Genomic DNA, 56,729 nt, shown 5'->3' on the forward strand with positions numbered 1-56,729 from the left:
GTTGATGTTGGCGTAATCCATCGCCGTCCAGCTCATGTCCTTGGCCAGCATGGGCTGCATGATGCCGAGGGCGGCGCGGTCGATGTAGTTCAGGGTGGTGGCGAAGAACACCAGGGCGAGCATGCCCCAACGCGTCTTGCCGACGGCAAAGGCGCCGCGAATCTTGCTGCCCATGGAAGCATGGGGAATCGGAGGCATGGCGGATGTACCTGTTTCTTGAAATTGTAATGAACGGCGGATGCATCTAGCTCGCGGTTTTGGCTCAAGGCAGGGAGCACTCGCAAGGCCGTGGCATGGTGAGCAGTGAAACCCGCACCGTCAATGCCGAGTATGGCTCTATTGTTCGATAACCGAACGAATGCCGTCCGTCATGTATTTCGCCATGGGCGTCGATCTCGCAGCAAAAAGCTATACAGGAAAATATACTTGTACAACATTAGGGTTCTGCGGTGTCCCTCTCATGGCGCGTCGACGCGGTGCGTTTCTCCTGGCTGTACTGTTGTTGGCGGGGTTTGCGGCCGCGGCAGACTGGCGACCCGCGGTGCCCGACGCGCGCCAGGTGGGCAGCGGCGAGTTCACCTGGTTTGGCTTCAGGGTCTACACCGCCCGCTTGTGGAGCGCCGGGACGCCTCAAGGCTGGCAAGCGCCGTTCGCCCTGGAGCTGATCTACCACCGGGCGTTGTCGCGCGACACGCTGGTGCAGGCAAGCCTGGAAGAGATGCGCCGCCTGAGTGGCGGGCAATTGCCCCAGCCCACGCAGGACCGATGGGCGCAAGCCATGCAGGCGGCGTTCGTCGATGTGCAGCCGGGCACGCGCATCACCGGGGTGTACCTGCCAGGGCAGGGCAGCCGTTTCTATGTCGACGGGCAACTGCGCCACGAGGTCGCCGACCCGGCGTTCGCCCGCGCCTTCTTCGCTATCTGGCTCGACCCGCGAGCCCGCGACCCAGCGTTACGCCAGCGCCTGCTCGGCCTGGCGGGCAACGATCGAGGAGAGTGAACATGGGTAGAGTGCTGCTGTTGATTGGCTGCCTGTTGCTGGGCAGTTGCGGCAACGTCGAGGTGGACCACTACGCTGGCGAGAAGCCGACGCTGGACCTGGTCGCGTTCTTCGCGGTGCCGGTGCAGGCGTGGGGCATGGTGCAGAAGCGCTCGGGGGAGGTGACCAAGCGGTTCCATGTGCGTATCGACAGCCGCCGCGAGGGCGAGAAGCTGATACTCGACGAGCATTTCCTGTACAGCGATGGTACCCGCCAGCAGCGCACCTGGACGATCACCCCGGACGGCCCCGGGCGCTGGCGCGGGCGTGCGGGTGACGTGATCGGCGAGGCGCGTGGCGAGGTGGCCGGCAATGCCTTGCGCTGGCGCTACACGCTCGACGTGCCGGTGGACGGGCGGCATTGGCAAATGGACATCGACGACTGGATGTACCTGATGGATGCCGACACCCTGATCAACCGCTCGAGCATGCGCAAGCTGGGGGTGGAGGTCGCGCAGATAACCCTGTTCTTCCGCCGGTTGCCGGCGGGCACGCCGTGAACACAGAGGGTCAATGCCGCTCCCACAGAACAAACGCTAACTTACTGATTTGGCGGGGGATCCTGTAGGAACGGCTTCAGCCGCGAACACCGGCGAAGCCGGTGCCATCCACCGCGGCGCCTGCTTCGCGGCTGAAGCCGCTCCCACAGTAGCCCGCGCTGATCAGAGGGTTGGGGCTGGCTTAGGCCTTAATGCAATGCGCAGGGCCAATGGAAATACCAGCGCCCAGATCATCCCCAATACAATCGCAGTCGGCATAACCCCCATCGGCAACGCTACCTGCGCCAAGCGGGCCCCCGCCAGATAAGCCAGCGGGCCACCCAACATACCCAGCAGCGCTCCGAGCCAAACCGGCCGCGCTGCCCACGCCAGGCTATGGCGCAGCCCGCTGGCCAGCACCAGCCACAACAATGCCAGCCAGAGAGGCAACGGCCATTGGGCGAAGTCGAACACCCCCATCGCCCCCAGCACGCTGTCCAGCACACAACCGGCAAGCGTTACCCAAAAAAGCGCACGCACTTCTGCACCGCGGTCCTGGCAATAGCGCAGGTGCAACGCCAGGCCAATCGGCACCATCACCAGCAGCCAAGGTCTGTGCGCCCCCAATACACAGATCCACCACCCTGCCTGCAACCACAAGGCATTGCCGATCAGCCATCGCCTGGGCACCGCTCAGGCGCCTGGCAGCGGTGCCCGACGCGCCTGCGGCGCCGCCCACAGCAACTGCGCCACACCAATTGCGCGCTCCTCGAACCCGCCCTGGCAGTAACACAGGTAGAACTCCCACAAGCGCTGGAAGGTGTCGTCGTAACCCAGCTCTTTCAGCGCGGCGCGCGCCTGGCGCAGGTTGTCGCGCCAATGGCGCAAGGTGCGTGCGTAGTCCTGGCCGAAGTCTTCGAGGTGGACCAGGTTCAGCTTGGTCTGGCGGCTGGCGGTATCCAGCAGCACGCTAAGCGAGGGCAACGCACCGCCGGGGAAGATGTAACGCTGGATGAAATCCACCGAACGGCGCGCCTGGGCGTAGCGTTGGTCGCGAATGGTGATCGCCTGCAGCAGCATCAGGCCGTCGTCCTTGAGCAGCCCGGCGCACTGGCGGAAGTACGTGGGCAGGTAGCGGTGGCCGACGGCTTCGATCATTTCCACTGACACCAGCTTGTCGAAGCGCCCGCGCAAGTCTCGGTAATCCTCGCGCAGCACCGTGATGCGCTCAGTCAGCCCCAGCGCCTGCACGCGTTGCAGGGTGTGGGTGTATTGCGCGTCAGACAGCGTCGTGGTGGTAACACGGCAGCCATGCCGGGTGGCCGCGTGGATGGCCAGGCTGCCCCAGCCGCTGCCGATTTCCAGCAGGTGCTCGTCGGGTTTCAGTTCAAGCTTCTGGCAGATCGTTTCAAGCTTGTTCAGTTGTGCCTGTTCCAGGCTTTGCTCGGCGCTGTCGAACTGCGCCGCCGAGTACATCATGGTCGGGTCGAGCAGGCGTTCGAACAAGGCATTGCCTAAATCGTAATGGGCGAGAATGTTGCGCCGTGCGCCGCGCCGGCTGTTGCGGTTGAGCTGGTGCAGCAGGCGCAGGGCGGGGCGTGCCAGGCGCGCCAGGCCGCCCTCCATGGCGTCGAGGACATCGAGGTTGGCGACGAACACGCGGGTTACCGCGGCCAGGTCGGGGCTGCGCCAGTAACCGTGGATGTAGCCTTCCCCAGCGCCAATCGAACCACTGCTGGCGACCAGGCTCCAGGCCGCCTCGTCGACGATTTCGACTTCGGCGTAGAGCGCGCTGCCGGTGTCGCCGAAGCTCCACTGCCGGTCATTGCAGATTACCCGCAAACTGCCGTGGGCCAGGCGCCGCAACTGGGCCAGCACGGCCGTTCTGGCCAGGCTGGCGAATAACGGCGTACGGCCGGCCGACTTGCTAACGCTCAACGTGGGATCGGTCATGATCGGGCTCCTTACAGGCGGCGTGGCCGAGGCCCAGGTTGCCCTGGCTGGCGCGGTGGTCGTGGATGGGTGTGCGCTTGAGCAACAACTGCAGGGCTTGCCAGTAGATGGCCGACACCGTGCGCAGGCTCATCCAGGGGAAGGTGAGGATGTGGCGGTGCAGGGCGGCGCGGTCCAGCGGCGCACGTTGCAAGGCCAGGTCGGCGTCGAACACCTTTTGCCCTTCGTGCCAGTTTTCCATGTGCATGTGCACGCGCTGTGCATCGAGCACGAAGCGCAGGCGGTACTCCATGTCCAGCGGCATGAAGGGCGAAACGTGAAATGCCTTGGCCACGGAAAACCCCGATTTCAGGCCGTTGTGCACGGGCAGCACATAGTGGAAGCGCTCGCGCCAGGGCGTGTTGCGCACCTCCAGCAGGATCGCCACCAGCTGGCCGGTCCGGTCGTGGCAGAAGTAGACGCTTACCGGGTTGAAAGACAACCCCCAGCAGCGTGGCTGAGTGAGCAGGTGCACAGCGCCTTCAGGTGTTTGCCCGGTGGCCTGGCCGACCAGTTGCCGCGCAGCCTGGGCCAAGGGCACGCCCTGCCGGGTCAGCGCCGGCAGGTAATCGCTTTCTCGCCAGCACAACGGCGCCAGCCGCGAACGCCCCAGCCAGTGGCTGAGGCCGAGCAGGCGGGGTTGTTCATCCAGGTCCAGGTAGAACATGCCGATGCGGTAACGGAACACGTGCTGTCGCGGGGTCAGGCGCCGATGGTTGACCCAGCCGTGACACAAACTGCTGTTCACAAGCCTTCTCCAAAAAAGTCCGCCACTTTCAGCGCGCTGACCACGCCGTCTTCGTGGAAGCCATTGCCCCAGTAAGCGCCGCAGTAGTAGCTGTGCTGGCGCCCCTGCAGTTCGTCCTGGCGGGCCTGTGCGGCCAGGGCTACCAGGCTGTATTGCGGGTGTGCATAGTCAAAGCGGGCGAGGATCTGCGTCGGGTCCACCAGCGCGGTCTGGTTCAGGCTCACGCAAAAGGTCACTGGCGCGTCGATGCCCTGTAGGATGTTCATTGCGTAGGTCAGCGCGGCGGGGGCCTGCTGAGGGCCACCGAGGCGGTAGTTCCAGCTGGCCCAGGCCTTGTGGCGCTTGGGCAGCAGGCGGGTGTCGGTGTGCAGCACCACGTCGTTGCTGGCGTAGGTGATGGCGCCCAGTACCGCGCGCTCGTCGGCGCTGGGCGCCTCGAGCAGGGCCAGAGCCTGGTCGCTGTGGCAGGCGAACACCACGCTGTCGAAGCGCTCGCTGCCCACTGCGCTGTGCACGGTCACGCCACCCTCGTCCCGGCTCACCCGACTGACCGGGCAATTGAGGCGGATGCGTTCGGCAAAAGGCTTGCACAACGGCGCCAGGTAGCTGCGCGAGCCACCCTCGATCACTCGCCATTGCGGGCGATTGCTCACCGACAGCAAGCCATGGTTGCGGCAGAAGCGCACGAAAAACTGCAGCGGAAAACCGAGCATGTCGGCGCGCGACATCGACCAGATCGCCGAGCCCATCGGCACGATGTAATGGTCGATGAAACGCTGCCCGTAGCCCTGCATCTGCAGGTAGCCACCCAGAGTGGTGGCGTCGTCGATGCGTTTGTGTTCCAGGTCGGCAATGGCCTTGCGGTTGAAGCGCACGATGTCGCGCAACATGCCCCAGAACCCGGCAGACAACAGGTTGCTGCGCTGGGCGAATAACGTTTTCAGGTCATGGCCGTTGTATTCGAAACCGCTGCGCGGGTCGTGCACCGAAAAGCTCATCTCGGTTGGCCTGGACGCGACGTTCAGCTGGTCGAGCAGGCGGATGAAGTGCGGGTAGGTCCAGTCGTTGAAGACGATGAAACCGGTGTCCACCGCGTACTGCTGGCCGCCCCATTGCACATCGACGGTGTGGGTATGGCCACCGATCCAGTCGGCGGCTTCGAACACCGTGACGTCGTGCCGGCGTGACAGCAGGTAGGCACAGGTGAGGCCAGCGATACCGCTGCCGATGATTGCGATGCGCATGTGGGTCTATTCCTGCTGCTTGCGTGCCAGGCGCTGGCCTAGCTTCAGTCGCCAGCGCACCGGCAGCGCGCCGAGCAGGCGCAGCACCTGGGTGAAAACACCGGGGAAGTTGATTTCCAGCGGGCGTCGCGGCAGCCGCGCAGCGATGTGCGCAGCGGCGCGTTCGGCGCTCCACAACTGGGGCATGGGGAAGTCGTTGCGACGGGTCAGCGGTGTGTCGACGAAGCCGGGGCTGACCAGGGTGACGTCGATGCCCTCGTTGATCAGGTCAATGCGCAGTGACTCGATCAGGTAGCGCACGGCCGCCTTGGACGCGCCGTATGCCCCGGCACGGGGCAGTGCCAGCCACGACACCGAACTGCCCACCACCACCAGGTGCGGCCGCTGGCCACGGCGCAGCAACGGCAAGGCGGCGTGCAGGCAGTGGCTGAGGCCGACCAGGTTGGTGTGGACCACACGCTCGACCAGTAGCGGGTCGAACTGGCCAGGCTCAAGGTATTCACAGGTGCCGGCGTTGAGGATCACCAGGTCCAGCGCGCCCCAGTTCTGCTCGACCTGTGCGGCCATTTGTGCGACCTGCAGCGGGTCATCGATATCGCCGATGGCCTGCAAGGTCTGCTGCCCAAACTGCGCGGCCAACGGCGCCAGGCTGTCAGCCCGCCGTGCGCCAAGCGCAACCTGGTGGCCTTGTTCCAACAGGCACTTCGCCAATGCTGCGCCAATGCCGCTGCTGGCACCGGTCAGCCAGCAGCGGCTCATGCCAGCCTGCCCTTGAGCCAACGGACCGCGCCGCCCAGCACCGGCACATGCTCATAAAGCAGTGCGCCTGCGTCGAAGTAGTCTTGATGAAAGTGCACACGTTCATGCCAGCGCAGGTGGCTGCAGCCTTGCAGGCTGACCCTTTGCCCGCCATTCAGGCGCGGGTGGCGAAACTGCAAGGTCCAGCGAATGTAGCCGTGGCCTGGCGCCACCTCATCGGTGCCTTCGAAGGTGTAGTGGACCTCCTGGATATTGCCGTAAAGCTCGGCAAAGTAGGCGTGCAGGGCAGGGAGGCCGCTGATGTGATGCAGTGGGTCGCGAAAGCTGATGTCGTCGCTGTACAAGTCACCCAGCTGGTCGAGGGTGTGCGCATCGAGCCGGGCAAAGCGTTCGGCGAAGGTTTGCAGGTAGCTGGGCATGCTCGAGCCTGTACAAAAAAGTTTTCTTGTACAGGTATAGATCAGCCCTTCGCATAAAGCTATACAGAGTTAGATTTTTGTACAATTTTGCATCGCGTGCGCACAAATGGCATCGACCAATGCCCGCACTTTGGGCTGTGATTGCCGGCTTTTGGGCCATGCGATGTTGATCGGCAAGCCGTCAGTGGTGAGTTCAGGCAGGATCTGCACCAACGTGCCTGCGTCGAGGTGCTCCTGCACCAGCCACGTGGGCAACTGAGCCACGCCCAGCCCGGCCAGCACCAACGCCAGTTGCCCTTCTGCGTTGCCAATGGCGATGCGCCCGGGGACGATGCGCTGCTCACTGTCACTGGCGTGGCCACCGGGAAAGTGCAGCGGGTATACGCCGCCGTCGGTCTTGCCATAGAGCACGCAGCCATGTGCATGCAGGTCCTGTTCAGTTTCAGGTACTCCACGCCGCTGCAGGTAGCCTGGCGATGCGCAAAAGATGTGCTGCTGAACACCCAGTAATCGACGCTCCATACCTTGGGGCCAGGTGTCGGGCCCGCCGATGCGCACCAGGATATCGATGCCATTTTCCAGGGGGTCGACAAAGCGGTCGGTGAGCGTGATGTGTGGCATCAGCAGCTCATGCTGGGCGATGAAGTCGATGAGCAGGGGGAGCACCCGCAATTTGCCGTAAGACGCCGGCAGGTCGATTCGCACCCGGCCGCATGGCTCTGTCTGGGGGCTGTGCATGGCCATCTCAGCCTCGTCCAGGCTGGCCACGACCTCTTTACAGGTGCGGTAGTAATCGAGCCCCGCATCGGTCAGGGCCAAGCGGCGGGTGCTGCGTTCGAACAGCTTGATGTTCAAACGCTCCTCAAGCCGCGCCACGCTCTTGCTGACCGCCGAGGTGGTCAAGCTCAGGCGGTCGGCGGCTGCGGTGAAGCTGCCGGCTTCTGCCACGCAGATGAAAACCGCAATACCTTTCAAGCGTTGTTCGCTCAGCACCGATCGCCCCCATTGTGGAATAGATTTTCACTATATCGTTGCCTAATTGCCAAAGCTGATCTTTTTTTTCCAGTATACCCTTCGCTCCACCTTTTCCTGTTGGAGTACCTGTAGATGCATGCCACCACGGCGCCCCTTTCCGCGGCAGCAGATGCCCGCGCGGGCAGCAGCATCCTGATTCTCACCCTCGCTGCCTTCGCTGTGCTGACCACAGAGTTCATCATCCTCGGCATCTTGCCTGGGCTCGCGCGTGACCTGGGCATTACCGTTGCGCACGCAGGCCAGTTGGTCACCGTGTTCGCGTTTACCGTGATGCTGGTGGGGCCGTTCCTCACCGCGGCAATTTCCCATTGGGACCGCAAGAAGGTGTTCCTGGGTGTGCTGCTCATCTTCGCCGCCTCCAATGCCCTGTCGGCCGTCGCTACGGACTTCTGGACCATGGCGATTTCGCGCATCCTGGCAGCAGCAACACTGCCGGTGTTCTGGGGTACCGCCAGCGAGTCGGCAGGGCAATTGGCGGGCAAAGGTAATGAGGGCAAAGCGGTTGCCCGGGTTTACCTGGGCATCACGGCGGCGTTCGTGTTTGGCATCCCTTCAGGCACGCTGGCGGCGGATGCGCTCGGCTGGCGGGGTACGTTCTGGCTTATTTCCGGCGTCTGCCTGGTGATAGCCCTGCTGATGTGGGTGCGCCTGCCGACACTCCCAGAAGCCCCCAAGCGCGCCGTCGGCGAGCGTCAGACCGTCATATTGAAAGACCCGAAATTTCTCCTGCACATCGCACTTTCCGTGGTGGTGTTCACGGCCATGTTCAGCGCTTACACCTACCTGGCCGATATCCTCGAGCGGCTGGCCCATGTGCCCAGCGCGCAGGTGGGCTGGTGGCTGATGGGGTTTGGCGCAGTGGGCATGATCGGTAATGCCATTGGCGGGCGGCTGGTTGACCGCAGCCCACTCGGTGCAACCATCCTGTTGCTGATCGTGCTGGGGGCCGGTATGGCTGCCGCGGCCCCTGCAGTCGATACCTTGTGGTTGCTGATCGTGGCGTTGGCCGCGTGGGGCATTGCCTACACCGCGTTGTTCCCGGTTTGCCAGGTGCGGGTGATGATCGCCGGCTCGAAAGCGCAAGCGTTGGCCGGCACGCTGAACGTATCGGCTGCCAACGGCGGTATCGGCTTGGGGGCTATGATTGGCGGTGCGACAATTCAACAGTTGGGGTTGGCTGCGCTGGGCTGGGTGGGCGCATTGATTGCCGCGCTGGCGGTGGGCTTGGCCCTGCTGCTTATGGCGCGCACAACGAAGGCTTGCGTGTAGGAGCTGGCTTGCCTGCGATCGGCTGCGCAGCAGTCGTAAAACCGGTATCCGCGTTGTACCAGGCAGGGCGCGGATACAGAATTTACGACTGCTGCGCAGCCGATCGCAGGCAAGCCAGCTCCTACACAAACGCGTGGGTTAATGCATCGAAAGTTCCTGGCGCACGATGGCCGCGCCGGCGCTCAAGGCACTCAGCTTGCCTCTGGCAACCTCGCGGGGCAGGGGGGCCATGCCACAGTTGGTGCAAGGGTAGAGTTTGTCGGCGTCTACGAATTGGAGTGCTTTGCGCAGGGTGTTGGCAACTTCCTCGGGTGTTTCAACGGTGTGACTCGCCACGTCGATGGCGCCTACCATCACTTTCTTGCCGCGGATAAGTTCAATCAGGTCCATAGGCACATGCGAGTTGTGGCATTCCAGCGAGATGATATCGATGCTGGACTTCTGCAGTTTGGGGAACGCTTGCTCGTATTGACGCCACTCGGCCCCCAGGGTCTTTTTCCAGTCGGTGTTGGCTTTGATGCCATAGCCGTAGCAGATATGCACGGCCGTTTCACACTTGAGGCCCTCGATGGCCCTTTCCAGGGTGGCCACTCCCCAATCATTCACCTCGTCAAAGAACACATTGAACGCTGGCTCATCGAACTGAATGATGTCGACACCGGCAGCCTCCAGCTCCCTGGCTTCCTGGTTGAGAATCCTGGCGAACTCCCAGGCCAGCTTCTCGCGGTTTTTGTAGTGGTTGTCATACAGCGTGTCGATCATGGTCATGGGGCCTGGCAGCGCCCATTTTATGGGTTGCCCGGTTTGCTGGCGCAAGAACCTGGCATCTTCCACAAATACCGGTTTTTGACGTTCAACAGCACCCACTACCGTTGGCACGCTGGCATCGTAGCGGTCACGGATCCTGACCGTTTCACGTTTCTCGAAATCCACGCCGCTCAGGTGCTCGATGAAGGTCGTCACAAAGTGTTGGCGCGTTTGCTCGCCATCGCTGACGATATCAATGCCTGCGTGTTGCTGTTCCTGCAGCGATAAACGCAGGGCATCCTGTTTGCCTTCGACCAATGCCTGGTCTTGCAATTTCCAGGGTGACCAGAGTGTTTCGGGTTGGGCGAGCCAAGAGGGTTTCGGCAGACTGCCGGCAGTCGATGTGGGCAACAGCTTTTTCATAACGCAAACCTTGTTTTCAAATGGGTCAGGAGTTGTAGTTGGCGGACCATTGTTCAAGCACCGCCTGGTACGGTTTGATGAAGTGCTCCTCGACAAAGCGCCCCTGCTCAATGGCCAGCCGGCTACGTTCCTCTCGGTCGTAAACAATACGTGTCAGCGAATAATCCTCATGCTGCAGGCTAGGGTGGTAGGTTTTGCCTGCCACAGAATTCGCGTTGTAAATTTCGGGCCGGTAGATTTTCTGGAAGGTATCCATTGTGCTGATGGTGCTGATCAGTTCAAGGTTGGTGTAGTCAGCGAGCAAGTCGCCGTGGTGATAGAACGCCAACGGTGCAACGCTGTTTGGCGGCATGAAGTAACGCACCTTCAGCCCCATTTTTGCGAAGTATTCATCGGTCAGCGAATAGTCATCCTGCTGATATTCATGGCCCAACACAGGGTGCTGATTTTCAGTGCGATGGTAGGTCTTGCTGCTCGAAACACTCAGGCAGATGACCGGTGCCTTGTCGAACTGGTCTTTATACGTACTTGAGTTCACGAAGCGCTTGAACAGCTTGCCATGCAGCTCGCCGAAGTGCTCAGGCGTGCTGAACCCAGGCTGGTTTTTATTATGCTCCAGCAGCAATACGCTGAAATCGTAATCCCGCACATAGGAAGAGAAGTTATTGCCGACCATACCTGCCATACGCTCGCCAGTCGTTCGATCGAAAATCTGTGTGTTGAGGATTTCAATCAAGGGCAGGCCGGCCTCGGGGCGGTCGTTATCCACCGACATCGCGACGGAAATGATTTCAAGTTTCACCGTGTAGCGATCACCCTTGGGGTTGTCCCAGTGCGCCAAGGCGTTGAAACGGTTGTCAATCATGGTCAAGGTGTTGCGCAAATTCTGCTGGCGCCTGGCGCCCCTTGCCAAGTTGGCGAAGTTGGTCGTGATGCGCGTGCTGTCGGCGGGTTTATAGTGCTCGTCGAAGCCAATGCGCTTGATGGAAAACGTGAAGTCTGTGTGTGCCATGATCAGGTGTTCCACTCAAGTTTTTGCTAAGCCTTAAATTAAGGCGCATCTTAGGTAGTGGGGCGAACGAGGGGAACTGAATTGATTTCACAGCGGCTTTAGTCATATTCATGATGCACGCAACATTAAAAGCAGAAGATGAGCGTACGCCTGCGCTCTGCGCGCCTGGGCATAACCTTATACCTTTTAATTCTTTGTCTCCTGCGAGCACCTGCTTTCAACTAGCGCCTTTTTGAGTGAGCGCTGTCCGTGGAGCACTGTGAAGTAGTCGTCATCGGTCTGGGTGCAATGGGCGCCGCTACCACTTATCAATTGGCCAAGGCGGGTGTCGATGTGGTGGGCATCGACCGCTTCCAGCCCCCGCATACCTTTGGCTCGAGCCACGGTGACACGCGGATTACCCGGCTGTCCGTGGGGGAGGGCGCGCAGTACGTACCCATCGTGAAAAGGGCCCAGCAAATCTGGCGCGAGCTGGAAGCGCTGACCGGCGAGTCGTTGTTCGATCAATCTGGCTTGCTCGCGCTGACATCCAGCCCCGACTTCGACCCCGACGACAAAACCGACTTCACTTTGCGCACCATAGGCCTCGCCCAGACCTACGGGATCGAACACGAAGTGCTCGACGCCGAGCAGATTCGCCAGCGCTTCCCGCAATTTGCCAACGTGCGCGACGACGCGATCGGCTACTTCGAGCCTGGGGGCGGTTTCGTACGCCCCGAGCGCTGCATCGAGGTGCAATTGCGCCTGGCTGCGCAGCACGGTGCGACCCTGCATACGGGAGAAACGGTTACCCGGATCAGCTCGGATGAACAGGGCGTCACGGTCACCACCGATCGGCGCACGGTGAAGGCCGGCAAGCTGGTGTTCAGCGCGGGTAATTGGGCGGGCGGGTTGTTGGGTGAGCCCTTTGACCGGCTGCTCAGTGTCTACCGGCAGAAACTCTTCTGGTTCGAACTCGAAGCCGGCGCTGGCCTGGAGGGCGCGTCGCCCACGTTCATCCTCACCCATGGGCGCGGGGACGACAAAATCAATTACGGGTTCCCCGCGCAACCCGGCGAGGGCAGCCTCAAGATTGCGACCGCGCAATATCACACGGCCTCGCAGCCCGACCTGCTGGACCGCAGCGTGTCTGCAGCTGAAGCGCGGGACATGTACCAGCAGCAAGTGCAGGGCCGTATTGCCGGGGTCACCGCCAAGGTCCTCAAGTCGGCCGTCTGTGCCTACACCGTCACCCCGGACCGCCACTTCATCATCGACCAGCACCCCACACTCAAGCACACCCTGGTGGTGTCCGCCTGCTCTGGCCACGGCTTCAAGCACTCGGCTGCCCTGGGCGAAGCCTTTGCGCAGTGGTGCACACGTGGTACCAGCGACCTCGACCTGTCCTCATTCACCCTTGAACGATTCGAAGGAAAACACCTGTGAAGCGCATTGCACTTTCCCTTGCCCTGCTGGCCGCCTCCCTTGGCGTGGCACAAGCCGAAACGCTCAAGATCGCCGTGGTGCCCGTGCCCCATGCGGAGATCCTGGAGTTCCTCAAACCTGAACTGGCCAAGCAAGGTGTGGAACTGGACGTGAAGGTGTTCACCGACTATATCCAGCCCGACCGCCAGGTTGACGAGGGGCGGCTGGATGCCAACTACTTCCAGAGCAAGCCTTACTACGAGGCCTACAAAAAAGACCGGCCAAGCAGCGACCAGGTGCCGGTCGTGGCCGTTCACATCGAGCCGTTCGGCGCCTACTCGAGCAAGGTCAAATCGGTGGCAGAGCTGAAGGACGGCGCCACCGTCGCCATTCCCAACGACCCCACCAACTCTGGCCGCGCATTGCTGCTGATCGCCAAGCAGGGGCTGATCACGCTCAAGGACCCCAGCAACATCATGGCGACCGCCGCCGACATCACCAGCAACCCGAAGCACCTCAAGTTCAAGGAGCTGGAAGCCGCCATGCTGCCGCGCGTGCTGGGCCAGGTGGACATGGCACTGATCAACGCCAACTACGCGCTGGAGGCCAAGCTGGTGCCGCACAAGGACGCGCTGTTCATCGAAAGTTCGGAGTCGCCTTACGCCAACTACCTGTACGTGCGCAGGGACAAAGCCAACGACCCGGCAGTGCAGAAGCTGGGTGCGTTGTTGAACTCGCCACAGGTCAAGCAGTTCATTCTTGAGCGCTACCACGGCGATGTGGTGCCGGCGTTCTGATCCACTGCACTGCCATCGCACAGCAAGCCTTCACGAGCCAGGCCCGTGAAGGCTTGCGCAGTTCTGATGGGGATCCCGCTCAGTTTCTGAAAACAGCGCAGGTCAGGGCGCGATGTGGGTGTGGTAGATCTTGCTGACCACAGTCCACCGACCCTCGACTTTCAATAAATTGAAAAAGTCAGTGAAGCAGAAACCGGAGATGTCGTTGGTATCGATACGCGCGCTTGCGGCAGTGCCGACGATATCGATATTGACGATGACGCCCTGGGCCTCGGGCGAGGGGTGAAAAGGCGGGTGGTCGATGGTATCGAACAGGACCTGAATCGGCCCGCCAACAAGCTTGGCGTCAGCATCGACGCCAAATAGGGTGGCCTGCTCACTGAACGCCGGTTTCATGATGCTGCTCTTGGCCTGCTTGCCGCCTTCGTTGTACTGGTTGAGTACTTCGACGATGGCGTTGTATTCCTGCACGTAGGTGGGTTTGTTCATGGTGTTGTTCCTTTGATGAAAAAGCGGTTACACGTGGAGAGGATGAGCGCCTCGGCGCTCGCGGATTCAGTAATTGCCATTCGGCCAGTCGGTGTACCCCTTGGCGCCACCACCGTAGTAGCTCTCTCGTGCAGCGACCGTCAGCGCCGCACCCTGGCGCAAGCGTTGAACCAGGTCGGGATTGGAGATGAACAGGCGGCCGAAGGCCACGGCGTCGATCTTTTTTTGAGCGCGCCGCTCGATGGCCATTTCCAGGTCGTAGTTGTTGTTACCGATATAGGGCCCTGCGAAAAGGCCGCTGAGGGCATCCATGTCAACGTCCGCCGGGACTTCGCGGCTGGTCGCCGTGGCGCCTTCGACGAAATGCATGTAAGCCAGATTGAGCGCGTCAAGTTCGGGCACCAGGTAACCGAACAGGCCCATGACGTTGCTGTCGGGTGGTGTGTTGCCAGCGTCCGGCGTTACCGGCGAAAGTCGGATTCCAACCCGGTCACTCCCCCAGATCTCAATTACCGCGCGGGTGACTTCAAGTGTCAGGCGCGCCCGGTTTTCGATCGACCCACCGTAGTGGTCGGTACGCTGATTGGTGGAATCACGCAGGAACTGGTCGAGCAGGTAGCTGTTGGCAGAATGGACCTCCACGCCGTCGAACCCTGCGAGCTTGGCGTTGCGCGCGGCAGTACGGTATTGCTCGACGATCCCGGGGATCTCGTCGGTAGCCAGGGCGCGCGGTGTGGACACCGGCACGAAACCATCGGCCGTATAGGTATTGCCCTCGGCCTTGATCGCCGAAGGGGCTACCGGTGCCTGACCGTCAGGTTGCAGTTCGACGCTGGAGAAGCGGCCGACATGCCACAGCTGCAATACGATCTTGCCGCCTTCGGCATGCACAGCGTCGGTGACTTTCTTCCAGCCAGCGGTCTGTTCTGCGCTCCAGATGCCTGGCGTGGCAGCATAGCCACGGCCCTGGGCGCTGATATTAGTCGCTTCGGCGATGATCAGGCCGGCTGAGGCGCGCTGAGCGTAGTAGGTAGCGTGCAGTTCATTGGGGATACCATCCTCGGCATAACGGCTGCGAGTGACAGGTGCCATGACGATACGGTTGGCGAGTTCGATAGCGCCCATGCGGGTGGGTTCGAACAGGTCGGTACGGGTGCTGTTGTCAGTCATGAGAGATTCCATTGAGTAGACCAGTCGTCTAGTTTTCGGATAAAAAAAAGCCGCTCAACCGAGCAGGCTTTTAGTCATGGTCAAAGCCGATTGGAAGGGTTGGGCAGAGCGGTTCACTTTTGCCATCAATGACGCGCCCAACCAGAGTTGATAAAGCGATTCGGCCAGCGCTTCGCGGTCATTGGTAACGATGCTGCCATCGTTGATACCGCGTTCGATGCTATCGCTGATCAACCTGATGATGCGGGAAGTGCCTTGATCCAGCACCTGACGCATCACTTCAGAAAGATCACAGACTTCAGCGCCGAGCTTGACTACCAGGCATTTGTTATCGACGGCGTCGTCATGCTGGGTTTCACTCCAGTATTGAAAATACTTCAGTAGGCTTTGCGCGCCGGTAGGCTGCTGCCGGAGAATCGGCTCGATACGGGACAGATACTCTGCGAAGTACACGTCGAGCAATGCTTGGCCGAATTCTTCCTTGGACTTGAAATAATGGTAGAACGAGCCCTTGGGTACACCGGCAGTGCTCAACACCTCGTTGAGGCCGACAGCTGTGTAGCCTTTGTGGGTCATAAGTGCCCTGGCAACATCAAGGATGTGCTCACGCATTTCAATCGCTGGTTTCTTCATAGTGGGTACAGCCTAACCCAGATTAGACCAGTCGTCTAGTATGCCTTCTGGCGTTCCGACTAAGCCTCTAGCCAATGCCCATAGAGTTTGGGAAATTCGTCGCGCACCCAGCTAACGAAGGCCTCCACCTGGGGAGCCAGGTGCGAGCGGCTAGGGTACAGCACTGATACGGGCCTGGGCCGTGGACGAAAGGCTCGCAACACCTCAACCAGTGACCCGTCGGCCAGGAACCGGTCCAGCGTTATGCCTGGGGCCTGTAATATGCCGAAGCCTGCGATGCCACACTGGACATACGCATTGGACTCGTTGACGGTGATGCCCTGGCGACTGACATAAGATTGCTCGCGACCGCCGTCCATGAATTGCCAGGCCAGTGGGCGTTGGCTCTGCCCGGAGAGAAAGGTCACGCCACGGTGCGCGCTCAATGCCTCCAAGGTTTCCGGCTCACCATGTTCGCTCAGATATCGCGGAGCCGCGCAGGTGACCATGGTCGCCATACCGATGCGAGAGGCCACCAGGCTTGAACTGGGTAATTGCCCGATTCGCAGCGCGCAGTCTACGCCTTCTGCAACCAGGTCGACGGTCCTGTCGGTGACCCCAAGCGCCAACTCGATTCCAGGGTAGAGGGTTGAGAACCCTCGCAGGCTCTCTATGAGCCCCGGCTGGGAAAAAGCGGTGGGGATGTCCACCCGCAATCGACCCCGCAAGCTCGAACCTGCCGACGAGAACATCGCCGTGGCATCCGCCAGCTCTCCAAGGAGCTTTTTCGCGCGCTGGTAAAATTGTTCTCCTTCCGAGGTGAGCCTGACGGTGCGGGTGGTGCGCTGAAACAGCCTCACCCCAAGCGAAAGTTCCAACTCCTGGATCGCCCGCGTGACTTGCGGGCGGCCAATCTGCAGCGCGTCAGCCGCTCGGGTAAAACTGCCAAGTTCCGCCACTCGGGTGAACACTTGCATGGACTGGAGCAATTCCATAGCGCCCTCTGACGTTGAGTATTTGTTGCCGGTTCAGTGCAGGTGCACAGTTTGATTGTTGCATTTGAAAATAACAATCCTGTGCCTGGCTGGGCATTTATCGAGAGCCGTTGCTTGGGGAAAATGTCGCCATTGGGTTACACATACACTGGAGACAGGCAATGAAAGCATGGCTTTTGCACGATTTCGGACTCGATAATCTGGCACTCGGCGAAACACCTACCCCCTCTCCCAAGGCAGGTGAATTGCTGGTCAAGATCGGCGCCGTTTCGCTCAATTATCGCGATAAGGCCATCGTCGATGGCTTTTACGAACCTCATTTGGTACCGAAACCACTGATACCGGTCAGCGATGCCGCGGGCACTGTGGTTGCCGTGGGTGAAGGCGTCAGCCGATTCAAGGTGGGCGACCGCGTCAATTCGCACCTTTACTCACGCTGGATTGACGGCGAGCCGGGGCCGGACGAACCTGCCTACTGCTTCGGCATGCCACTGCCAGGCGGCTTGGCCGAATTCATGATCATTCATGAACAGAGCGCTGTACGTGCGCCACACGACATGTCCGACGAAGAAGCCTCGACGCTCCCGATTGCAGCGCTGACGGCATGGTATTCGCTGGTGGACTACGGCCAGATCCAACCCGGCCAGACGGTGCTGGTGCAAGGCACCGGAGGGGTATCGATATTTGCTGTGCAGTTGGCGACCGCACTTGGCGCCCAGGTGATCGTAACCTCCAGCAGCGATGCCAATCTGCAGGCGGTGAAAAAGCTCGGTGCAGTGGCGGGCGTCAACTATCGGACCTTCCCGAACTGGCAAGATGAAGTTCTGAAGCTCACCGACGGCAAAGGTGTCGACTTGCTTCTTGATGTGGCTGGAGGGGAGGGTTTGAACCAGTCCATCCTGGCAACCAAAGCCGCTGGCAAGATCGCTCAGATCGGCTTTCTCACCGGCCAGACCACCTCGCTCAGCCTCATGCCGCTTATCTTCCGCCAAACCACGCTTCGTGGCATAGCCGTGGCGCCTCGTTCTTCGTTTGATCGCATGAACGAATTCCTCAATGAGCACCGCATTCGCCCGGTTATAGAGCAGACCTACGCGTTCAGCGACGCGCACAAGGCCTTCGAACACCTGGCCCGAGGCGCTTTTGGCAAAGTAGTCATCAAAGTCGCCTGAGGCGTTTGACCAGGCCTCGGATCGCAAGTACCACTCAGAATGGACTTGCGGTCGGGCGCACGATCAGTTCGCTGACATCCACATCCGCAGGTTGCTCAACCGCATAGGCAATCGCCCGGGCAATGGCCGAAGCAGGGATCGAGATCTTGCGGAACTCGCGCATCTCTGCACGCCCGCCCTCATCGGAAATACTTTCGGCCAGCTCGGACTCGGTAACGCCTGGTGCAATGACGGTGACCCGGATATCGCCACCCACCTCTTGGCGCAAACCCTCTGAAATGGCCCGTACGGCATATTTGGTGGCGCAGTACACCGCAGCGGTCGGGCTCACAGCGTAGGCCCCGATCGAGGCGATATTGATAATCTGGCCGGCGCGCTGTTGTTGCATCAGCGGCAGCGTTGCGGCAATGCCGTGCAGCACGCCGCGAATGTTGACATCGATCATCCGGTTCCACTCATCGACCTTGAGCGCTTCGAGCTTGGAAAGGGGCATGACGCCGGCGTTGTTGATCAGAACGTCGACCCGGCCATGCAGTTCGACAGCGAAGTCGATGAAGGACTGCATGTTCTCCAGGCGGGTGACATCCAGCGCCAGTACATCAGCGATACCGCCGGCTGCCCGGATCTCCGTGGCGAGAGCTTGCAGGCGATCGGTGCGGCGGGCACCCAGAACAACGCGAGCGCCTTGGCTGGCAAGCAGGCGGGCTGTTGCTTCGCCGATACCACTACTGGCGCCCGTGATCACGATGACTTTTTGTTCGATACCGTGCATTTTCCCACTCCTGTTTCTGGCTGTAAGAGGCCCCGCCGATAAGCAGGTGAAACAAGAGTAAGGCGCCTGGGCTGGGCTGCGTTATGCGATTCCTGCTGCGGGTATGCACGATCCTGCAGGAGCGGCATGCGCCGAACGCTGCCGCGCTCCTGGATTTGAAATGTGGCCATCCCCGAACCTGTCAACAACCGGACTCAGTCAAAGTTGGCGTTCAATTTGTTTGATCGAGAAAGCCACTTGGCAGTTGCCCGGGTGCAGCATTGATCACCTGATCATTGTCAGCGCCGCGTTGTTCCATGAATGTTATTTTGGCGAATTCGCTGATGATGACATACGGGTACGCGGGGCCCTCGTCTCGGAATCGGTTCATGTCTTCTATAAAGTCATTCTGGTAGCAGATCGTTTTTTCCGGGTGTTGCCCCTCTCCGGCAATCCACTGGGGGAAGAAAATCGTGCCGTGGAGTCGGCGTTGTGCGATGTCGAACAAGAGGCTCACACAGGTGCCGGTCGGCTCATGCCAGTCAACCTTGAACAGACCCGGGCCGATTTGTACCAGGCTCATCGTTTGATGCGTTACCCAACGGCCGCCCACCAGCCCCTGATGGATGCGGTAGTCACAGGTATGCGCATTACGTGCGTACCATTCATACTTCCAGCCGTTGGCGTACGTGTAGATGAAGTGAGTCCCAATGAAAGATGACAGATCCTGAGCCGGCTCGATATCAGTGATATTCTGCATGGAGGTTCCTCTTTCCATAGACTGCGCAGCGTTGTCTGAGCGGATGTTAGAGGGAACTATGAACTGGGTAAGTTCATGATTAAGCCCATCTTCTTGAGCACGAAGGTTCAGGCTAGCAGCGCGATCTTGCCTTCGCCAGTCGCCCCCGAGGCGCGAAGGGCTGGCGGATCCGTAAGGCAAGCACTTCAAACTGAGGGATGGGATTGACTGCAACGCAGCGGAGCTACCTGTCGTGATGGGCCGCTATCGACCCATGGCGGGCACCTTCCCAAAGTGCTCTGTAGTCATTACCGGCCTCATCGCCGGCAAGCCGGCTCCCACAGAGATATCACCAGTCTTCGGACCAGCGCAGAGATATAACCAGTCTCCAGGCCTGCGCAGTACCCGTGGGAGCCGGGCTTGCCGGCGATGGGCCGCGAAGCGGCCCCGGCCTTTGGAAGTCAGCCATGACCGATGGCTGTCGTTCACAATGGGTTGTTACCGACCCAAAACAGCCTGTCGCTCGTTCAGGTTCAGAGCACCTTGAACCCATGGGTGCCATCGCGCTCGAGTTGCGCAACCAGGCCAAACTCCCAGTCCAGATACCCCTGCATCGCCTCGCGGGGGTTGTCCGTACCTTCGTACGGGCGCCGGTAGCGATCGCTGCGTGGTACGGCAAGCTGCGTTTCGCCGGTTTCCAGCGGTAGCCCGGCAGCGATCCAGCGCGCGGTGCCGCCTTCGAGCAGGTAAACGGGTGTGCGGGTGAGGGCTTGCAGGTCGCGTGCGGCGAAGCGCGCCAGCAGGCTGCTGCCGCACGTCAGTACATAGCGGCTGGCTTGTGGCAAACGCTCCAGGGTTTCGGCCAGCTGGGCGCGGATCGCCCAGTGGGCACCCGGGATATGGCGCTTGACGTAGTTGGCGCTGGTGGTGAAGTCCAGCAGCACCGTGCCGTCTTGCTGCAGCCAGCTGGCCAGTTGCTCGACACCGATCTCGTTGGCGGCGGGCAGTGCGGGCAGGGGCGGCTGCCATTCGCCGGTGGCGGTGAAATCTGCCTCGGACAAACCGTCGAGCACGGCTACCTGCCAGCCCATCTGCGCCAACCATGAAGCACTCATGTTGGCGCGTACGCCGTCGTCATCCACGAGCACGATGCGCGCCCCGCGAACGCTGGCCACGTGGTCGGTTTCCTGCACCAGCTGGCCGCCCGGCACCGAGCGGCTGCCAGGCAGGTGGCCGGCGTTGTACTCCTCGGGCGTGCGCACGTCGAACAGGTAGGTGGTGCGGGTGGGGTCGGCCTGCCAGTCGCGCAGCCCGGCACGTTCCAGGCGCAGCACACCGCTGCGGTCAGCGACTGCTCGCGCCTGGCGCGCAGCGTTGGCGCGGGTAGCGGCGCTGACTTCGGCGAAGCGGCGGTCCTGGCCATGGGCCAGCTGTTGGCCGGCAAGGGTCCAACCAATGGTGCCATTGCGCAGGGCGGCGACCGGGTTGGGAATGCCGGCGTTGACCAGTGACTGAGTGCCGATGATGCTGCGGGTGCGCCCTGCGCAGTTGACGATCACCTGGGTGGCCGGGTCCGGTGCCAACTCGGCTACGCGCAACACCAGCTCGGCACCGGGCACGCTGACACCACCGGGGATGCTCATGGTCTGGTATTCGTCGAGGCGGCGGGCATCGAGTACCACCACATCGGCCTTTTCATCCAACAGCGCCTGGACCTGCTCGGCAGCAAGCGATGGCGTATGGCGCACGCTTTCCACCAGTTCACCAAAGGCCTTGCTCGGCACATTGACGTCACGGAACAATTCGCCACCCGCGGCGCGCCAGCCGGCCAGGCCGCCGTCAAGCACAGCCACGTCGCGGTAGCCCAGCGCCAGCAAGCGCTGCGCCGCCACTTCGGCGAGGCCTTCGCCGTTGTCGTAGACAGTGATGGCGGTGTCACGCCGTGGCACCCGAGCGAAAACCTCCAGCTCAAGTTTGGACAGCGCAATGTTGGCGGCGAACAAGGGATGGTCCTGGGCGAACGGGTCTTCTTCGCGCACGTCGATCAGGGCCAGTTCCTCCCGGGCCAGCAGGGCGCGGCGGATGTCGTGGTATCGGCGGGTGGTGACGGAGCTCATGGGGCAAGGTTCTCTTTGGACAGGTCCCAGATGTTGGGCAGGCGGGTATTGGAGTAGCCGGAAACAAACGGTTTTTCGCTGCCGTCCTCGGCATAGACTGCGCGCTGGACTGCGCCGATGTTGCCGCCATAGACGTGGATGCTGATCGACACCTGGTCGTCGAAGGCATTGCTGACCTGATGGATGTCGCCGATGCGCGGCGACACCGCTTCCACCTGGCCCGGCTCCAGGCGCACTGCCGCGCCAAGCGGCAGCAGCTTGCCCTGGGCGTCGCGCTCCAGGCCTTGGGCCAGTTCCGCGCCGCGCAGCATGCCGATCAGGCCCCACACCCGGTGGTCATGTACCGGCGTCTGCTGCCCAGGGCCCCAGACGAAGCTCACCACCGAGAAGCGCTGGCGTGAGTCGCAATGCAGCAAGTACTGCTGATAGCGCTGCGGGTCGGGCTGGGCGAGGTCGTCCGGCAGCCAGTCGTCATGCGAGACCAGCTCGGCCAGCAGTTGCTGGCCGCGGTCGAGCAGGGCGGCTTCGTCGGGCTGCTGGTCAAGCAGCGCGGCGAGGCGGTCGATGAAATGGCGCAAGCGCTCCGGGCGCAGGTTCTGGGTCATGGTTCAGGCTCGGCTTTCGGGTTCCGGTCAACCCTAGCAAATCCTCTTTCTATTCTCAAAATGCAAAATAATCATAAGCTAATATGCAAATAATGCATTTACACCTGCGCTATTATGTTTTCAAATTGCCGTCGCCAAAGGCATGAGGTTATGCCTAATGCGCATTTCACAGGCTCGCAAATACACTTTAGTTTATAACCAACACTCTATTAATGCCTTTTGGCTATAGATAAACCTTGGACGAGACCGCACGCGCGGATCGGCTCATCTGCCCCTGACGGGGCATCTGGAGACGAACGTGCGGTATATGAAACACCTGGCTGCCACGCTGCTGGCCACTACCTTCAGCCTTGCCGCCGCAGCCCAGACGCTGGTGGTCGGTGACCAGAGCTACAACGCCCGCGCCGTCATGGAAGCGGCTGGGGTGCTCGACAACTTGCCTTACACCCTGGAATGGAAGCAGTTCACCGCGGGCTCGCCGGTGGCCGAGGCGCTCAACGTCGGCAGCCTCGACATCGGCCTGCTGGGCGACGCGCCGCCGCTGTTTCTCGGCGCCCTGGGCGCGCCGATCAAGGTGATCGCGGTCAGCCGTCAGAACCTCGAAGGCGTGGCCATCCTGGCGCGCAAGGATTCACCCATCCACAGCCTGCAGGACCTGCGTGGCAAACGCGCAGCGATATGGAAGGGTTCGTGGAGCCAGCAGTTGCTGTTCAGCGCCCTGGACAAGGCAGGCGTGCCCCGCGATGCCCTGGAGCTGCGCTACCTCAGCGCGCTGGATGCCTCCCACGCCCTGGACGGCGGCTCGGTGGATGTCATCGCCACCTGGGAACCTTACGTCACCCAGCAGGAGCGCCAGGGCGCCCGCGTGCTGGCCACCGCCGAGGGGGTCATCCCAGCGCAGAGCTTCGTAGTGGCAAACAGCAAGGCGGTGGAGCAAAAGCGGGCGCAGATCGCCGACTTTCTGCAGCGCCTGAAAAAGGCCCGTGACTGGACCCTGAACGACCCGGCCAATACCGAGGCCTATGCCGATGCCTGGGCCCAGCGAACCCGTGCCGACCGCGATATCGCCCGCACCTGGTTCGCCCGTGCGCGCACCGACCTGGCACCGCTGAGCCCGCAGGTCATCGCCGATGCGCAGAAGACCGTGGACTTTTTCGCCGGGCTTGGCCTTATCAAGCCCTACCCGGCGGCGGACCTGTTCGACACCTCGTTCGGCGCGGCCTTCCAGGCCCCCGCCATCAGCAGCCAGTGAAGGGATCCCCATGAGCAAACGACAGATCAAACTCGGTGCCCTGACCATGGGCTGCGGCGGCCCTGGCCGGCATAACCTGTGGCTCGACCCCGAGCTGCCTGCCGACGCCAGCGTCAACATCGACTGGTACATCGACATCGCCCGCACGGCCGAAGCGGCGTTGTTCGACCTGATGTTCATCGTGGACAGCCAGTTCATTACCCCAGGCTCGCCCTCGCACTACCTCAACCGTCTGGAGCCTTTGACCCTGCTCTCGGCCTTGGCGGTCAGCACCCGCCACCTCGGCCTGGTCGGCACCCTCACCACTTCCTACAACGCGCCGTTCAACGTCGCCCGCCGGCTCGCCTCGCTGGACCTGATCAGCAAGGGCCGCGCCGGTTGGAACGTGGTCACCAGTGGTGATGCCGGCACCGCCGGCAACTACGGGCTGGACGAGCACTACGACTACGACACCCGCTATGCCCGGGCGCAGGAGCATGTGCAAGTGGTACAAGGGCTGTGGCATTCGTACGAAGACGACGCCTTTCCCCGGGATCGTGCCAGCGGTCGCTTTCTCGACCCGTCGAAGTTGCATGCACTGAATCACCAGGGCGAGCACTTTGCAGTGGTTGGCCCGCTGAACATCCAGCGCTCGCCGCAGGGCCAGCCGGTGATCTTCCAGGCGGGCGATTCCGAGCAGGGCCGCGACCTGGGCGCCGCCACTGCCGACGTGGTGTTCACCCATGCCGCCAGCATCGAGCAGGGGCAGGCGTTCTACCGGGACATCAAGGGCCGTGCCGTACGCCTGGGGCGTGACCCGGAGCAGTTGCTGGTGTTGCCGGGGGCGGAGATTTACGTTGGCGACACGGACGACCATGCCCGAGAGATCGAGCGTCACTACCACCAGGCTGACCACAGCTTTGAACTGGCGTTGAAAGAGTTCGGGCGCAATTTCGGCTGGCATGACTTCAGCCGCTATGACCTGGATGCGCCGTTCCCGCAGGAAAGCCTGGAATACGCCCGCAGCAGCTTCTTCACCAACGCCAAGCGCATTGCCGACCAGGCAAGGGACAAGGGCTTCAGCCTGCGCCAGGCCGTGGAGTTCGGCCGCCAGTTGCGGCCGGGGGCGTTCGTGGGTTCGGCACACACCGTGGCGGCGAAGATGGCCGAATGGTTCGAGGCGCGGGCGCTGGACGGCTTCAACATCTACATTGGCCACCCGGGGCAGTTTCGCCGGTTCACCGAGGAGGTAGTGCCATTGCTGCAGGAGCGTGGGGTATACCGCACCGCTTATGAGGGCACTACCCTGCGCGAGAGCCTCGGCTTGCCGATACCGCGCTTCACCCGCTAGATCGCCGGATCGTTGGTGGAACAGATACCGCGTCAGCGTCCAAAGGGAGCGGCCGCTTTCGACCCATGGCAGACATCCGAAGGCCGGGGCCGCTTCGCGGCCCATCGCCGGCAAGCCCGGCTCCCACAGGTACTGCGCAGGCCTGGAGGCTGGTGATATCTCTGTGGGAGCCGGCTTGCCGGCGATGAGGCCGGTACTGACTACAGGGCGTTGGCACGGTGTCCGCCATGGGGCGTTTGCGGTCATTTACGACCGGCAGCTGTCGACCCGAAGCGGTCCCTACATGCCCTGGGGTTAGTGCGGTGTTCGGATGTGTTCGCCTTGAAATCTTCAGCGCCTATGAGATCGAGCGCCGCCCGCGCGGCGCATCGCGGATACATCCGCTCCTACGTTTGCTTCAGGCCAGTAACGTCAGTGACAGACGCGCGCGAACCCTTGTTTGTACGACTCGATATTGCGTCATGCACCAAGGCGGTCGCGCGCACCCCTCAGACATAATTGGCCAAAAACAAACGTAGGAGCGGATTTATCCGCGATGCGCCGCGCGGGCGGCGCTCGGTCTCATAGGCGCAGACGATGTCATGGCGGACATCCGAAGGCCGGGGCCGCTTCGCGGCCCATCGCCGGCAAGCCCGGCTCCCACAGGTTGGACTGCGCAGGGCTGGAGGCTGGTGATATCTCAGTGGGAGCCGGCTTGCCGGCGATGAGGCCGGTACTGACTACAGGGCGTTGGCACGGTGTCCGCCATGGGGCGTTTGCGGTCATTTACGACCGGCAGCTGTCGACCCGAAGCGGTCCCCACATGCCCTGGGGTTAGTGCGGTGTTCGGATGTGTTCGCCTTGAAATCTTCAGCGCCTATGAGATCGAGCGCCGCCCGCGCGGCGCATCGCGGATAAATCCGCTCCTACGTTTGCTTCAGGCCAGTAACGTCAGTGACAGACGCGCGCGAACGCCGTGTCAGAAGGTGTAGGTCAGTCGCCCGAAATAATACCCGCCGGTGAAGCCATACGGCGAGTACACCCCGTACCCCTTGACCATGGTCTTGCTGGCAGGCGCCTGGCGCTCGGGGTACACGTCGAACAGGTTGCGCGCACCGATCGCCAGCTCCAGGTCCTTGGTCAGCTGGTAGCCCACATCCAGGTCGGTGATCCAGCGCGCCTTGTAGTCGCGGTCCAGCGAACGGTCGTTGGCGGCATTCACTTCGCGCCAGGAACCGTAACGGGTCAGCCCCAGGTTGACCCGGTAGCGGTCCAGGCGCCAGTTGCCCCCCAGGATCAGCTTGGTGTGCGGTTGTACCTCGGTGAGCAGGTTGCGCGCCTGGCGGTTCATCAGCTCGTACGGCGTGCCGAGAATGTTCACGCTCTGCTTGTAATCGAGAATCTCGGTGTCGTTCCAGTTGAAAGCCGCCGTCCACTTCACAGTCCCGGCGCCACCCAGGTCCTGGTCAAAACTGCCCACCAGGTCCAGGCCCTTGGTGCGGGTGTTGGCGCCATTGGTGAAATACTGGCCGCCCGAAGTCGAGTCGATGCCATTGGCCAGCAGGGCCTGGGTGACCTCAGGGCCGAGCAAGGTACCGGTGAGGGTGATACGGTCGCGTACGTTGATCAGGTAGGCGTCGGCGGTGAAGGCCAGGCGCTCGCTGGGCTGCCAGGCTAGCCCCAGGCTGTAGTTGGCAGATTTTTCAGGTTTGAGCGGCTCGGCACCGAGTGCCTTGGCGGCGGCCGAATCCACCGGCAACACGCCGTAGTTGATCGACTGGTACACCCCGTCGACCACGCCGTAGGTGGTGGAGCGGGCGCTGAACAGGCTGTTGGCCAATGAGGGCGCCCGGAAGCCGTTGCTCACCGTGGCCCGCACGGCCAGTTCGGGGGTCAGCTCGTAGCGGGTGGTGAGCTTGCCGCTGCGGGTCGCACCGATGCCGCGATCATAGTGTTCATAGCGCAGGGCCGCGCCCCAGTACCACTGCGGGAGCGGGTTGAAACCCACGTCCAGGTAGCCGGCGTAGCTGTTGCGGCTGGTGCTGCTGGCCTCGGCCGGGGAGATGCCGTTGGTGACCTGCGCGCCTGAAGCCGCGCAATTGCCAGGTGCCGCGCAGTAGCCGCCGTCTGCCCAGCTGGCCCAGTCGCCGGCCTGCACCTGGTAAGTATCGCGGCGCTGCTCGAGCCCCCAGGAAACGTCCAGCGGCTTGGCCAGGCCTACCTCGAAGCTGCGGCGCAGGTCGAGGTTGCTGGTCAGCTGCGAGCTGACCCAGGTGCCGGACTCGAAATGGTCGGGCGTGGCTTCGCCCAGCGACGGGTTCTGGTTGTTCCAGGTGCCCTGTTCGGCCTCGTTGCGCCCGTAGGTGCTGGACAGATCCCAGTCCCACTCGCCAGCCAGGCCCCTGGCGCCGAATGCCGCCTGGTAGTCGTACTCCTCAATGTACCAGGTCGGTGTGTAGCCGGCCGGTCGCCCGTTGGGCCCGGAGGTGATGGTGTTGACGATGGTCGGCAGGCGGAAGTTCTGGCCCTGCTCGGCCTTGCGGTACGACCAGGTGCTGAACGAGTACAGGGTCAGGTCGTCCTGCAGCGGCAGTTCGGCGTTGTAGCCCAGGGTCAGCAGGTTGATCTTCGGCGTGCCGTAGCCGCCGTAGGTGACCTTGCCGGCGCGTTCCAGCGCTTCGGCCTGGCTGTAGCCGTTGGCGCTGGCCTTGTTGTCGTCGTTCTGGCTGCGGGCGTCGAGCGCCAGCTGGAGGATGCCCTCGCGGCCGATCTCGAAGCCTTTGTTCAGGCTTTGCTGCACGGTCTGTTTCTTGCCGTCGTAGCCCTGGCCCGCAGTGGTCACGGCAGTGCCGCTGGTATCGGCCTTGAGGATCACGTTGATCACCCCGGCGATGGCGTCCGAGCCGTACTGGGCCGCTGCGCCGTCACGCAGCACTTCGACATGGTCGATGGCACTGATGGGGATCAGGTCCAGGTCGCTTGGGGCGGCGCCGGCGTTGATGCCGCTGATGTTCAGGGTGGCGCTGGTGTGGCGGCGCTTGCCGTTGACCAGCACCAGCACCTGGGCGGCGTTGAGCCCGCGCAGGTTTGGCGCGCGGGCCATGCCGCTGGCGTCCCAGCCGGTCTTTTCCGGCAGGGTCAGCGACGGCACGCTGGCGCTCAGGGCTTCCATCAGGCCCGGCTTGCCGGTTTCCTGCAGCTGCTTGGCGCTGATCACGTCGATGGGCACTGGGCTGCTGGTGACAGTACGTTTTTCACTGCCACGGTTGCCGGTGACGATCACCGTACCCAGTGCCTGGGCAGCAGGTTCGTCGGCCAGTGCCGGCGCGGTATGCAGGCCGGCGGCGAAGGCCATGGTGAATAGCGGGGCAGAGGTAAAGGCTTGCTTCATGCACGCAGTTCCTTGTGTGGCTCGGCGGGCGCGCTCAGGGCGCCTTGGCCGCGATCGCGTCGATTTCCACCAGCGCGCCCGGCAGCGGCAGCGCCACCACCTGGATGGCCGTGCGGGTCGGTGTGCGGGGCTGCTCGGCGGTGGCGAAAAATTCGCTGTAGGCCGCTTGCAGCCCGGTGAAGTCAAGGGCGCCGCCGTTGGCCGGGTCGCCCACCAGGAACACCCGCAACTGGACGATGTCGCCTAGATCCAGGCCCTGGCTTTGCAGCGCCGTGCGCAGCTTGTTCAGCACCGAACGGGTTTGGCTTTCGGTGTTGCCGAACGCCGCGATAGTGCCTTTGGGCGCCTTGGCGTCGGCCACATCCGGCAAGGTGCCGCTGACGAACGTCAGTTGGCTGCCGGCCGGCACGGTGACCAGTTGCGAGATGGGGAAGTTGGAGCCAGGCGGGGCGACCCGCTTGATGCTATCGGCATGGGCATTGAGGGTCAGCGACATGAGCACTCCGGCAAGCAGAAGAAGACGAGGCATGCTGTGGTTTCCTTGACGATCAGGCGGCTGCGCCGCGGGTGGCCTGGTTGGCATGGCGGGCGATCAGGCCGACAACCCGGCGGGCGGATTCGGCCGCGCTGTTCTGCCAGATGCCCACGCCGCCATGGGCGAGGGCATCGCTGGCCAGCCAGGTTCGGCCCTGGGGCTGGTTGAGCAGGTCGTAGCCAGGCTGGGCGACTTCGTCGTGGACGATCCACGGGGCTTCGCTGAAGGGGATCTTCGACCAGTTCACCACCACCGGCCGGCCCAGCTTGTGGCTGTGGCCCGGGTGCAGCGATTCCACCGCCTGGCGCGACGAGGCAACCTGGGCCTGCAGCGACTTGGTGGCAAACTGCTCGGCCACCAAGCCGGTGTTGTAGGTGGCGACCAACACACCTTGGGCGCTGTTGAGGTGGTCGCTGGGGTACCACAGGGTGCGTGCTTCGTGGTTGATGTAGCTGAGGCCGCCGTAGATCTGGTAATCCGTTTCCCAGAAGCGCGGTGATTGCCAGGCGACCTTGTTGGCCTTGTCGCCTTCGGCGGTGCCGATGGCCTGCTTGAATGCCGTGCTGAAATTGTTCGGCAGCCTCGCCAGCAAGGGCAGGGGCAGGGTGACGATGGCGTAGTCGGCCTGCTCGATGTGCTGCTGCCCGCTCTTGCGGTCACGCCAGACCACCTTGGCGCCGTTGTCAGTGGTTTCCACCCCCAGCACTTCGGCGCTCAGGCGCACGCTGTCCTTGACCTGGCGGTAGAACGCCTTGGGGATCTGGTCCATACCACCGACCGGCTGGAACATGGTCGAGGAGAACTCGGGGATCTCGTCGAACACCAGCGGCAGCAGCAGGTTGCTGTCGAGCAACTGGTCCAGGGGGACCGGCTGGCGCTGGACTGGTGTCTGGTCCCCGGCGCCGGCGAAGCGGCTATAACCGGCGCGCACCGAGCCGCGGTATTGCTGCTGGCTGTCGAGGTCGCCGTACACCTTGAGGAAGTCCAGCAGCGCCTTGCGCTGGCCGCTGCTGAGCTCGGCATCGAGGCTGTTGCGCTTGACACTGCGCGCCAGCAGCTCGCTGAAGTGCCCGCGGGTGTCGTTGACCGCCTGGCGCAGCAGCAGCGGTGGGCGTGCCAGGTCAGGCTGGGCCAGGGCGTTGCGGCTGCTGTTGACCAGCACCTGCAGCTCCACCCCCAGTTCGCGGCAGTAACCGAGGATGGTCAGGTGATGGCTTGGCAGGCGTGCGGCGCCAGCGTTGAAGAAGTGGCCTGGGTCGAACTCGACCGTTTGCGAACTGCCGTCGTTATGCTCGATGCGGTCGCCTTGGCGCAGGGTCCAGACTCGGCCACCGACGCGCTCACGGGCTTCCAGCACGGTGACCGAGAAGCCGGCCTTGCGCAGCTCGTAGGCGGCTACCAGGCCGGAAATACCGGCGCCGACAATCACTACGCGTTTGCCGTTGCCACCGTTGGCGGCCAGTTGCAAGGGCTCGAAAGTGGCGGCCAGGGCGTTCTGCCCCAGCGCGCCAAGGGCCGCTGAATAGCCGCCAATGGCGGCGAGGCGGGTGATCAGATCTCTACGGGACAATCCCATGTCGCATGCTCCGAAAAGGTTGAGTTCGGATGTGCGCAACGGGCAGGCGGATCGAAAGACGGACCGACAGCGGCTGGCACAAATCCATTTGCCTCCGCCATGTCGGGGTCGGTTGAAAGAACCTAATGGACTTTCGCACGGCTGTGAAAGGTTTTTTTGTTCTAAGTTAATTATGTTTATTGCTGATAATAGCCTGCTTTATAAATGCGATAACGTGATTTTGATGTAGTGTTGCCTGGGCAATGAAGGGCGCATGAAAGTTCACGACGAACACCCACGCGCCGTTGCACCAGGCCCGATGTGGGCTGGTGGTCTGAATATGGGTCAGGGAGGTCCGCAGGCCCCTTCGCGGCGCTAACCGTGAAAGGGCCGGTCCAGGTCAGGCGCTGCGGGTGGTGCGGCCATCTTGTTGCTGCGCAACCAGTGCGCGGATCCGTGGAATCAGTGTTTGCCCGTAGTCCACGGCATCGCGCAACTGGTCAAAACCCCGAAACAGGAAGGTGCTCACACCCAGTTGGTAATACGCCAGCGCCGCTTCGGCCACCTGCTCGGGGGTGCCCACCAGCGAGGTGGAGTTGCCGGCGCCACCGCCCAGCGCGGCGATCTCGGTCCACAGCCGGGTGTCGTGCACCTTGCGCTGGCTTGCCAGTTGCACCAGGCGTTCGGAACCGACGTTGCTCTTGCCGAAGTTCTTCTCGCGACGGCTGCCCTGGCGGATGCCGATGCGTTGCCTGGCGTCGGCCAGGATGCGCTCGGCCCGGGCCCAGGCCTCGTCTTCGGTAGCCCCCAGGATCGGCCGAAGCGACAGGCTGAAGCGGATGTGGTTCTCCCGGCCGTAGCGAGCCGCGGCCTTGCGTACCTGGGCAATGCGTTCGCGCACCTGCTCCAGGGGCTCGCCCCACATCATGTAGACATCGGCGTGCCTGGCTGCCACCTCCACCGCCGCATCCGAAGCACCGGAGAAGTAGACCGGCAGCTTGTCCACCGGCTTGACCAGGGTCAGGTTGTCCTCTACCCGGTAGTGCTCGCCGTGGTGGTCGAACGGCGTGGTCTGCGTCCAGGTCTTGTGCAGCACTTGCAGGTATTCGTCCGTGCGTGCGTAGCGGGCATCCTTGTCGAGGAAATCGCCGTCACGCTGCAGGTCGCCGCTGTCGCCGCCGGTGATCACGTTGATCGAGGCGCGGCCGCGGCTGAGCTGATCGAGGGTGGCGAACTGGCGGGCGGCGAAGGTCGGCGCCTGGAAACCGGGCCGATGCGCCACCAGCAGGCCGATGCGTTCGGTCACTGCGGCGACGTAACTGGCCAGGATCATCGCGTCCGGCGCGCTGGTATTGACCGCCAGCAGGGCCTTGTCGAACCCGGCGTATTCCTGGGCGTGGGCGAAGGCCTTGATGAAGTCCAGGTCAACCAACGGGCCACGTGGGGCTTGTGATTCGCTGCTTTCCTGAGGGCCGATGAGGCCAATGAATTCGAGGCTCATGCAGTGGAACTCCTTTTCGTCCAGGGCGGTTCAAGCGACCGCGGTCGGCTCGCGGCGCCGCGTGTTGCGGTTGGTCGGTACGCTCAGGCCGAAGCTGTCGCGCAAGGTGCGGCCGGTGTACTCGCTGCGCACCAGGCCGCGCGCTTGCAGCAGGGGCACTACCAGCTCGGTGAAGTACTGCAAACCATCGGGCAGCAGCGAATTGATGATGAAACCGTCGGCGGCGCGGTCCTCGAACCAGTCCTGCAGGGCATTGGCCACCTGTTCCGGGGTGCCGGTGAAGTCACGCCTCGGGCGCGAAAAGCGCAGTGCCAGTTGGCGCAGGGTCAGGCCCTCTTCGCGGGCCAGTTGCTTGAGCTGGTCGGCGGTACCCTTGTGGCTGTTGTCGCCGAGGGTGCCCAGGTCCGGGAATGGCGCATCCAGGTCGTGCTGGCTGAAGTCGTAGTCGTTGAACGGGCGGCCAAGGGCGACCAGGGCGTCCTCGATGCTCACCAGCTCGACGGCCTCCTGGTACCGGCGCTCTACCTCGGCCTCGTCGCGGCCGACGATGGGGCGGATGCCCGGCAGGATGAACAGCTGCTCCGGGTCGCGGCCATGGCGCGCAGCGCGCTGTTTCAGGTCCTGGTAATAGGCTCGGGCATCGCTGAACGACTCGGGGTTGACGAAAATCGCATCGGCGTTTTGCGCGGCGAAGTTGCGCCCATCCTCCGACACGCCGGCCTGGAAAATCAGCGGTTGGCCCTGGGGCGAACGCTGGATGTTCAGCGGGCCCTTGACCTTGAAAAACTCGCCCTGGTGGCCCAGCGTGTGCAGCTTGGTGGGGTCGAAGAACTCGCCGGTGCGCTTGTCGCGGGTGAAGGCGTCGTCTTCCCACGAGTCCCACAGGCCTTGGACGACATCGACATGCTCGCGGGCGATGCGGTAGCGCACGGCGTGGGGTGGGTGTTCTGCCTTGCCGAAATTGTCGGCGGTGCCCGATAGCCACGAGGTCACCACGTTCCAGCCGGCCCGCCCGCCGCTGATCAGGTCCAGCGAGGCGAACTGGCGAGCGACCTGGAACGGTTCGGTGTAGCTGACCGTGACCGTGGCTACCAGGCCGATGTGGGAGGTGACCGCCGCCAGCGCAGACAAAATGGTCAGCGGCTCGAAGCGGTTGAGGTAATGGGGGCTGGAGCGGGCATGGATGTGCAGGCTGTCGGCGATGAAGGCGAAGTCGAACTTCGCGGCCTCGGCCAGTTGCGCCTGCTGCTTGTAGAAACCGAAGTTGACGCTGGCGTCGGCCAGCGCCTCGGGGTGGCGCCATTCGCCCCAGCCGTGACCGACACCGTGGATCATTGCGCCGAGATGGATCTGTCGTTTGCTCACGTTCAATACCTCTTGCCAGATAATGTTCAATGTCTGTTGCGCACGGCACCACGTACCGCGCGGCACAACCGTCAAACCGCCACAGGCAGCACGCTGCGTGAATGCCCGGGTATCGCCTCGATCAGCGCCCGCGTGTAGGCGCTGGCCGGGCTGCCGAACACCTGCACCGCCGGCCCTTGCTCGACCACCTGCCCGCGCCGCAGCACCAGCACGTGGTCGGCCATGCTCGCGACCACCGCCAGGTCATGGGAGACCAGCACGTAGGCGATGCCCAGTTCGCGCTGCAGGTCGGCCAGCAGGGCGAGGATCTGTGCCTGCACCGATACGTCCAGCGCACTGACCGGCTCGTCGAGCAACAGCACCTCGGGCTCCAGGGCCAATGCCCGGGCGATCGCCACCCGCTGGCGCTGGCCGCCCGACAGCTCGCGCGGCAGGCGGTCGAGGAAGTGCACCGGCAGCTGCACCCGGGCGATCAGCTCGCGGGCCTTGCGCTCCAGCGCAGCGCCCTTGAGCAGGCCGAACGACACCAGCGGTTCGACGATGCTGTCGAACACCGTGAAGCGTGGGTCGAGTGCGGCGAACGGGTTCTGCTGCACCAGCTGAATACGCCGGCGCAGGGGCCGGAACTGCCGCCAACTGCAGGCGCTGACGTCGACACCGGCGAACTCCACACGCCCCTCGCTGGGCTTTTCCAGCCCAAGGGCGATGCGCAGCGCGGTGCTCTTGCCCGAGCCCGATTCGCCGACGATGGCCAGGGTCTGCCCGGCATGCAGCTCGAGGTTGAGGCCATGCAGCGCGGTAAAGTGCGCGTGCTGCCCGGGCAGCGCGAAGCGCTTGCCGACATTGCTCAGGCGTAACAGCGGTGTTTGCGCTGGCACGCCAGGCGGCCGTTTACGCGGCACGAAGGCGGGCGCTGCGTTGAGCAGGGCACGCGTATAGGGCTGCTGTGCGCCCCAGAGGATCTGCCTGGGCGAGGCATGTTCGACGAGCTCGCCCTGTTTCATCACCAGCAGGCGGTCGGCGCGGTCGCAGGCCATGCCCAGGTCATGGGTGATGATCAACAGCGAGATGCCGCGCTCGGCCACCAGCTGCTGCAGGTGGTCGAGAATGCGCCGCTGCACGGTCACGTCCAATGCGCTGGTGGGCTCGTCGGCGATGATCAGCCGGGGGTCGCCGGCCAGGGCGATGGCGATCAGCACCCGTTGGCGCATGCCGCCGGACAGCTCGTGGGGGTACTGGCGGGCGCGCAGCGGCGGCTCGTCGATGCCGACCTGCTCGAGCAGCGCCAGCACTTGTGCGTCCAGCCCCGGGTAACGCCGCCCGTCATGGGCGAGCAACAGCGCCTCGGCAATCTGCCGGCCGATACGCAGGGTTGGGTTGAGGCTGACCATCGGGTCTTGCGGCACCAAGGCGATGGTGCGGCCGCGCAGCTTACGCCTGACGCGCTCGCTGGCCTGCGCCACATCGATGCCATCGACCCTTAGCTCGCCCTGCTCGATGTTTGCGTTGGCCGGCAGCAGGCCGAGCAGGGCATTGGCCAGCGTCGATTTGCCCGAACCGGACTCGCCGACGATCGCCAGGGTTTCGCCCTGGGCCAGGCTGAACGACAACCGGCGCACGGCCTGGGTGCGTTGCCCGGCGAAGGTGTAACTGACACTCAGGTCACGCACCTGGATCAACTGTGGCTGGCTCATCGGGCATGCTCCTCGGCGCTGCGCGCCAGGTGGTTGAGGCTGAACACCACAGCCACCACGAACAGCCCCGGCAGCAGCGATACCCAAGGGGCGGTAATCAGGAAGTGCCGGCCGTTGGCGATCAGCGTGCCCCATTCCGCTGCTGGCGGTGCCGCGCCGAAACCGAGAAAGCTGAGGCCGGCGGTGGCCAGAATGGCCGCGCCAAAGTCCAGGGTGGCGAGCACCGCCACCGGGCCCCAGGCGTTGGGCAGCACATGGCGCAGCAGTGTGCGTACCCAGCTGGCGCCGCCCAGGCGGGCGGCCTCGACATAGGGCAGGGTCTTGATCCGCAGCACTTCGGCGCGGGTGGTGCGGGCAAAGCCCGGGATGATGCCGACACCCACAGCGACAGCCACCGGCACGGTGCCAAAGCCGATGGCAGTGACGATGGCCAAGGCCAGCAGCAGGCCGGGCAACGCCAGCAACACGTCGATCAGGCGCATCAACGCCGCGTCGACCCGCCCGCCGGCAAAACCGGCCAGAACGCCCAGGCCAAGGCCGCCAACCAGGGCGATGGTCACCGCCAACAGTGCCGCCAGCACCGACAGGCGCGCGCCATACACCACCCGGGTATACAGGTCGCGGCCCAACTCGTCGGTGCCAAACCAGTGCACCACGCTGGGGGCGCTGAGTTTGTCGGCGGGCGAGGTGGCGTAAGGGTCGAAGCTGGTGAGCAACTGCGGGGCCAGTGCCGCGAACAGGGCAAACAGTACGATCAACAGGGCCACGCTGAAGCCAGGCCGGCGTAGCAGTGGGGCCAAGGCCTGGTGCGCGCGCTGCAGGCGCGTGCGACGTTTCCAGGGCGTGGCGGGAGGCGCCATACCGCTGGTGTGCTGGGTGTCGATCGGGGTCAGGGGGATGTCGATGGTCATGTCAGCTCACCTTGGCCGTGTGGGTGATGCGCGGGTCGAGGTAGGGGTAGAGCAGGTCGACGATCAGGTTGACCAACACGAAGGCGGCGGCTGATACCGCAACGATCGCCAGCACCACCGGGATGTCCTGGCGCAGCACGGCTTCCTGGGCCAGGCGGCCAACGCCGTTACGCGAGAAGATGGTCTCCACCAGCACCGCGCCGGACACCGTGTTGCCGACCTGCAGGCCGACCAGGGTGAGCAGCGGCAAGGCCGCGTTGCGCAAGCCATGGCGCGCCTGCACCTGGGCCCGGCTCAGGCCTTTGGCGAAGGCGGTGGTGATGTAGGGCTCCTGCCACACGCCTTGAAAGCCGCGCTGCAGCACTTGGGCGTAAACCGCAGCGCTGGGGATCGCCAGGGTGATCGCCGGCAGCACAAGGCTGGCCAGGCCTTGGCTGCCGGTGGCCGGGAGCCAGCCAAGGGCGAAGGCGAACACCTGGATCAGCAGCAGGCCCATCCAGAACACCGGCACTGAAAAGCCCAGCGACGGCAGGCGCGCCAGTGCGGTCTTCAGCGGGCGCCATTGCAGGTAGGCGGTCAGGTAGGCCAGGCCGACCCCGGCCAGCAACGACAGCACAATGGCAGTACCTGCCAGCGCCAGGGTTTGCGGCAGCCGCTCGGCCAGCAGCGCGGTCACTGGCCTGCCGAGAGACAACGACTGGCCAAGGTCACCGTGCAGGGCGCGCCACAGCAGGTCGAAGTACTGCTCGAACAGCCCTTTGTCCAGCCCATAGTAGGTGCGGGCCTTGGCCAGGTCCTCCGGAGACAGGCCGTCGGCCTCCATGCCAGAGGCGCTGAGCATGATCGCCAGGGTATCGCCGGGCAGCATGTAAAGGATGAAATAGGTGACGGTATAGGCGCCCCACAACACCAACAGCGCTTGGCCGATGCGGCCGGTCAGGTAGCGCTTCATGGCTGGCCGACCTGGATGTCGCTGAACAGCGCGAAGCCTTCGGCGGTCCAGCGGAAGTCCTTGACCCGCGGCGCGGTGGCGGCTTGCCAGACGCGCTCATACAGCGGGAATGCCGAGGCCTCGTCGGTCAGCAGGTCCTGCAACTGGCCGTAAGCCTGGGCACGCTGCGGGTCGGCGGTGGCGGTGATGCCGCTGTCGAACAGCGCCTGGGCCTTGGCCAGGGTCTGCGGCTCGTAGGTGTTGGTAGCGACCGTGGCGCTGTTGGCCGCGCGTGGATCGAGGATGGTCTGCAGGATGATCGGGTCGGCGCGCGTCATGTAGGTGGACGTCAGGTCGTAGTTGCCAGCCGCGTTGCCGGCCACCCATTCGGCGCGGGTCAGCACATTCAGCTTGAGGTCGATGCCGACCTTGCGCAACTGGTCCTGCACCAGCACGTCACCGGCGCTTTCGGCGGGGGTGAGGTTGTAGCGCAGGGTCAGGCGTTGGCCGTTCTTGTGCCGGTAGCCATCCTCGCCCTTGTGCCAGCCGGCGGCGTCGAGCAGCTGCTCGGCGCCCTTGGGGTCATAGGCGAGCTTGTCGGCCTGGGGCTTGAAGTACGGCGTGGTCACGTCGTACACGCCGCTGACTACCGGGAACTCGGCGTTGTAGACGGTGTGTGCGTAGCTGGTGCGGTCGATGGCCTTTTGCAGCGCCAGGCGCACCTGGCGGTCACCCAGCAGCCGCTGGTTGCGGGTGTTGGGGTAGAGGTTCAGCGCCGGGCCTGGCAGCGAGCGGCTCTGGATGGTCGCGCCCTTGGACTGGAACAGCTTCAGGTCAACCTCCGAGAACGGGTTGCGCGGCCACAGGATGTCGGCCTTGCCCTGCAGGAACAGGCCGTTGCGCACGCTCTCCTCGGGGATGTAGCTGATGTCCACGGCATCCACATGGGCCGGGCCCTGGTTACGCATGTTGGCCGACGGCCAGGCATAGTCGGCACGCTTGACCAGGCGGGCGCCGACCTCGGGGGTGTAGTGTTCGAGGGTGAACGGGCCGGTACCGATGATCTTGCCCAGCGAGCGCTCTTGTGCGCTCAGCCGGTATGAGGCGGGCGCGAGAATCGCCAGGTTGGTGGTGGAGGTGGCCTGCAGAAAGCCTGCGTTGGGCCGCGACAGCACCAGCCGCACGGTGAAGTCGTCGAGCACCTCGGCGTGGTCGTAGCCGGCCAGGTAGGTGGCGCCAAAGGTTGCGGGCAGTTGGGTAGCGAAGGCTTTGTTGCTGTCGAAGGCGCTTTTCACGGCGTGGGCGTCAAAACGCTCGCCATTGCTGAAGGTGACGTCCTGGCGCAGGTGGAAGGTGTAGCTCAAGGCGTCGGCACTGACCTCCCAGCTTTTTGCCAGCCACGGGATGATGCGGCCGTTGTCCGGGTCCTGGTCGGTGAGCGACTCGGCGACGTTGCGCAGCAGTACCCGGTGTTCCAGCCAGTAGACCTGGAAGGGGTCGACGCTGACCAGGGTGGTGTTATCGCCCCAGAACGCGACGCTGAGGGTTTTGCCGGCGGTGCTGCCATCGTCCGGAGAGCAGGCGGTAAGGGCCAGGGCGAGGGCGCCGATGGCAAACAGGCGGTGCAGTGGGGGCATGGGGTGGTCCTTGATCGGAATGGTTTTGCCTGTACTGGCCTCTTCGCCGGCAAGCACAGGCGACAGCTGTGTTTGCTTCAGTCCTGGTAACCGCGGCCCTCACGGTCCAGCTGCCGTATCAATGCATCCCAGTGCCGCTGGATGCCTTCCCCCTTGCCATCGGAAAACCGCTTCGACTGCTCGTGCACCTTGGCAATTGCCGTCTGCGGTGCATGCAACAGCTGGTCATTGCCCCCGGCCTGGGCCGCCACCTGGATGTTGCAGGCACGCTCCAGCCCATGCAGTTCGCGGAACGCGTGTTCCACGCTGATGCCCCCGGTGAGCAGCCCGTGGTTGCGCAGGATGAGGATGTTGCTGTCGCCCAGGTTGTTCACCAGCCGCTGCTGCTCGTCCAGGTCCAGGGCCACGCCCTCGTAATCGTGGTAAACCACCCGGCTGTAGTAGGCCAGGGCGTGTTGGGAGATAGGGAGCAGGCCATCGCGCTGGGCCGATACCGCCGCACCGTCGCGGGTGTGGGTATGCAGCACGGCCTTGAGGTCGGGGCGGGCGCGGTGGATGGCGCTGTGGATCACGTAGCCGGCCTGGTTGATGCCCAGCCCCAGCGGGTCGTCGATGATCGTGCCGTCGACGTCGACCTTGACCAGGTTGGAGGCGCTGATCTCGTCGAACAGCAGGCCGAAGGCGTTGATCAGAAAGTGCTCCTCGGGGCCCGGGACGCGGGCCGAGAAGTGCGTGTAGATGTGGTCGGTCCAGCGGAACAGGGCGGCCAGGCGGTAGGCTGCGGCCAGCTTTACCCGCACCTCCCACTCTTCGGCGCTGACACGGTCGCGCACGCTAGGGGCGCTGGTGGTGACGGCAGACAGTGAACTCATGGTGTGCTCTCCGGTAATTAGTAGCCGCGTGCGGTGTCGACCAGGTTGGCCAGGGGCGCCTGCTCGCGGTAGCGGTGGAAGTTGGCGATGAAGGCTTCGAGGAAGGCCGGGTAGCCGTCTTCGGAAATGGCCGAGGTGTGCGGTGACAGGAACACCCGCGGGTGGTGATACAGCGGGTGGCCGGCGGGCAGCGGCTCGGGGTCGGTGACATCCAGGCTGGCGCGGCCGATCAGGCCGCTGTCAAGCGCCTCCAGCAACGCCTGCTGGTCGAGCAGCCCGCCACGGGCAATATTGATCAAGTGCAGGCCCGGTCGGGCATGGGCCAGCACCTCGCGGCCGACCAGGCCGCGGGTGGCAGCGGTGAGCGGGGCGGCCAGTACCAGGTGATCGCTGCCGGCGAACAGCTGTTGCAGGTCGGCGACGCGCACCACCCCGGGCACATCGGCGATGGCCTGGCCGGGGCGGCTCAGGGCGAGCACGCGCATGCCGAGCGCCACGGCCTTGCGCGCCAGGCTCTGGCCGATGCTGCCAAAGCCGAGAATGCCCAGGGTGCGGCCGCGCAGCGGTGCCAAGGGGGTAAGGCGCCAGTCGGCATCCTTGACCCATAACCCCGGCAGTTGCTTTGCAGCGGCGAACACCAGGGCCAGGGCGAACTCGGCCACGTGCTCGGCGTTGGCGCCCTTGCCGCTGGTGACCTGCGCCCCCTGGAATACCCAAGGGGGGTAGAAGTCGATGCCCGAGGACACCAGCTGCACCCATTTCAGGCCCCACGGCCAGCCCGGCGGCGGGCTGTCGACGCGCTGCCCGCGCACATTGATCGGGCGCAGGATGAACACATCGGCAGGGGCCTGCAGGGCCAGCTGGCCGGGGGCAATGTCGATGACTTGATGGTCCGGCAGGTGATCACGCAGGTGCTGGTTGGCCTGGGCGTCGAGCTGGCTGGCAATGATCGAATGGCTCATCCCCGAGCCTCCAGCAGCGCGGCGCGGCCGACCTGGCCGAACACCACGTCGTCCTGTGGCGTGTGGATGCGGCTGCAGAGCACGTCACGGTAGTGTCGCTCCAGCGGGTTGCGCCGCGACAGCCCGGGGTTGCCGGCAGCTTCGACTGCCAGTTCCACGGCCTGGATGGCGTTGGCGCTGACCAGGTGCTTGAGCTGCCCGGCATGCTGCGGCGCGACCTGCCCGCTGGCTGCGGCATCGAGCAGGCTCTGGTTGGCGAACAGCAGGGTGTCGATGCGCCCCAGCACCTCCTGAAAGCGCGGCAGGCTGGCCAGCGGCGCGCCCAGGTTGGAGGGTGCACGGTGCTTTAGAAAGCCCGCCAGCCAGTCGCGGGCAGCGCGGGCCACGCCGTCGTACACGGCCGGTAGCAGCACGGCCATCCACAACAGGCTCTCGCCATCGAGTTCGGCCTTTGGCGCGCTGGCAGGGCTGACGCTGACAGCGTGATCGAGGGGGATCAGTACCTCGTCGAAACGCACTTCATGGCTGCAGGTGGCACGCATGCCCAGGTGGTCCCAATCGTCGACGATGGTGATGCCGGGCGTGTCGCGGTGCACCAGGAAGCCGCCGACCAAAGGGTCGGCGTCGTCGCTGCGGCCCCACACCAGGTACCAGCTCAAGCCATGGCTGCCGGTGGAATAGATTTTGCGCCCGCTCAGGCGCCAGCCTTCGGCCGTGCGCCGCGCCACGGTGGCAGGCAGGCCGCCGCGGGCAGGGGTGCCGAGTGCCGGCTCGACGCGCAGGGCGTTGATCAGCGCGCCGTGTTGTACGGCATCGCTAGCCACGCGTTGGCGCAGGTGTTCGGGCCAACAGGCTTCGTTCTGCAGGCGAAAGTGCTGCAGGTACTGCATGACCAGAATCAGCGCGGTGGCCGGGTCGCCCTTGCCCACCGCGCCAATGACCCGGCGCGCACTGGCAAGGTCTGCGCCAGCGCCACCGAGGGCGCGGGGCACGGTGAAGGCGAGCAGGCCGTGGCGGTGCAGCAGGTCGAAGTTGTCCTGCGGGAAGCAGGCGCTGCGGTCATAGCGCTCGGCATTGGCCGCAAGGGCCTGTGTCAGCTCGGCAAGGGCGCTGTCGGAGGGGTGACTCATGGGGTTTCATCCCTGAATGACGGTGTGTTGGCTAAGACCGTATTCGTATGGATGAAGGCTGTAAAAGTCTTTTTGGTTCTATGCTAATTATTTATTTAAAGCATCTAGTTGCTATCGTGTTATGCGTAAATTGCATTTAGTGCTTGGGGCGCATGGCGCCCCGTCGGGGTCAACCCAGCAACCGATGCCCGGCAACTTCGCCAAACAGTTCCACAGGCTCCTGCAGGTTGCCCAGGAACCGCGGATGGAACAACCACAGGTCCACCTGCGGCTTGAAGTCAGTGACGTTGAGCACATCCAGCGCCTCGCGATGCCGGCTTGCCTGCAGCAGCGGCTCGGGTACCAGCCCCAGCCCCTGGCCATTGGCGACCAGCCCAAGTTGCAACTCCGTGCCGAAGGTTTCCAGGTTGATCGACAGGCTCAGCCCTTGTTCGCTCAGGGCCCGCTGCAGCCCGGCGCGGAAACCGCAACCATCGGGGTTGAGCACCCAGCCACGGGTGTAGCAGTCCTTGAGCTTGTAGCTGCGCTTGGCGGCGCTGCCCTTGGCCGCCACCACCTTCAGCGGCATGCGCGCGATCGATTGGCTGGCGATGCCTTCGGGGAAGATCTTGCCCGGCGGGAACAGCGCGGCGGCGGCGTCGAGCTCGCCGTTTTCCATGCGCGCGATCAGGCTGCTGCCCCAACCGCTGCTCACCTGGGTGCGCAATTGCGGGTAGGCCTCACGAATCTGCGCCAGGGCATCGAGCAGCACCACGTCGCCCAGGGTTTGCGGCACGCCCAGGCGCAGGGTGCCCGACGGCGCACCATCGTTGGCCACCAGTTCGCGCAGCGCGTCGATCTCGCGCAAGATCGCCTTGCACTGGTCGTACACCCGCAGGCCCATGGGGGTGGGTTTGAGGGGCTTGGTGTTGCGATCGAGCAGGGTGGCACCGAGGTCTTCCTCGAAGTTCTGCACCCGGCGGGTAATGGCCGGCTGGGTCAGTTGCAGGGCTTCGGCGGCGAGGTTGGTGGACTGGCAACGGATGACCGCGACGAAGGCGTCCATATCATCGATTTTCATAATCGGCGCTCACTGGGTGGCACGGGAAAATAAGGCATTAGCATAATCGCAATGGCGAGTAATGCCATCTGCAGGGTCTGGCGAGATTAAAACGCATATTAGGTTATTCCTAAAATCAATTTAATTTATTTGATGGTTCTCGCTAGAGTCACAGACCGGGCCGCATGACGCGGCCTGCCCAGACATCGAGGAGCGCCATGTCCATCCGCACGAAGCTGTTCACCCTTGCCGCGGCACTGTTGCTGGTTGGCCAGGCCAGCGCCACGGAGCGCCTGACCCTGCGCATCGGCGACCAGAAGGGCAATATGCGCGCACAGCTGGAAGCCGCCGATGCCTTGCGCGACTTGCCCTATGACATCCACTGGGCCGAGTTCCCCGCCGCCGCACCGTTAGCCGAGGCGCTCAATGCCGGGGCGATCGATGCCGGCATCATCGGCGATGCGCCGCTGTTGTTCGTATTGGCCTCGGGGGCGCCGGTCAAGGCCATCGCCGTGGACAAGTCCGACCCTTATGGCACGGCGCTGCTGGTGCGCCCCGATGCACCGCTGCACAGCGCGGCCGACCTCAAGGGCAAGCGCATCGCCACCGGTCGCGGGTCGATCGGCCATCATCTGGCGCTCAAGGCGCTTGAACAGGCCGGCCTAAGCGAGAAGGACGTGGAATTGCGTTTTCTCGGGCCGGTGGACGCCAAGATCGCCCTGGCCAACGGTGCGGTCGATGCCTGGTCGACCTGGGAGCCCTATACCGCTTTGGCCGAGTTGAGCGGGCAGGGCCGGGTGCTGGTCAACGGCCGTGGCCTGTCCAGCGGCAACAGCTTCCTCGCTGCAACCGACAAGGCCTTGGATCAACCCGCCCGGCGCGCAGCGCTGCAGGACTACCTCAACCGGCTGGCCGGCGCGCAGGTCTGGGCCAACCAACATGTGGACAGCTATTCGAAAACCTTGGCGGCGATCATCGGCTTCCCCGAAGACGCCGCCCGCCTGCAGTTCGAGCGTCGCCAACTGCGCTGGCAGCTGATCGACCCGCAAACCGTGGCCGAACAGCAGGACACCGCCGACTTTTACCATGCCCATGGCTTGATGGCCCAACGCCTCGACGTGGCACCGACATTCGCCAGCGGTTTCACCCTTCCCGGTGCCGCCAAGCTGGCCGTGCAACCCTGACAGCGGAGATTTTCCCATGCCAATCAAACCCCTGCGCCGGCTCGGCCTGGCGCTGCTGGCCAGCGCCTTGCTGCCGAGCCTGGCCAATGCCGAGCAGACCCTGCGCATCGGCTACCAGAAGTCCTCGACCCTGCTGACCCTGCTCAAGGCCCGAGGCAGCCTCGAACAACGCCTGCAGGCCGAGGGCATCCGCGTCAGCTGGCACGAGTTTCCAAGTGGCCTGCCGCTGCTGGAGGCACTGAACCTGGGTAATGTCGACCTGTCGGCGGACGTTGCCGATACCGTGCCGGTGTTCACCCAGGCCGCCGGCGCCAAACTCACCTACTTTGCCCGGGAAACCCCGTCACCCACGGCCCAGGCGATCCTGGTGCCGTCGGACTCGCCACTCAAGACCCTGGCCGACCTCAAGGGCAAGCGCGTGGCGGTGACCAAGGCCGCCGGCAGCCACTACTTGCTGATCCAGGCCCTGGCCAAGGCCGGGCTGACCTTCAAGGACATCACCCCGGCCTACCTCATTCCCGCCGACGGCCGAGCCGCCTTCGAAAACCACAAGGTCGATGCCTGGGTAACTTGGGACCCTTACGTGGCCAGTGCTCAGCGCCAGCAGAACGCGCGGATTCTGGCCGATGGCAGCGAGCTGGCCAGCTACCAGCGTTACTACCTGGCTGGCAGCGACTACGCCAAGGCCCATCCCGAAGTGCTGCAGCAGGTGTACCTGGCCCTGCGCGAGGCCGGTGCCTGGACCAAGGCCAACCCGGCGCAGGCCGCGCGTATCCTTGGGCCGCTGTGGGGCAACCTGGACAGCGCCACGGTGCAGCAGGCCAACGCCCGGCGCAGTTATGACGTGCAGCCGGTGAAGCTGGAAAACCTGGCTGAACAGCAGCGCATCGCCGATGCCTTTTACCGCGAGGGGCTGCTGCCCAAGGCGGTGGATGCGAGCTCCGTGAGCCTTTTCGAGCCGGTACAGAACTAGGCATCGCAACGTCCAACATCAGCAATGAGGCATAGACAGGCTCAGTGCTGATGATGGACTTTCAACGGCATTGCGGGTGGGTACTCAGAGCGGCCCTACCGACATCGCTGCTGGAAGCTGCCGTGGTTCAGTGGCCGCCAGACCGATGAGGCTTATGTGTTTCAGCCAGCAGATGACGGATTTTCACAGGTACGCCTTCGGTCTGGAATGTGCGCACTCGAGCTTCGATCTTCAGCTCGCCACGGGTAACCCGATGGTGATGGCGCAAGTGTTCAAGCCAAGACTCTTCAAAGAAAAACTCCTGCCACAACGTCGGCTCCGAGCTGTCCTGCATCAACCCCCATGACAACGCACCGTTTCGCTTGCGCATGGCTTCCAGATCTCGAGCAGCCTGGGTGAAAGCCTCTGCTTGAGCAGGATCGATGTGGTACTCGACTGTGACCATCACAGGCCCGCGCTCCTGATCCAGCTCATCGCTGATTAATGGCGTTGGCCAGTGCAGCGAAGGCGCGAGCTCGTCGGCTTCAGTCTCAGGCAGCGCCACTTTGCAGGTAACGAGGGTCGCCAGCGCAAGACCGCCAGCAGCCAGCAGCAGGCTCAAAGTGATCGAGGCATGGCTGGCTACGGTCCCCCACAGGAGGCCACCACCCGCCATTGAACCGAAGAAGACCAGGATGTACACCGACAGTGCCCGGGCTCGTACCCACGCTGGCACAGAGGTTTGAGCGGCAACCTGCATATTGGAGAGCACCGCGATCCAAGCGGCTCCGCTAATCAGCATCGCTGGCATCAGCACATAGAAATTGCGAACCGACGCGAGCACGAGCAGGAATACGGCGTACAACAAGCTCGCAATTATTACCAAACGGTCTCGGCTGACCCGCTCACGCAGTTTAGGCAAAAGCGTTGCACCCCCTACGGCGCCTATGCCAATTGCAGCAAGCAGCAAACCGAAATCGGCCGCGGTGCCATGCATCTCGCCACGCACGATCAGTGGCAGCAATGAAGTGCCGGCACTCGCAAACAGGAAGAAGGCCAGCGCACGAATCAATACAGCTTGAAGCGGTTTGGAGCTTCGAGCGAAGCGCATCCCAGTACGCATTGCACCGATGAAGCGCTCCGCAGGCAGCAGCGGCTCTTTGACCTCGCGCTTCCACATGAACAGCACCAGGATCACACCCGCAAACGAAACTGCGTTGAGTGCGAACGTCAACCACGGGCCTACCAGGCTCACCACTACACCTGCCAAGGCAGGGCCGATCGCTCGCGAGACGTTTATGCCGACACTCGAGATCGCCACCGCATTCGACAGGTCTTCTTTCCCAACAAGCTCAGGTGTGAGGGCGCTCCACGCCGGCATCATCAACGCGGTACCAATGCCCAACGCCAAAGTGAGTACCAGAAGCAATGAAACGTTCATCAGCCCTAGCAGCGTGAGGCTTGCCAATGTCACTGCGACCGCCGACATCCAGAGTTGCACGAATAACAGGTAACGTCGTTTATCGACAATGTCAGCAGCGGCTCCGGCCGGAAGGGCCAGGAAGAACATGGGGAGCGAGCCTGCCACTTGAATCAATGCAACGTGGAGCGGGCTGGCGGAAAGGGTGGTCATCAACCATCCTGCGCCGACCTCGTGCATCCAAGTGCCGATGTTGGAAGCGATTGTTGCGATCCACAACATGCGGAAGGTGGTATTGCGCAAGGGGCTCCAAGCGCCAGGTGTTGATGTGCTCATTCCATTGCTGCCTTTGAAAAATTGGGTTCGACCCAGGTCGGTATCCTGGCGCGTCTTAGCCAAGCCATGCACGCCTAAGCAGCGAGCACGACTCATCCAGCTAGCATCGGGCCGGCCAGAATCTGTTTTTGGGGGTAGGGGGCTTGAGGGCGTGGGTGCCAAATTCTGGCATGCCTGGATCCATCAATCGGCATGCTGTCTTACCGCTCTGCGAGGCGCGGCAAGACAGTCCTCCAATTGCATGGGTCAAGGCATGCTCGGCAGCTCGTTAGGCCGCAGATCAAACACCAGCACTTCTGCATCACGGCCGTTGGAAAGCTCGATCAGTTGCTCTTTCCTCATCCGCACGCCGTCACCTTCGCGCAGCAGTTGGCCATTGAGCTCGATGCGCCCACGCGCTACGTGTACATACGCATGGCGGTTGTCAGCCAGCGTCAGAGTGGCGTGCTCATCGCCGTCGAAGAGGCCCGCATAAACACGCGCGTCCTGGCGAACCTGAAGCGAACCCTGCTTGCCCTCTGGCGAAATGATCAGCCGCAGCTTGCCGCGCTTTTCATCGTCACTGAAACGCTGCTGCTGATAACGGGGAGTCGCACCCCGTACATTGGGCACAATCCAGATTTGCAGGAAGTGAACCGGCTGCGATTTGCTGTGGTTGAACTCACTGTGAGCGACCCCGCTGCCTGCGCTCATCAATTGCACATCACCTGGTTTGATTACCGACCCGGTGCCCAGGGTGTCTTTGTGCTCCAGGGCGCCCTCGAGGACGTAGGAGAATATCTCCATGTCACGGTGAGGATGCTGGCCGAAACCTTTGCCTGCTATCACCCGGTCATCATTGATGACCAGAAGGTCAGAAAAGCCTTGCTCGTCAGGATCCCAGTAATTGGCGAATGAGAAGGTATGAGCTGACTTCAACCAGCCATGATTGGCGCGGCCACGTTCTTCAGCGTTACGGACAGTGATCATGATTCGTCTCCTTGAGGCTTCGGCGCCTCTATGTGATGAACCCACTTTACTGTCAGGGGATGAAGACAAAAATACGTGGCCAATTGAATTACTGTCACGAAAATCGGGACAATCCGCTCAGATGCCCATTTACCGAATGGGCATCTGAGCGTGGCGCCCGGCGTTCAGCGTCGGGCTTTTTCGTCTGCCTCAGCCAGGCGCCGCTCGATCTGACGGGTCTGCTGCTCTTGTTCTTTGATCGAGGTTGGCGTGATGACCTTGTCCACTGCCTCGGTAGCAGGGTCGGGGCGTTCGAGCACCGGGTCTGGCTCCCGCTCACCTTGCTGGGCCTGTTCAGAAGAAAGCGGCTTGGGGACTTTGTCGCCGGTCTTGCCGTCGTTATGCTTCATGGGCGTCTCCTCGCGTTGGTAGGTGTGTGCAGAGGAGCACGGTGGCGGGCAGAAAGTTCGATCCGCTTGCATCAGCGCAACCAGCAGCGCCTGCACTGCCAGCGGGTGATCAAGGCGAGCGTTGGCCACAGCCGCGTCCATGCCTGCGTCATAGGTCCATCCTTGTATTGCATAGGTTATCGGGGAGACTGACCTGCCGAGCGGTGGACAATGTGAATCTTGAACTCCGCGCGCCTTACAGGGCTCCATCGGCTAAGCGAACCCGTCAGCGAAGGTGTTGCCATGACGACCCGAGCCTTGCAGCAGCCCAGCGGTGCCCCGGCGCAGCAGCGCCTGTACAGCACCGATATACCCGCCCGGCTGGACCGCTTGCCCTGGACCCGCTTTCATACCTTGCTGGTGTTGGCTCTGGGTATCACCTGGCTGCTCGACGGCCTGGAAGTGACCCTGGCCGGCTCGGTGTCCGGCGCATTGAAGGACAGCCCGGCATTGGCCATGAGCAGTACCGAGATCGGCCTGGCGGGCGCTACCTATATTGCGGGCGCAGTGCTGGGCGCGCTGTTCTTCGGCTGGTTGACTGACCGTCTGGGGCGGCGAAAGCTGTTTTTCATTACCCTGTTTCTGTACATCGGCGCCACTGCGGCGACGGCATTTTCCTGGAACCTGTGGAGCTTCCTGTTGTTCCGTTTTCTCACAGGTGCTGGCATCGGCGGCGAGTATACGGCGATCAACTCGACTATCCAGGAGTTCACCCCGGCGCGCTACCGCGGCTGGGTCGACTTGACCATCAACGGCACCTTCTGGATCGGCGCCGCCCTCGGCGCGGCCGGTGCCGTGGTGCTGCTCGACCCGGCGGTTGCAGGTGGCGACCTGGGTTGGCGGCTGTGCTTCGGTATCGGTGCGGCGCTGGGCCTGGTGATCATGCTGATGCGCCTGTGGGTGCCGGAAAGCCCACGCTGGCTGATGATCCACAACCAGCCTGAAGAGGCCGAGCGCATCGTCGCCAACATCGAACGCCATTACCAGGCGCGCGGCATTGCGATCCCCCCTTTGCAGGCTGCGCCCATGCGCCTGCGCGCACGTGACCACACGCCGCTGCGCGAGGTGTTCCACAGCCTGTTCGTCGAGCATCGGCGCCGCGCATTGGTCGGGCTGACCTTGCTGACCTCGCAGGCCTTCTTCTACAACGCGATCTTCTTCACCTATGCGCTTGTGCTGACTGACTTCTACGGGGTGGCGTCAGCGAAGGTGGGCTGGTACATCCTGCCGTTTGCGCTTGGCAACTTCTGCGGCCCGCTGTTGCTGGGCAGGCTGTTCGATGTGATCGGCCGGCGCATCATGATCAGCGCCACCTACCTGGTCTCCGGCGTGCTGCTGACCATCAGTGGCTACCTGTTCGAGCAAGCGCTGATCGACGTCACCCAGCAGACCGTGGCGTGGATGGTCATCTTCTTCTTCGCCTCGGCTGCAGCGAGTTCCGCCTACCTCACCGTCGCCGAGACATTCCCGCTGGAAATCCGGGCGCTGGCCATCGCCGTGTTCTACGCATTCGGCACCGGCCTGGGTGGGCTGATCGGGCCAACGTTGTTCGGCGCGCTGATCGAAAGTGGCGAACGTGCCAATGTGCTGTACGGCTACCTGATCGGGGCTGCCTTGATGATCATTGCCGGCCTGACCCAGGCTGTTTGGGGCGTAGCGGCCGAACGCCGTTCCCTGGAACATGTCGCCCGGCCGCTGTCGCAGATCGGCGAAACGTGAGCCGACTTCGGTCCAGCGGATGGCACGTCAGGCCGCTCAGGCCTTGCGCTATCGAACCGTGGCGGACTTCTGAAGGCGGGGCCGCTTCGCGGCCCATCGCCGGCAAGCGCGGCTCCCACAGTTTGGACTGCGCAGGCCCGGAGGCTGGTGATCTCTCTGTGGGAGCCGGCTTGCCGGCGATGAGGCCGGCACTGGCTACAGAGCGTTGGGGTGGTGTCCGCCATGGACCGTTTAGCGATCAGCCGTGAAAGGCTGCTATCGACCCATGGCGGACATCCGAAGGCCGGGGCCGCTTCGCAGCCCATCGCCGGCAAGCCCGGCTCCCACAGGTAATGCGCAGACCTGGAGGCTGGTGATATATCTGTGGGAGCCGGCTTGCCGGCGATGAGGCCGGTACTGACTACAGGGCGTTGGCACGGTGTCCGCAATGGGTCGATAGCTGCCATTGGCCAATGGCAGCTGGATTATTGCATGAGCCGCTTAGCTAGGGCTGGCTTACCTGCGGTCAGCGAATACCGAGCTGGCAACTGACCGAGGCCACATTGAAAAGTATCTCGTATTGCCGGTATTCCTGTGCCGAGATATGTCGAGGCCTTGGGCCACGGTCTAGCGTTCGGTCATAGCCGAGCAGCACATTGCACGTCACCCATTCGCCAATCTGGGTTGTGGCGTTGGCCGCCGGCCTGCGCAACTTCGCCTGTTCGTCGGCATTCTCCATGAGCACCGGAATTCTGAATGGCTGGGGAACCAAGGCCACGTGAACGCCATCGCCATCGCCTGCAAACCCCAAACTGATAGTGTGATTGCCGTCGCGTTCAATCCGCGTTATCGCTGACAGTCGCGTGGCAAATTGCTGCGTCGTCCCCAGCTGGGCAAGGGTTTGCCGCTTCAGTTTTTCCCAGTATTCATTGTTCGGTTTGTGTGCGTCATAGGGGGGCGCAGCCCGGTCGTAGGGGTTGCCCGCCTGCTTTAGTTCCAACTGACGCTGATAATAGCGATCCCGGCAGCCGACATTGGCAGACTCATCCAGCGGGCGGCCGGACTTGGCACTGTAGAGCAGTGCGGACGCACAAGTGAAGTCATAGCGACCGTTGAAGTATAGGTACAACCCGCTACCGGCCGGGCTCTTTTTCGGCATCAAGTCCAGTTCACCACCACTCGCAGCAGCAGAACCGGGTACCGCGCCGGCAGGTATCAATGAGGCCAGCGAATTTGCCGTCTCATCAGAGAAGCGAATCCTGGTTTTGCCATCGGGCATGCGCTCAGCGGTCATACAGCCGGCCATGGTCAATGCGGCCATGATTGGCAAAAGGGGTTTGAGCTTGATCATCTAGCGTCCTTACTTTAAAACCGTCCACTCGACACCGTAGGGTGCCTAACACGGCATACTGCGTGAAAAACGGTCAGTCTTATAACAAGAATCGGATGCTTTACAAAGTACCTGTCGCTGACTGCCCTCAGCCGCTGAGGTGGACCGTGGAGCGACGGGCACAGCCAATTATCATCAACGGTTGCTACTGTCAGTGACTGACGAATTGTAAATACCAAGCGCAGCGGTGTGGCGGAATGCACCGGCACCTTCCGATCCACTGCGGACACCGCCCCAACGCTGTGTAGTCAGTACCGGCCTCATCGCCAGCAAGCCGGCTCCCACAGAGATATAACCAGTCTCCAGGCCTCCGCGGTGCCTGTGGGAGCCGGGCTTGCCGGCGATGGGCCGCGAAGCGGCCCCAGCCTTCGGATGTCCGCCATGGGCCGAAATCGGAGTGGTGACCGGCTGCAGTCGACCCGTTGCGGACAATCAAATCTGCTCAGCATACGCATGTTCCTAATGAAACCGCGTCTACAGAGGCCTTCTTTCGGGTATCCGGGTTCACGTTGAATTTTGTAGCTTCCCCAATGCCGCATTGACAGCCAGCCATCCCTCTACCGCCGGCGCTCCGGCCTCACCGAATGCCCGCTCAAGCAGCTTTACTTGTTCACGTCGCAGCATTTGTTCAAGTCGCGAGCCTTCTTTGGTCAGCTGAAGCAAACGCATCCGTTTGTCGGTGTGCGATGCCGCGCTGTCCACTAATCCCATCTCTGACAATTGCCGTAGCGGTATGTTCAGCGCCTGCTTGGTCACGCCGAGCAGGGCCAGCAGCTCCTTGACGCTGAGGTGCGGGTGCCGGGCTATGAAAAAAACGATCCTCTGATGCACACGGCCCAAGCCCCTGCGCTCAAGCATCTCGTCGGCCTTGGTGGTGAACGCCTGATAGCCAAAGAAAAACGCCTCCATGGCCTGCTGCTGTGCTTCCTGGTTTTTTAGGTCAATCATGTTGACTTACTCTCGACGAGCGCTCTAATTTAGGTAAAGGAGTTTGACCTATATTGTTCGCGCTTGGCCAGAGGTGATCCATGGCATTTTCTGAACGTGTTTCGCGCCTTAAAAGCTCTTTGATTCGTGAAATTCTGGCCGCCGCGCAGCGCCCAGGGATGATGTCTTTTGCAGGGGGGCTGCCGGCAGAGGAGATGCTGCCCTCTGTGGACTGGGCTGAAATGCCCACCAGCATGGGCCAGTACGGGATGAGCGAGGGTGAGCCGATGTTGCGTGAGGCGCTGGCCAGGGAAGCCCGTGCGTTGGGAATCAAGTGCGAGGCTAGCCAAGTGCTCATTCTCAGCGGCTCGCAGCAAGCTCTGGACCTGACATCAAAACTGTATATCGACAAAGGGACGCCGGTGCTGCTGGAAGCCCCTACTTATCTGGCTGCGTTGCAAAGCTTCCAGTTCTTCGGTGCGCACTGCCTTTCGCTGCCGATGGAGCGCGATGGCCCGGATCTGGAGTCGTTGCGCGAACTGCTGAGCCAGAACCGCCCGGCGTTCATCTATCTGATTCCAACGTTTCAGAACCCGTCGGGGCTGCGCTACAGCGACAGAAAAAGGGACGAAGTCGCGGCGCTTCTCGATGAGTTCAACGTCACATTGATCGAAGATGAGCCATATCGAGAGCTGAGCTTCGACGGCGTCGCGGCCATGCCGGTTGTCAGCCGTCTGAACACCACCAGCTGGATTTATACCGGTACTGTGTCCAAGACCTTGCTGCCCGGCTTGCGGGTTGGGTACCTGATTGCCAGCCCCGACCTGTTCCCGCAATTGCTGCGGCTCAAGCAATCGGCGGACCTGCACACCAGTCGAGTTGGGCAATGGCAGGTCCTTCAATGGCTGGGGACAGAACGGCTTGAGCGTCATCTTGAAGAGTTACGCAGCTATTACCGGGGTCGTCGAGACGCTTTCCAGGCCGCATTGGAGACGCACTTCGACGACCTGGCCGAGTGGCAGATGCCAGAGGGAGGGTTGTTCTTCTGGTTGACGCTCAAGCACCCCATCGATACCCGGGCATTGCTCGAGCCGGCACTGGCCGCCAATGTGGCTTTCATGCCAGGAGAGCCCTTCTTCCCAGAGCCTGACAAACATCCAGGGCACCTGAGGCTGAACTTCAGCCATGTTGCTCCCGACAAGCTGGATGAAGGTCTGAAGCGTTTGTCGGATGTCCTGCGTCGGGCTCAGAGCGAGCAGGCGGCCTGACTATCTCTAATGGGTCGAAATCTGCGATTCACGACAGGCCGCTTTCGACCCAAAGCTGCCGTTCATTAGTGTGCAGCGGACCAGACGGATTGCGGCTCACCAAGATAGTGAGAAGCTCTGTCACTGACTGATTCGCATTGCCCCGCTTGGTAACGGGGCAACGCAAGTTCCACCCTATTGCTTGATCACGTCACTGGGCTTCCAGCTCTGGTCGAAAAACGCCTGTTTCGGCCCGTACAGCCGCACGATCACCAGGAAGCCTTTGCCCGGTACGGTACGAATCCAGTTTTTCCCTGTACCAGGTGATTCAGGGCCGAAGAAAATGTCAGTCGAGCCGTCGCTGTTCTGCGCGGGCTTGTCCATCTGGTTGAGCGACGGGAACGGCTGGCCGTTGTCCAGGCCCGAGGCTGTGAGGTTGTCATAGGCAGTCACCGACCAGAACAACGCCGCCGGCACATTTGCCGGCAGGTTGAGCTTGTAGGTGTGGGCACCGTCGAGGAACTTGCCGTCGGCATCACGAGTAGTCGCCGGGTACTTGGCGCCGGCACCGACCATGTTCATTACCATGCCCGGGCTGTCCGAGTAGGCCGAGGTGAAGAACGCCACGCGCTGCTCAAGATTGGTGTACGTGCCGCTGGACTGGAACTCGGTGTTTTCCCCAGCGAAGGTGTTCACATACTGGCGATCCGTGTAGTACAGGCCCCCTGGCTCTTTCATCAAGAGATGGCTGGTGACCACCTTGCTCATCTTGAATGCGGTACGTGCCGCCTCATCCAGCAGTTTGCGCCGCTCGGCATCCGGGGCGAAGGGCTTGCCCTTTTCGATGCCGATGGTATGCAGGAAGCCGCGCATGTCCATGTCTGCCGGGTCGACCGCTTCGGCTTCAATGAAGCGCGAGAGCAGTTCGAAGTAGCGGCCGTCCTCGGGGAACAGCATCGTGCACAACCTGTTCGGCGGGCCGGCGCTGACCCAGGAAGAATTCGCCACCTGGCAGCCCGAGACATTCCTGACCGGGGCCTTGTGGGTAACGGCGCCCACCGGCGATTACGACAAGAAGCGCATCATCTACATCGGCGCCAACTGCTGGGTGTTCAAACCGGAACTGGCGTTTGGTACACCTATCGGGCCGACCTGGCTCGAGGTCAACACCTACGTGTCCCTGTATGGCGACAATGATGATTACCTGGGCGACAACACGCTTGAGCAGAAGCCGTTGTATGCCGTCGAAGGCCACTACAGCTACAGCTTCAACCGTGCGCTTTGGGCTTCCCTCGATGCCACCTACAACAAAGGCGGAGAAACCAGGATCAACGGCGTCAACCAGGACAATCAGCAACAGAACACGTTGCTGGGTGCCAGCCTGGGCTTCATGCTATCGCCCCAGTTCGGGGGGCTGATTGCTTATTCCGATACTGTGTCCGAGCGCACAGGTTCGCCGGATGTGAACACCTGGACGTTGCGCTTGCAGTATGTGTGGTGAATGGACGGCTTGCAGTCAGTACCGGCCTCATCGCCGGCAAGCCGGCTCCCACACCGATCACGCAAGCTTGAGCAAGACAGTTGCTCCCACAGGGTATGCGGCGCGCTCGCGGGCTTTGTTCTCTGCGCGACAGCGTAGCCCGAAGGGCTGGGTAATCTCCCACAGAGGTACAACCAGTCTCCAGGCCTGCGCAGTACCCGTGGGAGCCGCGCTTGCCGGCGATGGGCCGCAAAGCGGCCCCGGCTTTCAGATGCCCGCCATCGGTCGAAATCGCTCCCTCATCAAACAAAGCTGCCACAACCAATGACTGCCACATTCCAACCGAGCGCCAGCCCCAGCACCTCTGGGCATCACGCCAGCCAATAAAGTTATGGCCCACATCTGAATCTTGTATTTCATCTGCACGCGCGCAGCTGATTAGCATCGTCGATGTCTTCCTGTCGACGAGAACAACAACGTGAACCTTGGAACGATCATTACCCGAAGTGCCCGCTACTGGCCGGACCACATCGCCGTGGCGGACAGTCAGACACGCCTCACATACGCCCAGCTGGAACGCCGCAGCAACCGCCTGGCCTCAGCACTGGGTACGCTGGGCGTGGGCGTCGGCGAGCATGTGGCGATTCTCGCCGCCAACCGCGTGGAGCTGGTCGAAGCGGAAGTGGCGCTGTACAAGGCGGCGATGGTCAAGGTGCCGATCAATGCGCGGCTGTCAGTGGATGAAGTGGTGCGGGTGCTGGAAGACTCCTGCAGCGTTGCACTGATCACCGACGCCAGTTTCGCCCAGGCGCTGGCAGCGCGGCGCACGGAGTTGCCGCTGCTGCGCCAGCTGATCGTGCTGGAAGGCGAGGGCGGTGACCTGGGTTATGCCGCGTTGCTCGAGCGCGGCAGTGAGGCACCGCTGGGCCTGGACCCGGCCGACGATGCGCTGGCCGTGCTGCATTACACCTCCGGCAGCTCCGGCGTGCTCAAGGCTGCGATGTTGTCGTTCGGCAACCGCAAGGCGCTGGTGCGCAAGAGCATTGCCAGCCCCACACGGCGCTCCGGGCCGGGCGACGTCATGGCCCATGTGGGGCCCATCACCCATGCCAGCGGCATGCAGATCATGCCGCTGCTGGCGGTCGGCGCCTGCAACCTGCTGCTCGACCGTTATGACGACCGCCTGTTGCTGGAGACCATCGAGCGCGAACGGGTGACGCGGCTGTTCCTGGTGCCGGCGATGATCAACCGCCTGGTCAATTACCCCGGCGTCGAACGCTTCGACCTGTCCAGCCTGAAACTGGTCATGTACGGCGCCGCGCCCATGGCACCGGCCCTGGTGAAAAAGGCCATCGAACTGTTCGGGCCGATTCTCGCGCAAGGTTACGGCGCCGGTGAAACCTGTTCGCTGGTCACCGTGCTGACCGAGCAGGACCACTTGGTGGAAGACGGCGATTATCAGCGCCTGGCCTCCTGCGGGCGGTGCTACTTCGAGACCGACCTGCGGGTGGTCAACGAGGCGTTCGAGGATGTGGCCCCGGGTGACGTCGGCGAGATCGTGGTCAAGGGCCCCGACGTAATGCAGGGCTACTGGCGCGCCCCGGCGCTCACCGCCGAAGTGATGCGCGACGGTTATTACCTTACCGGCGACCTGGCCACGGTCGATGCCCAGGGGTACGTGTTCATCGTCGATCGCAAGAAGGAAATGATCATCTCCGGCGGGTTCAACGTGTACCCCAGCGAAGTGGAGCAGGTGATCTACGGCTTCCCCGAGGTGTTCGAAGTGGCGGTGGTCGGCGTGCCCGACGCGCAGTGGGGCGAAGCGGTGCGCGCGGTGGTCGTGCTCAAGCCCGGGGCGCAACTGCAGGCCGCCGAGCTGATCGAGCGTTGCGGCCGTGCGCTGGCCGGTTTCAAGAAGCCGCGCGGCGTCGATTTTGTCAGCGAACTGCCGAAAAACCCCAATGGCAAGGTGGTGCGCCGCCTGGTCCGGGACACCTACTGGCAACACAGTGAACGTCGTATCTGACCAGGGAGCATCAGCATGTATCAACCCAGTGCAAAGGCTGCGCAAATTATCGAAGCGATCGAGGGTTTCGTCCGCGATCAGGTACGCCCGCTGGAACAGCAGGCACAGCTGGACTGGGCGCGCCCGCACCCCAAGCCGGTGCTGCGGCAGGTCTGGAAGCTTTCCAGCGAGCAGGGCCTGTACACCGTCATGCTGCCCGAAAGCATGGGCGGGGCCGGCCTGAACGTGGCCGACCTGTGCGCGGTGAAGGAGGCCACGGTGCTGACAGGCTCCATGCTCGCCTCACACGTGTTGGGCGAGCTGTCGGGGCCGCCGCGGGTCGGCCACCTGTTCAAGGTGGCCAGCCCCTACCAGGTCGAGACCTTTCTCAAGCCCGTGTGTCGCGCTGAAAAGGCCGTGTGCTTTGCCCTGACCGAAGCCGAGGCCGGCTCCGATGCCACCGCCATTACTACCCAGGCCCGCCGCGACGGTGACCACTATGTGCTCAGCGGCAGCAAGCGTTACATTTCTGGCGCCACCTACGCCGACCTGGCGGTGCTGCTGGCGGTGACCGGGCCGGGGAAGGGCGCCC

Annotated in this window: 50 protein-coding genes and 2 pseudogenes (2 of these 52 running past the window's edge); 15 read left to right on the plus strand and 37 right to left on the minus strand. The window is 63.0% G+C overall.

From position 1 onward, the window contains the following. Positions 1-198 carry the 5' portion of an MFS transporter gene (locus ABEH27_RS04530; RefSeq protein ID WP_346612403.1) on the minus strand. It extends 1,101 nt beyond the left edge of the window, so 198 of the gene's 1,299 nt are visible here — the first part of the coding sequence; it begins with the start codon at positions 196-198; its stop codon lies off the left edge, out of view. Positions 199-460: 262 nt separating this feature from the next. Here ABEH27_RS04530 and ABEH27_RS04535 point away from each other — a divergent pair, with 262 nt between their 5' ends. Beyond that, the gene (locus ABEH27_RS04535; RefSeq protein WP_346612404.1) at positions 461-1,000 is read left to right on the plus strand and encodes a chalcone isomerase family protein; all 540 of its coding nucleotides are present in this window, start codon (positions 461-463) and stop codon (positions 998-1,000) included. 2 nt (positions 1,001-1,002) lie between these two features. Continuing rightward, complete coding sequence (locus tag ABEH27_RS04540) at positions 1,003-1,539, plus strand: DUF3833 domain-containing protein (RefSeq protein WP_346612405.1); 537 nt, start codon at positions 1,003-1,005, stop codon at positions 1,537-1,539. Between the two features lie 162 nt (positions 1,540-1,701). On the opposite strand, the gene ABEH27_RS04545 is transcribed toward ABEH27_RS04540, so the two are convergent. The 7 genes from ABEH27_RS04545 to ABEH27_RS04575 form a co-directional block, all read right to left on the minus strand. Further along, positions 1,702-2,208, minus strand: a complete 507-nt coding sequence (locus ABEH27_RS04545; protein ID WP_346612406.1) for a DUF2878 domain-containing protein — start codon at positions 2,206-2,208, stop codon at positions 1,702-1,704. Between the two features lie 3 nt (positions 2,209-2,211). Next, positions 2,212-3,471, minus strand: a complete 1,260-nt coding sequence (locus ABEH27_RS04550) for a cyclopropane-fatty-acyl-phospholipid synthase family protein (protein ID WP_346612407.1) — start codon at positions 3,469-3,471, stop codon at positions 2,212-2,214. Beyond that, entirely contained in the window at positions 3,446-4,258 is an 813-nt protein-coding gene (locus ABEH27_RS04555; RefSeq protein ID WP_346612408.1) for a DUF1365 domain-containing protein, read from the minus strand. Before ABEH27_RS04555 ends, ABEH27_RS04550 begins: the two co-directional genes overlap by 26 nt. Next, positions 4,255-5,502, minus strand: a complete 1,248-nt coding sequence (locus ABEH27_RS04560) for an FAD-dependent oxidoreductase (RefSeq protein ID WP_346612409.1) — start codon at positions 5,500-5,502, stop codon at positions 4,255-4,257. Before ABEH27_RS04560 ends, ABEH27_RS04555 begins: the two co-directional genes overlap by 4 nt. Positions 5,503-5,508: 6 nt before the next feature. Beyond that, positions 5,509-6,261, minus strand: a complete 753-nt coding sequence (locus ABEH27_RS04565; RefSeq protein WP_346612410.1) for an SDR family NAD(P)-dependent oxidoreductase — start codon at positions 6,259-6,261, stop codon at positions 5,509-5,511. Next, positions 6,258-6,680 (minus strand): nuclear transport factor 2 family protein, encoded by a 423-nt coding sequence (locus tag ABEH27_RS04570; RefSeq protein ID WP_346612411.1) that lies wholly within the window; start codon positions 6,678-6,680, stop codon positions 6,258-6,260. The genes ABEH27_RS04565 and ABEH27_RS04570 overlap by 4 nt, the downstream gene beginning before the upstream one ends. Positions 6,681-6,749: 69 nt before the next feature. Then, positions 6,750-7,673 (minus strand): LysR family transcriptional regulator, encoded by a 924-nt coding sequence (locus ABEH27_RS04575; RefSeq protein ID WP_346612412.1) that lies wholly within the window; start codon positions 7,671-7,673, stop codon positions 6,750-6,752. A gap of 114 nt (positions 7,674-7,787) precedes the next feature. Between ABEH27_RS04575 and ABEH27_RS04580 the strand changes: the two genes are divergently transcribed. Next, positions 7,788-8,984 carry an MFS transporter gene (locus ABEH27_RS04580; protein WP_346612413.1) on the plus strand — a complete coding sequence of 399 codons (1,197 nt, stop codon included), beginning with the start codon at positions 7,788-7,790 and terminating at the stop codon, positions 8,982-8,984. A 138-nt stretch (positions 8,985-9,122) separates the two neighbouring features. On the opposite strand, the gene ABEH27_RS04585 is transcribed toward ABEH27_RS04580, so the two are convergent. Further along, a complete protein-coding gene (locus tag ABEH27_RS04585) occupies positions 9,123-10,154 on the minus strand; it encodes a methionine synthase (RefSeq protein ID WP_346612414.1) in 1,032 nt (343 codons plus the stop codon). A 25-nt stretch (positions 10,155-10,179) separates the two neighbouring features. Continuing rightward, positions 10,180-11,166 carry a DUF1852 domain-containing protein gene (locus ABEH27_RS04590; RefSeq protein WP_346612415.1) on the minus strand — a complete coding sequence of 329 codons (987 nt, stop codon included), beginning with the start codon at positions 11,164-11,166 and terminating at the stop codon, positions 10,180-10,182. A gap of 249 nt (positions 11,167-11,415) precedes the next feature. Between ABEH27_RS04590 and solA the strand changes: the two genes are divergently transcribed. Beyond that, positions 11,416-12,591: an N-methyl-L-tryptophan oxidase gene (gene solA, locus ABEH27_RS04595; protein WP_346612416.1), complete on the plus strand. Its 1,176-nt coding sequence runs from the start codon at positions 11,416-11,418 to the stop codon at positions 12,589-12,591. Next, entirely contained in the window at positions 12,588-13,367 is a 780-nt protein-coding gene (locus ABEH27_RS04600; protein WP_346612417.1) for a MetQ/NlpA family ABC transporter substrate-binding protein, read from the plus strand. Before solA ends, ABEH27_RS04600 begins: the two co-directional genes overlap by 4 nt. 102 nt (positions 13,368-13,469) lie before the next feature. Here the strand turns inward: ABEH27_RS04600 and ABEH27_RS04605 are convergent, their stop codons facing one another. From ABEH27_RS04605 to ABEH27_RS04620, 4 genes are all read right to left on the minus strand, one after another. After that, on the minus strand, positions 13,470-13,856 hold the full coding sequence (locus ABEH27_RS04605; RefSeq protein ID WP_346612418.1) for a nuclear transport factor 2 family protein: 387 nt from the start codon (positions 13,854-13,856) through the stop codon (positions 13,470-13,472). A gap of 66 nt (positions 13,857-13,922) precedes the next feature. Beyond that, positions 13,923-15,026, minus strand: coding sequence for an alkene reductase (locus ABEH27_RS04610; RefSeq protein ID WP_346612419.1), 1,104 nt, complete (start codon positions 15,024-15,026; stop codon positions 13,923-13,925). 54 nt (positions 15,027-15,080) lie between these two features. Next, positions 15,081-15,659 (minus strand): TetR/AcrR family transcriptional regulator, encoded by a 579-nt coding sequence (locus tag ABEH27_RS04615; RefSeq protein WP_346612420.1) that lies wholly within the window; start codon positions 15,657-15,659, stop codon positions 15,081-15,083. A 59-nt stretch (positions 15,660-15,718) separates the two neighbouring features. Next, a complete protein-coding gene (locus ABEH27_RS04620; RefSeq protein ID WP_346612421.1) occupies positions 15,719-16,615 on the minus strand; it encodes a LysR family transcriptional regulator in 897 nt (298 codons plus the stop codon). Positions 16,616-16,794: 179 nt separating this feature from the next. Between ABEH27_RS04620 and ABEH27_RS04625 the strand changes: the two genes are divergently transcribed. Further along, positions 16,795-17,805, plus strand: a complete 1,011-nt coding sequence (locus ABEH27_RS04625) for an NAD(P)-dependent alcohol dehydrogenase (RefSeq protein WP_346612422.1) — start codon at positions 16,795-16,797, stop codon at positions 17,803-17,805. Positions 17,806-17,839: 34 nt separating this feature from the next. Here the strand turns inward: ABEH27_RS04625 and ABEH27_RS04630 are convergent, their stop codons facing one another. From ABEH27_RS04630 to ABEH27_RS04645, 4 genes are all read right to left on the minus strand, one after another. After that, positions 17,840-18,577 (minus strand): SDR family oxidoreductase, encoded by a 738-nt coding sequence (locus ABEH27_RS04630; protein WP_346612423.1) that lies wholly within the window; start codon positions 18,575-18,577, stop codon positions 17,840-17,842. A gap of 211 nt (positions 18,578-18,788) precedes the next feature. Continuing rightward, entirely contained in the window at positions 18,789-19,316 is a 528-nt protein-coding gene (locus ABEH27_RS04635) for a phenolic acid decarboxylase (RefSeq protein WP_346612424.1), read from the minus strand. A 512-nt stretch (positions 19,317-19,828) separates the two neighbouring features. Beyond that, positions 19,829-21,412 carry a rhodanese-related sulfurtransferase gene (locus ABEH27_RS04640; protein ID WP_346612425.1) on the minus strand — a complete coding sequence of 528 codons (1,584 nt, stop codon included), beginning with the start codon at positions 21,410-21,412 and terminating at the stop codon, positions 19,829-19,831. After that, positions 21,409-22,017, minus strand: a complete 609-nt coding sequence (locus ABEH27_RS04645) for a cysteine dioxygenase (protein ID WP_346612426.1) — start codon at positions 22,015-22,017, stop codon at positions 21,409-21,411. The genes ABEH27_RS04640 and ABEH27_RS04645 overlap by 4 nt, the downstream gene beginning before the upstream one ends. A gap of 298 nt (positions 22,018-22,315) precedes the next feature. Between ABEH27_RS04645 and ABEH27_RS04650 the strand changes: the two genes are divergently transcribed. Both ABEH27_RS04650 and ABEH27_RS04655 read left to right on the plus strand, forming a co-directional pair. Then, positions 22,316-23,269, plus strand: a complete 954-nt coding sequence (locus ABEH27_RS04650; protein ID WP_346612427.1) for an ABC transporter substrate-binding protein — start codon at positions 22,316-22,318, stop codon at positions 23,267-23,269. A 10-nt stretch (positions 23,270-23,279) separates the two neighbouring features. Next, positions 23,280-24,599, plus strand: a complete 1,320-nt coding sequence (locus tag ABEH27_RS04655) for an LLM class flavin-dependent oxidoreductase (protein ID WP_346612428.1) — start codon at positions 23,280-23,282, stop codon at positions 24,597-24,599. 958 nt (positions 24,600-25,557) lie between these two features. On the opposite strand, the gene ABEH27_RS04660 is transcribed toward ABEH27_RS04655, so the two are convergent. The 13 genes from ABEH27_RS04660 to ABEH27_RS04720 all read right to left on the minus strand — a co-directional run bounded on the left by ABEH27_RS04660 (position 25,558) and on the right by ABEH27_RS04720 (position 42,122). After that, complete coding sequence (locus tag ABEH27_RS04660) at positions 25,558-27,969, minus strand: TonB-dependent receptor (RefSeq protein ID WP_346612429.1); 2,412 nt, start codon at positions 27,967-27,969, stop codon at positions 25,558-25,560. A gap of 34 nt (positions 27,970-28,003) precedes the next feature. After that, positions 28,004-28,498, minus strand: a complete 495-nt coding sequence (locus tag ABEH27_RS04665) for a RidA family protein (protein WP_346612430.1) — start codon at positions 28,496-28,498, stop codon at positions 28,004-28,006. Positions 28,499-28,517: 19 nt separating this feature from the next. After that, positions 28,518-30,080 (minus strand): FAD-dependent oxidoreductase, encoded by a 1,563-nt coding sequence (locus ABEH27_RS04670; RefSeq protein ID WP_346612431.1) that lies wholly within the window; start codon positions 30,078-30,080, stop codon positions 28,518-28,520. Positions 30,081-30,459: 379 nt separating this feature from the next. Further along, positions 30,460-31,560 (minus strand): LLM class flavin-dependent oxidoreductase, encoded by a 1,101-nt coding sequence (locus ABEH27_RS04675; protein WP_346612432.1) that lies wholly within the window; start codon positions 31,558-31,560, stop codon positions 30,460-30,462. Positions 31,561-31,590: 30 nt separating this feature from the next. Then, a complete protein-coding gene (locus tag ABEH27_RS04680; RefSeq protein WP_346612433.1) occupies positions 31,591-32,925 on the minus strand; it encodes an LLM class flavin-dependent oxidoreductase in 1,335 nt (444 codons plus the stop codon). Positions 32,926-32,996: 71 nt separating this feature from the next. After that, the gene (locus ABEH27_RS04685; RefSeq protein ID WP_346612434.1) at positions 32,997-34,619 is read right to left on the minus strand and encodes an ABC transporter ATP-binding protein; all 1,623 of its coding nucleotides are present in this window, start codon (positions 34,617-34,619) and stop codon (positions 32,997-32,999) included. Continuing rightward, positions 34,616-35,530 carry an ABC transporter permease gene (locus ABEH27_RS04690; RefSeq protein ID WP_346612435.1) on the minus strand — a complete coding sequence of 305 codons (915 nt, stop codon included), beginning with the start codon at positions 35,528-35,530 and terminating at the stop codon, positions 34,616-34,618. The genes ABEH27_RS04685 and ABEH27_RS04690 overlap by 4 nt, the downstream gene beginning before the upstream one ends. Before the next feature lies 1 nt (position 35,531). Further along, positions 35,532-36,482 carry an ABC transporter permease gene (locus ABEH27_RS04695; RefSeq protein ID WP_346612436.1) on the minus strand — a complete coding sequence of 317 codons (951 nt, stop codon included), beginning with the start codon at positions 36,480-36,482 and terminating at the stop codon, positions 35,532-35,534. Beyond that, entirely contained in the window at positions 36,479-38,098 is a 1,620-nt protein-coding gene (locus tag ABEH27_RS04700) for an ABC transporter substrate-binding protein (protein ID WP_346612437.1), read from the minus strand. Before ABEH27_RS04700 ends, ABEH27_RS04695 begins: the two co-directional genes overlap by 4 nt. A 77-nt stretch (positions 38,099-38,175) precedes the next feature. Then, positions 38,176-38,970 carry a class II aldolase/adducin family protein gene (locus ABEH27_RS04705; protein WP_346612438.1) on the minus strand — a complete coding sequence of 265 codons (795 nt, stop codon included), beginning with the start codon at positions 38,968-38,970 and terminating at the stop codon, positions 38,176-38,178. Positions 38,971-38,987: 17 nt separating this feature from the next. Next, the gene (locus tag ABEH27_RS04710; protein ID WP_346612439.1) at positions 38,988-39,932 is read right to left on the minus strand and encodes a D-isomer specific 2-hydroxyacid dehydrogenase family protein; all 945 of its coding nucleotides are present in this window, start codon (positions 39,930-39,932) and stop codon (positions 38,988-38,990) included. Then, the gene (locus ABEH27_RS04715) at positions 39,929-41,062 is read right to left on the minus strand and encodes an acyl-CoA dehydrogenase family protein (protein WP_346612440.1); all 1,134 of its coding nucleotides are present in this window, start codon (positions 41,060-41,062) and stop codon (positions 39,929-39,931) included. Before ABEH27_RS04715 ends, ABEH27_RS04710 begins: the two co-directional genes overlap by 4 nt. 169 nt (positions 41,063-41,231) lie before the next feature. Beyond that, positions 41,232-42,122 carry a LysR family transcriptional regulator gene (locus ABEH27_RS04720; RefSeq protein WP_346612441.1) on the minus strand — a complete coding sequence of 297 codons (891 nt, stop codon included), beginning with the start codon at positions 42,120-42,122 and terminating at the stop codon, positions 41,232-41,234. Positions 42,123-42,319: 197 nt separating this feature from the next. Here ABEH27_RS04720 and ABEH27_RS04725 point away from each other — a divergent pair, with 197 nt between their 5' ends. Continuing rightward, positions 42,320-43,285 (plus strand): ABC transporter substrate-binding protein, encoded by a 966-nt coding sequence (locus tag ABEH27_RS04725; protein WP_346612442.1) that lies wholly within the window; start codon positions 42,320-42,322, stop codon positions 43,283-43,285. Between the two features lie 16 nt (positions 43,286-43,301). Next, the gene (locus ABEH27_RS04730; protein WP_346612443.1) at positions 43,302-44,258 is read left to right on the plus strand and encodes an aliphatic sulfonate ABC transporter substrate-binding protein; all 957 of its coding nucleotides are present in this window, start codon (positions 43,302-43,304) and stop codon (positions 44,256-44,258) included. Positions 44,259-44,385: 127 nt separating this feature from the next. Here the strand turns inward: ABEH27_RS04730 and ABEH27_RS04735 are convergent, their stop codons facing one another. The 3 genes from ABEH27_RS04735 to ABEH27_RS04745 all read right to left on the minus strand — a co-directional run bounded on the left by ABEH27_RS04735 (position 44,386) and on the right by ABEH27_RS04745 (position 47,351). After that, positions 44,386-45,993 (minus strand): MFS transporter, encoded by a 1,608-nt coding sequence (locus ABEH27_RS04735; RefSeq protein WP_346612533.1) that lies wholly within the window; start codon positions 45,991-45,993, stop codon positions 44,386-44,388. A 246-nt stretch (positions 45,994-46,239) separates the two neighbouring features. After that, positions 46,240-46,962, minus strand: coding sequence for a pirin family protein (locus ABEH27_RS04740; protein ID WP_346612444.1), 723 nt, complete (start codon positions 46,960-46,962; stop codon positions 46,240-46,242). A 164-nt stretch (positions 46,963-47,126) separates the two neighbouring features. Continuing rightward, a complete protein-coding gene (locus ABEH27_RS04745) occupies positions 47,127-47,351 on the minus strand; it encodes a hypothetical protein (RefSeq protein WP_346612445.1) in 225 nt (74 codons plus the stop codon). A 282-nt stretch (positions 47,352-47,633) separates the two neighbouring features. On the opposite strand from ABEH27_RS04745, the gene ABEH27_RS04750 reads away from it, so the two are divergent. Next, positions 47,634-49,109: an MFS transporter gene (locus ABEH27_RS04750; RefSeq protein ID WP_346612446.1), complete on the plus strand. Its 1,476-nt coding sequence runs from the start codon at positions 47,634-47,636 to the stop codon at positions 49,107-49,109. Between the two features lie 505 nt (positions 49,110-49,614). Here the strand turns inward: ABEH27_RS04750 and ABEH27_RS04755 are convergent. Continuing rightward, positions 49,615-50,439, minus strand: coding sequence for a hypothetical protein (locus ABEH27_RS04755; RefSeq protein ID WP_346612447.1), 825 nt, complete (start codon positions 50,437-50,439; stop codon positions 49,615-49,617). A 543-nt stretch (positions 50,440-50,982) separates the two neighbouring features. Further along, positions 50,983-51,426: a MarR family transcriptional regulator gene (locus ABEH27_RS04760; RefSeq protein WP_346612448.1), complete on the minus strand. Its 444-nt coding sequence runs from the start codon at positions 51,424-51,426 to the stop codon at positions 50,983-50,985. Between the two features lie 80 nt (positions 51,427-51,506). On the opposite strand from ABEH27_RS04760, the gene ABEH27_RS04765 reads away from it, so the two are divergent. Then, positions 51,507-52,673 carry a PLP-dependent aminotransferase family protein gene (locus ABEH27_RS04765; protein ID WP_346612449.1) on the plus strand — a complete coding sequence of 389 codons (1,167 nt, stop codon included), beginning with the start codon at positions 51,507-51,509 and terminating at the stop codon, positions 52,671-52,673. A gap of 174 nt (positions 52,674-52,847) precedes the next feature. On the opposite strand, the pseudogene ABEH27_RS04770 reads toward ABEH27_RS04765, so the two are convergent. Beyond that, positions 52,848-53,609, minus strand: a pseudogene (locus tag ABEH27_RS04770) (DUF1214 domain-containing protein); the annotation flags it as partial. Here ABEH27_RS04770 and ABEH27_RS04775 point away from each other — a divergent pair. The 3 genes and pseudogenes from ABEH27_RS04775 to ABEH27_RS04785 all read left to right on the plus strand — a co-directional run. Next, positions 53,608-54,153, plus strand: a pseudogene (locus ABEH27_RS04775) (transporter); the annotation flags it as partial. The pseudogenes ABEH27_RS04770 and ABEH27_RS04775 overlap by 2 nt on opposite strands. A gap of 457 nt (positions 54,154-54,610) precedes the next feature. Then, on the plus strand, positions 54,611-56,158 hold the full coding sequence (locus ABEH27_RS04780) for an AMP-binding protein (protein WP_346612450.1): 1,548 nt from the start codon (positions 54,611-54,613) through the stop codon (positions 56,156-56,158). Between the two features lie 15 nt (positions 56,159-56,173). After that, a protein-coding gene (locus ABEH27_RS04785; protein ID WP_346612451.1) for an acyl-CoA dehydrogenase family protein crosses the window boundary here: on the plus strand, positions 56,174-56,729 show its beginning. 608 nt of this gene lie beyond the right edge of the window; the window shows 556 of its 1,164 coding nt (coding positions 1-556); it begins with the start codon at positions 56,174-56,176; its stop codon lies off the right edge, out of view.

The sequence above is a fragment of the Pseudomonas sp. P39-UII1 genome (genome assembly GCF_039672635.1).
Lineage (GTDB): Bacteria > Pseudomonadota > Gammaproteobacteria > Pseudomonadales > Pseudomonadaceae > Aquipseudomonas.

Bases quoted from the DNA above. Each gene is read 5' to 3' on its own strand.
- ABEH27_RS04535 (WP_346612404.1), top strand. From the start codon at position 461: ATGGCGCGTCGACGCGGTGCGTTTCTCCTGGCTGTACTGTTGTTGGCG.
- ABEH27_RS04540 (WP_346612405.1), top strand. From the start codon at position 1,003: ATGGGTAGAGTGCTGCTGTTGATTGGCTGCCTGTTGCTGGGCAGTTGC.
- ABEH27_RS04550 (WP_346612407.1), bottom strand. From the start codon at position 3,471: ATGACCGATCCCACGTTGAGCGTTAGCAAGTCGGCCGGCCGTACGCCG.
- ABEH27_RS04560 (WP_346612409.1), bottom strand. From the start codon at position 5,502: ATGCGCATCGCAATCATCGGCAGCGGTATCGCTGGCCTCACCTGTGCC.
- ABEH27_RS04565 (WP_346612410.1), bottom strand. From the start codon at position 6,261: ATGAGCCGCTGCTGGCTGACCGGTGCCAGCAGCGGCATTGGCGCAGCA.
- ABEH27_RS04570 (WP_346612411.1), bottom strand. From the start codon at position 6,680: ATGCCCAGCTACCTGCAAACCTTCGCCGAACGCTTTGCCCGGCTCGAT.
- ABEH27_RS04580 (WP_346612413.1), top strand. From the start codon at position 7,788: ATGCATGCCACCACGGCGCCCCTTTCCGCGGCAGCAGATGCCCGCGCG.
- ABEH27_RS04585 (WP_346612414.1), bottom strand. From the start codon at position 10,154: ATGAAAAAGCTGTTGCCCACATCGACTGCCGGCAGTCTGCCGAAACCC.
- ABEH27_RS04590 (WP_346612415.1), bottom strand. From the start codon at position 11,166: ATGGCACACACAGACTTCACGTTTTCCATCAAGCGCATTGGCTTCGAC.
- ABEH27_RS04605 (WP_346612418.1), bottom strand. From the start codon at position 13,856: ATGAACAAACCCACCTACGTGCAGGAATACAACGCCATCGTCGAAGTA.
- ABEH27_RS04610 (WP_346612419.1), bottom strand. From the start codon at position 15,026: ATGACTGACAACAGCACCCGTACCGACCTGTTCGAACCCACCCGCATG.
- ABEH27_RS04615 (WP_346612420.1), bottom strand. From the start codon at position 15,659: ATGAAGAAACCAGCGATTGAAATGCGTGAGCACATCCTTGATGTTGCC.
- ABEH27_RS04620 (WP_346612421.1), bottom strand. From the start codon at position 16,615: ATGCAAGTGTTCACCCGAGTGGCGGAACTTGGCAGTTTTACCCGAGCG.
- ABEH27_RS04625 (WP_346612422.1), top strand. From the start codon at position 16,795: ATGAAAGCATGGCTTTTGCACGATTTCGGACTCGATAATCTGGCACTC.
- ABEH27_RS04630 (WP_346612423.1), bottom strand. From the start codon at position 18,577: ATGCACGGTATCGAACAAAAAGTCATCGTGATCACGGGCGCCAGTAGT.
- ABEH27_RS04635 (WP_346612424.1), bottom strand. From the start codon at position 19,316: ATGCAGAATATCACTGATATCGAGCCGGCTCAGGATCTGTCATCTTTC.
- ABEH27_RS04640 (WP_346612425.1), bottom strand. From the start codon at position 21,412: ATGAGCTCCGTCACCACCCGCCGATACCACGACATCCGCCGCGCCCTG.
- ABEH27_RS04645 (WP_346612426.1), bottom strand. From the start codon at position 22,017: ATGACCCAGAACCTGCGCCCGGAGCGCTTGCGCCATTTCATCGACCGC.
- ABEH27_RS04655 (WP_346612428.1), top strand. From the start codon at position 23,280: ATGAGCAAACGACAGATCAAACTCGGTGCCCTGACCATGGGCTGCGGC.
- ABEH27_RS04660 (WP_346612429.1), bottom strand. From the start codon at position 27,969: ATGAAGCAAGCCTTTACCTCTGCCCCGCTATTCACCATGGCCTTCGCC.
- ABEH27_RS04665 (WP_346612430.1), bottom strand. From the start codon at position 28,498: ATGCCTCGTCTTCTTCTGCTTGCCGGAGTGCTCATGTCGCTGACCCTC.
- ABEH27_RS04670 (WP_346612431.1), bottom strand. From the start codon at position 30,080: ATGGGATTGTCCCGTAGAGATCTGATCACCCGCCTCGCCGCCATTGGC.
- ABEH27_RS04675 (WP_346612432.1), bottom strand. From the start codon at position 31,560: ATGAGCCTCGAATTCATTGGCCTCATCGGCCCTCAGGAAAGCAGCGAA.
- ABEH27_RS04685 (WP_346612434.1), bottom strand. From the start codon at position 34,619: ATGAGCCAGCCACAGTTGATCCAGGTGCGTGACCTGAGTGTCAGTTAC.
- ABEH27_RS04690 (WP_346612435.1), bottom strand. From the start codon at position 35,530: ATGACCATCGACATCCCCCTGACCCCGATCGACACCCAGCACACCAGC.
- ABEH27_RS04695 (WP_346612436.1), bottom strand. From the start codon at position 36,482: ATGAAGCGCTACCTGACCGGCCGCATCGGCCAAGCGCTGTTGGTGTTG.
- ABEH27_RS04700 (WP_346612437.1), bottom strand. From the start codon at position 38,098: ATGCCCCCACTGCACCGCCTGTTTGCCATCGGCGCCCTCGCCCTGGCC.
- ABEH27_RS04705 (WP_346612438.1), bottom strand. From the start codon at position 38,970: ATGAGTTCACTGTCTGCCGTCACCACCAGCGCCCCTAGCGTGCGCGAC.
- ABEH27_RS04710 (WP_346612439.1), bottom strand. From the start codon at position 39,932: ATGAGCCATTCGATCATTGCCAGCCAGCTCGACGCCCAGGCCAACCAG.
- ABEH27_RS04715 (WP_346612440.1), bottom strand. From the start codon at position 41,062: ATGAGTCACCCCTCCGACAGCGCCCTTGCCGAGCTGACACAGGCCCTT.
- ABEH27_RS04720 (WP_346612441.1), bottom strand. From the start codon at position 42,122: ATGAAAATCGATGATATGGACGCCTTCGTCGCGGTCATCCGTTGCCAG.
- ABEH27_RS04725 (WP_346612442.1), top strand. From the start codon at position 42,320: ATGTCCATCCGCACGAAGCTGTTCACCCTTGCCGCGGCACTGTTGCTG.
- ABEH27_RS04730 (WP_346612443.1), top strand. From the start codon at position 43,302: ATGCCAATCAAACCCCTGCGCCGGCTCGGCCTGGCGCTGCTGGCCAGC.
- ABEH27_RS04735 (WP_346612533.1), bottom strand. From the start codon at position 45,993: ATGAGCACATCAACACCTGGCGCTTGGAGCCCCTTGCGCAATACCACC.
- ABEH27_RS04740 (WP_346612444.1), bottom strand. From the start codon at position 46,962: ATGATCACTGTCCGTAACGCTGAAGAACGTGGCCGCGCCAATCATGGC.
- ABEH27_RS04745 (WP_346612445.1), bottom strand. From the start codon at position 47,351: ATGAAGCATAACGACGGCAAGACCGGCGACAAAGTCCCCAAGCCGCTT.
- ABEH27_RS04750 (WP_346612446.1), top strand. From the start codon at position 47,634: ATGACGACCCGAGCCTTGCAGCAGCCCAGCGGTGCCCCGGCGCAGCAG.
- ABEH27_RS04755 (WP_346612447.1), bottom strand. From the start codon at position 50,439: ATGATCAAGCTCAAACCCCTTTTGCCAATCATGGCCGCATTGACCATG.
- ABEH27_RS04760 (WP_346612448.1), bottom strand. From the start codon at position 51,426: ATGATTGACCTAAAAAACCAGGAAGCACAGCAGCAGGCCATGGAGGCG.
- ABEH27_RS04765 (WP_346612449.1), top strand. From the start codon at position 51,507: ATGGCATTTTCTGAACGTGTTTCGCGCCTTAAAAGCTCTTTGATTCGT.